The following is a 56,628-nucleotide window of genomic DNA, read 5'->3' on the forward strand; positions in this document are numbered from 1 at the left end:
GCGGCTCGCAATGACCGGCGCCACTGGATATTCGGCGACAACGGAGACATGAAGAAGGCCCCTCACCTGGTGGTGAGGGGCCTTCGAGGTGGAGCTGCCGGGAATCGAACCCGGGTCCTCCGCCGCATCTTCAGGGCTTCTCCGTGTGCAGTTCGCTATGCCTCTGCTCGGATCTCCCGGTCACGCGAACAAGCCGAGATGACGATCCCAGTCGCTGTTAGATGTCCCATCCGGCGCCGCGACCGCGCCGGACGGTAGAGCCCTCTAGCTGATGCCAGGGACCGGGTCGAGGGCGAACCCGGGCTGACAGACACGCTTCGTTGCTTAGGCAGCGAGAGCGTAGTCGCGCTGATGAGAATCGGCGCTTATAGGGTTACAGCGACGCTTATACGGTGGTCTCCTGCCTGCACCGACACGCTTCCCCTGAATCAACGTACGCAGTCGAAACCGTTCAGCCCCGTCTGTGTTCACCGATTCAGATGAACTTCCCGGCTCTCACCGGGCTACCTATCCTAACACCGCACAAACCTTGGTTCATTCCATTAACGCGCGAGCGGACGGATCAGCCGCGCATGCCCTTGATGCGGCGGCCGAGTTCGCGGGTGACCTCGCGTTCGGCGTCGCGTCGGGCCAGGTCCTGGCGCTTGTCGTAGTCCTGCTTACCCTTGGCGAGGGCCAGTTCGACCTTGACCTTGCCGTCGGAGAAGTACATGGACAGCGGGACCAGGGTGAGGCTGGACTCCTTGGTCTTGCCGAGCAGCTTGTCGATCTCGCGACGGTGCAGCAGCAACTTGCGGGTGCGACGCGGGGCGTGATTGGTCCAGGTGCCGTGACCGTACTCGGGCACGTGCAGGCCGCGCAGCCACACCTCACCGTCGTCGATGGAGGCGTAGGCGTCGACCAGCGAGGCCTTGCCCTCGCGCAGGCTCTTCACCTCGGTGCCGACCAGCGCCACGCCGGCCTCGAACGTCTCGAGGATCGCGTAGTTGTGCCTCGCCTTCTTGTTGCTGGCGATGACCTTGCGCCCCTTTTCCTTCATGTCTCCTCTATCGTCCCGTCGCCGGTCGGAATTCCCAACCAGCTTACGGATGGTCCGGCCGGGTTCCGGTGGCCGGGACGCGCCCAGTCCGGACCGGGCGGCCCGGTGTTAATCATGAAACCGGCGCTGGCGTGAGCCAGTTCACAGCGACTCTCCTCGAAAGGACCTCCGTGCATACGGCTTTCATCCGAATCAAGGTCGATCCCGCCGCCGCCGACCAGGTCGCGCAGGCCATGCTGACGCTCACCGCACCCACCCTGGCCGAGCCCGGGTGCCACACCTACGAGTTCTACCGCGACAACGACGACCCGTCACTGTTCCTGTGCTTCGAGCACTGGGATTCCCGCCAGGCCCTCGACGATCACGGCTCGACCCCGCACGTGCAGGCCTTCCTCAGCGAGTTCGGCCCGCACATCCAGGTGTGGGAACAGAACCACACCACAGCCCTGGCCTGATCCGCCGCTCTACCCGGACCGGCCGTCGAGTGCGCGTTCGGCACGCAACTCGGAGGCCGCGTCCTGGTGGGACGGGGCGGCGCCGCCCGCTGCCGGGTTGGGCTGTCCCGTACCGGTATTGATCAGGTTGCGGAGGCTGCCGCCGAGGTACCCGCCCCAGGCGTTCGAGCACACGTCGTAGCACTCGTACTGCGGCACCAGGCCGACGTGGGTGAAGTGAACCTCTGCCCCGCCGTCCTTCTCGGTGATCTCGAAGATGATCTCGGTGCCCTTCCATTCGGCCTGGTCTTCGATGAAATTGAAGTAGTTGTCCACGACGAGCCAGGCCACCTTGCGGCCCGGCACCAATTCCGTGACGCGGACCGTGCAGCGATGCACGTCCTGATAGCGGTGGACGAACTCGCCGCCGACCCGATCGGTGACGCCCTCGGCATCCTCGGACCACCAGCCTCGGACATTGACGATGCCCTCGAAGGCTTCCTGAGGAGACCGATCCACCGAGAACGTGGTGGTGAAGTTGCGCGCCGATTCTGCTTGCATCATGAAGGTGAGCTTAAGCGCATTCGATTTCATGATGCAAGCAAAATCACCGTCAGGCTTCCTCACGCACGTCGAGAACGACCTTCGCGCCCGGCGACGCCGCGACCTGCAGGGTACGCAGGCGCAGCAGCACCGGGTTGTCGGTGAGCAGCTTGGCCGTGTTGGCCAGCGACCGCAGTGCGGCCGCCTCGGCGCGGGCCCGCTCCAGCTCGGCGCGACCGCGCTCACGGGCCAGGACCGTCTCGAGGGCGGCCTTGCGGAGCTCGCCCGGGAGCATGATGTCCTTGGCGCGCACGGCGTCGACCCGGATGCCGAGCCGCTCGACCGCGGCCGCGACCGTCGCCGTCCCGGAACCGAGCAGCGCGCGATCGGCGACCAGCTCGTCGAGGGTGTGCGCGGCCACCAGGTCGCGTGCGACCTCGTGGACCGCCCCGTACAGCGCCATCTCGGCGTTCTGCGCCCCCACGGTGAAGGCCACCGGATCGGTGACCGCCCAGTCGACGGCGAGGCTCGCGCGCAGCGACAGGCCGTCCGAGGTCAGCAGCTCCTGGCCGCCGACCTGGAGTGTCCGCGGGCGCATATCGACGGTGACGAGCTTGCAGCGCTTCTCGTCGTAGCGGTGGCGGCCCGGCTCCAGCGTCCGCTCCAGGACACCGTCTCGGTACATCAGGGTGCGCTGCCAATCCATGACAGTCGCATACGTCTTCGTGAACATCGTCTTCGTGAACATCCCAATCTCCTTCCCTCGCTTGGCATCGGGCACGACCGGACACGCCCTGACCGATCACGGCACGCGGCGGGAGCCTCCCCCGTCCGGAGACGGAGAGCTCGCAGAGCCGCGATACCGCCCACGACCGGTCAGGGCGCATCACGTCAAGGAGTCGAACCTCGGCAGATGGAATCTGCGTCACCAGGAAATAGCCACCCCCTATACGGAGAACGCGGTCCGGAGATTCCGGTGCGCCCCTTGGTCGTGGCCGAGATCAACGGTAGCCAGCGCATCACGCTGCGCGCCAACGATTTTCCGGGCGCGGAACGGCAGCCGTGAAATGCGAAAAGGCCCTTCAGTTTTCACTGAAGGGCCTTTCACAGTAGTCCCGACGGGATTTGAACCCGCGCTACCGCCTTGAGAGGGCGGCGTCCTAGGCCGCTAGACGACGGGACCAGGTCGCTCGCTGCGATCCGTGGACCGCGGCAGCTCCGAAAGCTTATCCTGCCGCCGCCCAGCAACCAAATCGCCTGTTGACAGGCTTGCGGAGGGCCACAGGACCCGCCCACACGGACGCCGCGATCAGCTCCCGGGGACCTCGTCACGCCAGCCGCGCTCGAAGATCACTTCGAGCTTGTCCCCGATCGCGGCCTCGAGATCGATCCCGAGTTCGGCGGCGGTCAGCCACGCGCAGATGACCACGTCCGCCAGCTCGGCCCGCATCTCCTCGAATGTGCCTGTGCGGCGGGCCTGTCCGGACCAGCGGCGGTACGCCCCGACGAACTCGCCCGTCTCCTCGGCCAATGCGAGCACCTGCCGGTTCTGCGACCCCTCGGCCGGGAACCCGGCATCCCGCAGGCGGGCCAGGATTTCGGCCGCGACCTGCGGCATGTCGACTGTCATGGCGGCGACCGTTCTCTCGATGGTTCGCGGCTCTACTGGTAGTCCGGCGGCAGATCGTCGAATTCCGGCGGCGCCTCATCGGGCCAGGGGATGTCGTCGGCCGCAGCGAAGCCGCTCGCCCGCGCGGCGAAGCCAGGCGCTGGTCTGGCGGAGCCGGCGGCCGGGTCAGCGGAGCGAGGCGCCGACGCGGCGGAGCCAGGTTTCGACGCGGTGGCGCGCGACCCGCGGCCCGCGGTGGACGTCGTGGCGGCACGCGCGCCGCGCCGCGCTCCGGGGGCAGCCGTCGCGAGCCCCTCGGTCGCCCCGAACCTGGACCCCGAAGCCGGGGCCGAAACCGCCGAGCCAGCCGAGGCCGACCCGGAAGCCGGTGCGGGACTCGCCGATTCGCGCCGTGGGCGAGCGGTGGCCACTGAACCACCCGCATCCGAGGAGCCGCGGGCGACCGCGGAATCACCGGCGGGCACAGAGTCACCGGCGACCGCCGCACCGCCTGCGATCACGGAGCCACCGGCTGCCGCAGAGCCACCCCCGGCGTCGGAGCCGCCCGCCGCGGCGATCACCTCGAGCACGCCTTCGCCGTACTTCGCGCGCTTGTTCTCGCCGATCCCGGAGATGCCCGCGAGATCGGACAGCGAGGCGGGCTTGCGGGTGGCGATGTCGCGCAGCGTCGCGTCGTGGAAGACGACGTAGGCGGGCACGCCCTGTTCCTTGGCGGTGGCGGCACGCCAGGCGCGCAGCTTCTCGAACAGGTCGGTATCGGACTTGCTGAGGTCGCCCGCCGCGAGGCGGGAACCCTTGGCGGGCTTGGAGGTTCGTGCGGCCTTGCTGCGTTCGGGCTCGCGGCGGAGCATGACCTCGCGCTTCTCGAACAGCACCTGGTTGCTGGATTCGGTGAGCGTCAGGACCCCGTAGTCGCCGTGCACGGCGAGCAGCCCCTGCGCCAGCAGCTGGCGGATCACCCCGCGCCATTCGATATCGCGCAGTTCGGTGCCGATGCCGAAGACCTTCAGCTCGTGATGGGCGTGCTGCTCCACCTTGGGATTGCGCTTGCCGATCAGGATGTCCACGATGTGCCCCGCGCCGAAGCTCTGCCCGCGTTCCCGCTTGAGCCGCAGCACGGTGGAGAGCACCTTCTGCGCGGGCACGGTGCCGTCCCACGCCTCGGGCGCAGTGAGGCAGGTGTCGCAGTTGCCGCAGCGCTCCCCCCGCTGCCCGAAGTAGGCGAGCAGCTGGACCCGGCGGCACTGGACGGTCTCGCACAACGCGAGCATGGCCTCCAGGTGCAGCTGCAGCTGACGGCGGTGCATGGCGTCGCCGTCGGAGGAGTCGATCATCTTGCGTTGCTGCACAACGTCGCTGAGGCCGTACACCATCCACGCGGTGGACGGCTGCCCATCACGTCCGGCGCGGCCGGTCTCCTGGTAGTAGCCCTCCACCGATTTGGGCAGGTCCAGGTGGGCGACGAACCGCACGTCCGGCTTGTCGATACCCATGCCGAAGGCGATGGTGGCGACCACGACCAGGCCGTCCTCGCGCAGGAACCGCGATTGGTTGGTCGCGCGGGTCCGGTTGTCCAGGCCGGCGTGATACGGCACCGCTTCCACACCGTTGGCGGTCAGGAACGCCGCGGTCTTCTCCACCGAATTGCGGGATAGGCAGTAGACGATGCCCGCGTCGCCGGCGTGTTCGTTCTGGATGAACGACAGCAACTGATGCTCGGCCCGGTTCTTGCCCTCGATCCGGTACTGGATATTGGGCCGGTCGAAGCTGGCCACGAAGTGCTTGGCCCCGCGCCCCTCGAGCAGGTCCAGCCGTTCGGCGATCTCCTTGCGGGTGGCCTCGGTGGCGGTGGCGGTGAGTGCGATGCGCGGCACGTCCGGCCAGCGCTCGTGCAGCATGGACAGGCCCAGATAGTCGGGCCGGAAGTCGTGGCCCCACTGCGACACACAGTGCGCCTCGTCGATGGCGAAGACCGAGATCTTGCCCCGGTCCAGCAGCTGGGCGGTGGATTCCAGCCGCAGCCGCTCGGGTGCGAGGTAGAGCACGTCCAGCTCCCCCGCCACGAATTGCGCCTCGACCGTGCGCCGTTCGTCGGGGAACTGTGTGGAGTTGAGGAACCCGGCCCGCACGCCCACCGCGGTGAGCGCGTCGACCTGGTCCTGCATGAGGGCGATGAGCGGCGAGATGACCACGCCGACACCCGGCCGGACCAGCGCCGGGATCTGATAGCACAGCGACTTGCCGCCACCGGTGGGCATGAGCACCAGGGCGTCGCCGCCGGAGATCACCTGTTCGACGATCTCCCGCTGCGGCCCGCGAAAATTGTCGTACCCGAACGTCTTCCGCAAAACCTGGTGTGCCGGATCACTTCCGGCATCACCCAGGTTCCCGTCAATGGTCTCGACCTCCGGCGCACTCACGACGGCAATCCTACGGACACCATCCGACGACCGGTGCCCGCTCGAGAACTTCGCACCCCGTCACTCGCGCACGTAGTACCGCAAGGCGACATACGCGGTGAGAGCGGCGAATCCGATACCGATCGGTGTGACGACCATGGCCACGGCCGCGATGTCGTCGCCGGTGATCCGCGGCAGCACCTGATCGTTGAACAGCGACCCCAGGGCCCGGTTGATCACCAGCGGCTGCGCCACGAACAGACCACCCACGGCCAGCACCGATCCCACCAACGCCGCCAGCACGGCTTCCAGCAGGAACGGCAGCTGCGTGTACCAGCGGGTGGCGCCGACCAGTCGCATGATGCCGACCTCGGTCCGCCGGGCCAGCGCCGCGACCTGCACCATATTGGCGATCAGCATCAAGGCGGCGAGGGCTTGCAGCGCCGCCAATCCGAAGGCGGCATTGCGCAATCCGACGAAGAAGCTGACCAGCCGGTCCACGATGTCCATGTCATTGAGCACGGTCATGACGCCGGGCCGCTTGGAGAAGTCGTCGTAGATGGACCGGTACTTGGTGACGTCGTCGAGCTTCACCCGGAACGAGGCGGGCAGGCCGTCCTTGCTCACCTCGTCGGCGAGTCCCGGCTGATCCTTGAAGGTGGTCTCCTTGACCTCTTTCACCGCGTCCGAGCTATTGATGAACTGCACGTTCGCCACATAGTCGTGCTTCTTCAGATCCGCCATGAGCGAGGCGCACGGCTGTCCCGTGCAGTCCGGGTCCGTCTTCGACACCTGATCGTCGAGGTACAGCCGGATCTCCACGCGCTGGACGTAGTAGTCCTGGATCTTGTCCGCCATCCGGACCGCGAGCAGACCGCCGCCGAGCATGGTCAGCGACACCGCGGTGGTGAGGATCATGGCGATGGTCATGGTGACATTGCGGCGCAGGCCGGTGAAGACCTCGCTGAACAGGAATCCCGCGCGCATTATCGGCCCACCCCGTAGACGCCCATCTCGTCGTCGCGCACGATGCGTCCGCGATCGAGTTCGACCACGCGCCGGCGCATGGCGTCGACGATGGTGTTGTCGTGGGTGGCCATGACCACCGTGGTTCCGGTGCGGTTGATGCGTTCGAGCAGCATCATGATGTCCTGACTGGTCTCCGGGTCGAGGTTGCCGGTCGGTTCGTCCGCCAGCAGCACCAGCGGCCGGTTCACGAAGGCGCGGGCAAGCGCGACGCGCTGCTGCTCACCGCCGGACAGTTCGCCTGGCAGCCGGTCGGCCTTGCCCGCGAGCCCCACCATGTCGAGCGCCTCGGGCACCGACCGATTGATGAATGCTCGCGATTTGCCGATCACCTCCAGCGCGAACGCGACATTCTGTTCCACCGTCTTCTGCTGCAGCAGCCGGAAGTCCTGGAAGACGCACCCGATGCGCTGGCGCAGCTTGGGAACCTTGCGCCCGGGCAGCCGGTCGACCCGGAAGTCGGCGACCCACACCTCACCGGTGGTCGGCTTCTCGTCCTTCAACAGCATCCGCATGAACGTGGACTTTCCGGAGCCCGAGGGCCCGATAACGAAGACGAACTCGCCTTTTCCGATATCGACGGAGACATTGTCCAGCGCCGGCCGCGTCGAGGTCTGATACGACTTGGTGACGTTGCGCAGGGTTATCACGGGGAGCCAGTGTAGCCAGCACGACCGCGCGGCCGACCACACCGCGCGGGTGGGGAGTCAGCGCCGCGTGTGCTCGGATGTGTTTGGCAGATAGTTGCTGAGCACGGTATTCACGATCGGCGGGGTGCTTTTGGGCTCGTGTCCGGCGGGCTTGACGACCACGTAGAGCACGAATGTCGCGACCCACACGGCCATCAGGATCGCGGTGGACTTACGGATTCGCTTGATCGGCACCGACACTCATACCCTCCCGGCGCAGTGCCGCGGCCACCCGCACACGGAGCTCGCGCCCGACTTCGAACTGTTTGCCCGGGAGCGTCCGGGCCACCATCTTGATGTTCATCTGATTGACGGTGAGATCTTCGACACCCATCACGCTGGGCTGGTCCAGCAGCAGGGCCTTCAGCTTGCGATCGGAGAACGCCTTGGCCCCGACATCGCGCAGGACTTCGTTGACCTTGTTGATGTCGGATGTGGCGGGCACCGGCACATCGATGGCGGCGCGCGCCCAATCCTTGGACAGGTTGGTCACCTTCACGATCTGACCGTTGGGAACGATGACCACTTCGCCGTCCGCGCTGCGCAAGGTGGTGATGCGCAGCGTGACGTCCTCCACCGTACCCTCGGCCTCCGCGGAGTTCCCGCTGACCGCGATCCGCACGACATCGCCGAAGCCGTACTGCCTTTCGGTGATCAGGAAGAATCCCGCGAGCAGATCCTGCACGATGCGCTGCGCGCCGAAACCCAGCGCCGCGCCCAGCACCGCCGCCGGGGCGACCAGTCCGCCCAGCTCGAAGCCCAAGCGCCGCAACACTTCCAGCGAGACCAGGAAGTAGACGATGGACAACACCACCCAGGTGATCACCTGGGCCAGCGCGTGCCGGTGCTTGGACGCCTCCGACCGCACCAGCGAGTCACTGCTGCGGAATCCGGCGTCGATGCGCCGGGTGATCCGGTCCCGCACATAGTTCGCGCCGCGGCTGAAGAGCATGGTGCCAACGACGAGCAGCACGATCTCCAAGCCGCTGGACCGCAGCCAATTTCCGAACTCTGTATTCATAGCGCCTCCGCTCCCCTCCGCCGTGCGGAGCGGGCAAGCCGAGTTGATCTAGTTGGCCGCCGACTGCTCCCGCATGCGCCAACGAATTCCGGCTTCGATGAAAGCATCGATGTCGCCGTCGAGCACGGCGGAGGGGTTGTTGACCTCGTAGTTGGTGCGCAGATCCTTGACCATCTGGTACGGGTGCAGCACGTAGGACCGCATCTGGTTGCCCCAGGACGCGCCCTCGTTGGTCTTGAGCGCGTCCATCTGGGCGCGTTCTTCCTGCCGCTTGCGCTCGAGCAGCTTGGCCTGCAGCACGCGCATGGCCGAGATCTTGTTCTGCAGCTGCGACTTCTCGTTCTGGCAGGTGACCACGATGCCGGTCGGGACGTGGGTCAGGCGGACCGCGGAGTCGGTGGTGTTGACCGACTGACCGCCCGGACCCGAGGAGCGGTACACGTCGACGCGGACCTCGCCCTCGGGGATCTCGATGTGGTCGGTGGTCTCGACGACGGGCAGCACCTCGACCTCGGCGAAGGAGGTCTGGCGGCGGCCCTGGTTGTCGAACGGGCTGATACGGACCAGTCGGTGCGTACCCATTTCGACCGACAGCGTGCCGTAGGCGTAGGGCACCTTCACCGCGAAGGTCGCCGACTTGATGCCCGCCTCTTCCGCATAGGAGGTGTCGTAGATCTCGACCGGGTACTTGTGTCCCTCGGCCCAGCGCACGTACATGCGCATCAGCATCTGCGCCCAGTCCGCGGCGTCCACGCCACCCGCGCCGGAACGAATGTTGACCAGCGCCTCACGCTTGTCGTATTCGCCCGAGAGCAGCGTCCGGACTTCCATCGCCTCGACGTCGGCGTGCAGGGCGGCCCGCTCGGCGTCGGCGTCGGCCAGCGCCGCGACCTGGTCCGCGCCCTCCTCGGCCTCGGCGAGCTCATAGAGCACCGGCAGATCCTCGAGCCGCTGCCGCAGATCGCGCACCCGCCGCAGTTCGGCCTGGGCGTGCGACAACTCACTGGTCACGCTCTGCGCGTGCTCCTGGTTGTTCCACAGCTCCGGGTCGGCCGCCTGGTGTTCCAGCTCGTCGATGCGGCGAGCCAGCTCGTCGATATCGAGCACCGACTCGATGGTCTTCAGAGTGGTGTCGAGTTCGGCCAGATCAGCGGAGACGTCAGGATGCACGGTGTTCAAATCTACCGTCCCGCCGCACCGGGCCCTAACTTCGGCATTCCCCCACTTCCCCGAGCGGCCGGCGAGCCAGCCACCGGCAACTATTGCCGCGACTCACCCGGCGACGGCACGTAGCCCGCCGGGGCGGCGACCGACCAGACGATCGAGGGCGGCGGCGGTGGCGTCGTCGGCGGGCAGGTAGACGATGAGGGTCTGGTCGTCATCCGCCGAGAAGTGCAGGGTCTCGTAGGCCAGGCGCAGCGACCCGGCCTCGGGGTGTTCGAGGCGGCCGACGCCATTGGTGTCGGGCAAGCCGGGGATGGTGTCGAGCCGGTCGGTGAATTCCGGGCCCAGGGTCGCGGCGAGCTCGTCGAACAGCGCGTTCACGTGCGGGTCGGCGCGGCCCGGACCCTGTTTGAGGGTGGCGACCACCTTGTCCGCCTTGTGTTCCCAGTCGGGGTAGAACTCCCGGGCGCGCGGGTCGGACAGCACGTAGCGGGCGTAGTTGCCGGGCAGTCCGGCGTCGAGCATGCCGATCGGTCCGAACAGGGCGCGGTAGCCGTCGGTCACGGCGAGGATCTCGGTGAGGCGGTTCATCACGGCGGCGGGCGCGGGCTCGAGCTGATCCAGCATGGCCTGCACGGCGGGGCGGATGCGGCGGTTGGGCCCGGATGCGCCGCGGCAGTTGAAGTTCGGATCCCCCGCCTTCGCGAAACCGAGCAGGTGCACGCGCTGCGCGGGAGTCAGTCGGAGCGCGTCGGCCAGCGCGATCAGCACCGGCGAGGACGGATGCCGGTCGCGCCCCTGCTCGAGCCGGGTCAGGTATTCCACGGAAACACCCGCGAGCGTGGCCAATTCGGCCCGGCGCAGCCCGGGCGTGCGCCGCCGGGGACCGGTCGGCAGGCCCACCTCCGCGGGTGTGACGGCCTCGCGGCGCAGGCGCAGGAACAGTCCCAGCTCGTTCTCACTCACGTTTTCGACGGTAACAACCGGGGCGGTCGCGGAGGGTGTCCCTGCCACTACCACCCTCAGCGTGGTCTCCCTACCGGTCCCGCGAACTCGCAGAGTTGATCCCGAGCGGCCGACCGGCCGCACCGGATCCCCGAAGGAGTCCATCATGACCAGCACGTCCCTGCGCCTCGCGGTGATCATCGGCAGCGTCCGGGAGGGACGCTTCGGACCGGTGGTGGCCGACTGGTTCGCCGCGCGGGCCCGCGTCCACGGCGCGTTCGAGGTGGATGTGATCGATCTGGCCGACTACGACCTGCCGCACGAACTGCCCGCGATCCCGCTGGCGATGGAGCCGAATCCGGCCCGCCCCGGCAAGGGCGACGAGTTGGCGGCGCGGCTGGCGGCGGCGGACGCGTTCGTGGTCGTCACGCCCGATATCAACCGCAGCTTCCCGTCGTCTCTCAAGACGGCTATCGACTGGCATGTCACCGAATGGGATCGCAAGACGGTGGGATTCGTCGGCTACAGCGGTGGATCCGGCGGGCTGCTGGCGATCGAGGGTCTGCGCGCGGTGTTCAACGAGCTGAACGCCCACACGGTGCGGAATTATCTCTCGTTCTCCCGCTACTACCTGCTGTTCGACCAGTCGGGCGCGCTGATCGAGCCCGCCGAGTACGAGGAGGCCGCCGACCGTCTGCTGACTCAGCTGCACTGGTGGGCAACGGCCCTCGGCGCCGCCCGGCGGGCCGCTGTTCCGGCCTGACCTGCCGTTGGGATACCCAGAGCGAGCAAATCTCCGCTCACCGGTGTGCCATCCATCGTTCGGGACGTGGGACACCCGGTGTTAACGGGGGAGGACTAACGTGCTCGGGGTGACCGGATACTCCGCTGACCTGGAACTTGCGCTGAGGCTGGCCGACGCGGCCGATGTGATAACCCGTGAGCGGTTCGGGGCGCTCGACTTGAAGATCGATTCGAAACCGGATCTGACGCCGGTGTCGGACGCGGATCTGGCGGTCGAGCGGATGGTGCGGGAGGTGCTCGCGGCCGAGCGCCCCGACGATCTGGTGCTCGGCGAGGAATTCGGCGGGGATGCCGAGTTCACGGGGCGGCAGTGGGTGATCGATCCGATCGACGGGACCAAGAACTTCGTGCGCGGCGTGCCGGTGTGGGCCTCGCTCATCTCGCTGCTGGAAGACGGTGTGCCGGTGGTGGGCGTGGTGAGCGCGCCCGGCCTGTCGCGGCGCTGGTGGGCGGCGTCGGGCCACGGCGCCTGGAGCTCCTTCGAAAAGGGTGAGCCCAAAGCGATTTCGGTGTCCGCGGTGGCGGAGCTGGGAGCGTCCAGCCTGGCGATCTCGAGCCTGTCCGGCTGGCGGTCGATCGGCCGCCGCGCCAAGCTCATCGCGCTCACCGACGAGGTGTGGCGGGTGCGCGGATACGGCGACTTCTACGGCTACGCGCTGCTGGCGGAGGGTGCGGTGGACATCGTCACCGAGCCGGAACTGTCGCTGTGGGACATGGCCGCGCTCGACATTCTGATTCGTGAGGCGGGCGGCACCTTCACCTCGCTCGACGGCAATCCGGGGCCGCACGGCGGCAGCGCGGTGGCGACCAATTCGCATCTGCAGGACCAGGTTCTGGCGGCGCTGCAGGCCTGATTCGAATTCTTCGGGGAGTGCCCGGCGCGGGCTGCGGTCCCGCCACCGGGCGCGTGGCTGCACCTGAACTTCCGGTGCGGCTACGCTTTATCGTGCTGCGTTGCTACGGGTTTCAGCCCAGCGGGATGCAGACCGAGCCGGCGTCGATGTAGGGGCCGCCGAGGGCGGAGGAGCCCACACCGACCGAGCCCAGGCCGATCTCGGTGTTCAGCACGCCGCTGCCACAGCCGGGGCCGTTGCTCGAGCCGAGGCTGGAGCCGGTGATGCCGATGTCGATGTTCTGCAGCGGCACTTCGGCATTCGCGGCGGGGGCGGTGAGGAAGAGACCGGCGGCGACGAAGCCGACCGTTCCGAGCGCGATCTTCATTATGTACGAGCCTCCATCAGGATCGGGTTATGCGCCGACACCTTAGCCCAGCTCGCCTCCGTTTGAAGTGAGTTTGTTTCACTAGATCCGGGTTACGTCATGGGCACGTTCGAGCCACCGCTCTGACCTCGCGATTCGACAACACTCGACGACAGTTCTTACTCTGAAGTAAGATAGTCTTACTCAGGAGTAAGATTGCTGGGCAGGATCACCCACCTCCTCGATAGAAACTTGGTGATTATGAGCACTCGAGACACCGCAACGAAGCGGGATACGTCCGCCGTTGGCCTCAACCCGGTCAAACGTGACTGGATGGGCGCGGCGATGCGGGTCATGACGACCATCACGGGGTCCGACCTGGCCGAGAAGTACAACCTGCGCAAGCCGATCGAGCGTCTCACCTATGAGGGCACCAAGACCGGATTCCGCACCCTCGGTGCCGCGACCCGCGCGTTCGAGAAGGTCGCCGGCGGTGGCGCTCCGAAGCGTCTGCCCGCCAACGAGTCTCGCAAGAAGGACTACTTCGACCTCACCCCGACCGACGAGCAGCAGATGATCGTCGAGACGGTGCGTGACTTCGCCGGCGAGATCCTGCGCCCGGCCGCGTACGAGGCCGACAACTCGGCCAAGGCGCCGCGCGACCTGCTGGAGCGGGCCGCCGAGCTGGGCGTCACGCTGATCAACGTGCCCGAGGAGCTCGAGGGCGCGGCCTCCGAGCGGGGCGCGGTCACCAACTCGCTGGTCGCCGAGGCGCTGGCGTACGGCGACATGGGCCTGGCGCTGCCGATCCTGGCGCCGAGCGGTGTCGCCGTCGCGCTGTCGCAGTGGGGCACCGACGCGCAGCAGAAGAGCTACCTGGGCGCGTACGCGGGCGAGAACGTGCCGCAGTCCTCGGTGGTCATCGCCGAGCCGCAGGCGCTGTTCGATCCGTTCGCGCTGAAGACCAAGGCCACCCGCTCCCCCAGCGGTTTCCGCCTGAACGGCGTGAAGACCCTGGTCCCGGCCGCCGGTGACGCCGAGCTGTTCATCGTCGCCGCCGAGCTGGACGGCCGCCCGACCTTCTTCATCGTCGAGTCCGACACCGAGGGCCTGGTGATCGAGGCGGACCCGAGCATGGGTATGCGGGCCGCGGGCCTGGGTCGCCTGATCCTGAACAATGTCGCGGTTCCCGCGACCGCCCTGCTGGGTGACTCCGAGGGCGCGGTGCGCGCCGAGGAGTACGCCGACGCGGTGCGGCTGGCTCGCCTGGGCTGGGCCTCGCTGGCCATCGGCACCGGTCAGGCCGTACTGGACTACGTGATTCCGTACGTGAAGGAGCGGGAGGCGTTCGGTGAGCCGATCGCGCACCGGCAGGCGGTCGCGTTCATGGTCGCGAACATGGCGATCGAGCTGGACGGTCTTCGTCTCGTGACGCTGCGGGGTGCGTCTCGCGCCGAGCAGGGCCTGTCCTTCGCCCGCGAGGCCGCGCTGGCCAAGAAGCTGGCCACCGACAAGGGCATGCAGATCGGCCTCGACGGCGTGCAGCTGCTCGGCGGCCACGGCTTCACCAAGGAACACCCGGTCGAGCGCTGGTACCGCGATCTGCGCGGTGTGGGCGTCGCCGAGGGCGTCGTTCTCCTCTGACCCGACTTCTCAACGGAGAGACCACTCATGATCAATCTCGAACTCCCCAAGAAGCTGCGGGCCAGCGCCAACCAGGCCCACCAGGTCGCGCAGGAGATCTTCCGTCCCGCGTCGCGCAAGTACGACCTGGCCGAGCACGAATACCCGGTCGAGCTGGACACCATGGCCGCCATGGTCGAGGGCCTGTCCGACTCGGGTTCCGCCGACGTCTCCGGCGCCACCGGCGGCCGTAAGGCGGGCGAGTCCACCGAGGGCGACAAGCACGCCACCGAGCTGCTCGGAAACACCAACGGCGGCAATATGTCCGCGCTGATGAACGCCCTCGAGACCTCCTGGGGCGACGTCGGCCTGATGCTGTCGATCCCCTACCAGGGTCTCGGCAACGCCGCCATCGCCGCGGTCGCCACCGACGAGCAGCTGTCGCGGTTCGGCAAGGTGTGGGCCGCCATGGCCATCACCGAGCCGTCCTTCGGCTCCGACTCCGCGGCGGTCACCGCCACCGCCACCCTCGACGGTGACGAGTGGGTCCTCAACGGCACCAAGATCTTCGTGACCGCGGGCTCGCGCGCCACCCACATCGTGGTGTGGGCGTCGGTGGACCGGTCCCTGGGCCGCGCCGCCATCAAGTCCTTCGTGGTTCCCCGCGATGCCAAGGGCCTCACCGTGTCCCGCCTCGAGCACAAGCTCGGCATCAAGGCGTCCGACACCGCCGAGATCCGCTTCGAGGACTGCCGCATCCCGAAGGACAACATCCTCGGTTCCCCGGAAGTCAACGTGGAGAAGGGTTTCGCGGGCGTCATGCAGACGTTCGACAACACCCGTCCCCTCGTGGCCGCCATGGCGGTCGGCGTCGGCCGCGCCGCCCTCGAGGAACTCCGCACGGTGCTGACCGACGCGGGCGTCGAGATCTCCTACGACACCCCCGCCAACAACCAGCACGCCGCCGCCGCGGAATTCCTGCGCCTGGAAGCGGATTGGGAGGCGGCCTACCTCCTCTCCCTCCGCGCCGCGTGGATGGCCGACAACAAGAAGCCCAACTCCCTCGAGGCCTCCATGTCCAAGGCCAAGGCCGGCCGCATGGGCACCGACGTCACCCTCAAGGCAGTCGAGCTCGCCGGCGCCACCGGCTACTCCCAGCGCACCCTCCTGGAGAAGTGGGGCCGCGACTCGAAGATCCTCGACATCTTCGAAGGCACCCAGCAGATCCAGCAGCTCATCGTCGCCCGCCGCGTCCTCGGACTGGGCAGCGACAAGCTGAAGTAAGTTCTGGCACAACGAAACCCCGGTGTGCGGCCCGCAGGGTCGGCACCGGGGTTTTGCTGTCTCTGTGGGCGGTCAGCCTTTGTGGGTGGGGCGGCTGACGGGGAGTGGGTGGCCCGTTTCCAGGAGGGATTTGAGGTCGCTGAGCATGAAGGGGTAGCCGCCTCCGAAGCCCTCGGGTTCCAGGTCGCCGGAGATGATGATCGAGATGAGTGGGGCTCCGGCCACGTCGTGGATGACGGTGAGGGCGCAGGTGCCGTCGCCGCGGTCGCGGATTTCGTAGCTGAGGTGGGTTTCCGGCTCGGCCGCCAGGTTTTCGTCGCCCAGGAAGCGGATGCGGGCGGACCAGCGCAGCGGTGGGGCGTAGTCGGTGACCGTGCCGCGGATGATGATGTCCGGGTCGGTGTCGATCGGGCGGGGGCCGGTGGGCGCGAAGACCGCGAACGCGCCGCCGACGCGGGGTTCGATCACGCTGCGGCCGCCGAAGCCATAGCGCACGGTCCAGTCGGGATCGGTGATGGCTTCCCAGATCCGTTCGGGCGGTGCGGCGATGATCACGCGGTGGATCTGCGTCGTCTCGGGGCGCGCACGCGGGAGGATGTCCTCGAAGCTCACGATTCCAGGTCCTTCTTCAGCTCGGCGAGCGCGGAGATCTGCTGTTCGGTGAACTTGTCGATCCACCGATCGTGAATCAGCCGGATCGGCACGGAATTGAGGTAGTGCAACTTCTTCCGCCCGCTCCGCACCACGGTCACCAGGCCCGCGTCCTCGAGCAGCCGAAGATGCTTGCTGATCCCGAACCGGGTCATCTCCACCCCGGATTCCAGCTCGGTCAGCGTCTGCCCGTCCCTGACGAACAGCGCGTCCAGCAGATGCCGCCGAGTGGGATCAGCCAGCGCCTTGAACACCGCGTCCTCGTCCACACCCCGACTCTATACGAGACCAATCGGTCACCTAACAATTGACATGTGACCATTTGGTCACCTATTGTCGGCTCATGAACCGCTACGTAGTCCTCTATCTCGCCCCACAATCGGTCGCCGAACGATTCGCCCAGGCCACCCCCGCCGAAGCCGCGAAAGGCATGCGAATGTGGGCGGATTGGGACACCCGCCTCGGCCCCGCCCTCCTCGACCCGGGCAAGCCCCTCGGCAACGCCCGCCGCATCACCCCCACCGAAACCACCGAAACCTCCAGCGAAGTAATCGGAATGTCCATCCTCCAGGCCACCTCCATGGACGAGGCCCTGAAACTGGTCGACAACCACCACCACCTCCACTGGGCCGACCAGTGCGAAATCGTGGTCCTCGAAGAGCAACCCATCCCGGAACTCCAGCAATGAAACTGTCGAGTTGGGTCCGGTAAGCGTCCAGATCGGCACGGACACGGCGGATTTCGACCACGGAGTCGGCGTACTTCAACCTGTCGACGGTGGCGAGGATGTTGCCGCACGGGTGCGACGGGCGAGTGACGGCGGCATACCGGCGGCTCTGCGCGTCGGACTGCTCGATGCGGGGACAATTGGTCCATGGTCGAACTTGTACTGGTTCGGGGGGATATCACCGAGCAGGAGGTTGATGCTGTGGTGAATGCGGCGAATTCTTCGCTGCTCGGGGGTGGGGGTGTTGATGGGGCCATTCATCGGAAGGGGGGTCCGGCGATTCTGGCTGCTTGCCGTGACCTGCGGGCGTCGCATTATGGGAAGGGGCTGGCGACCGGAAAGGCCGTTGCGACGACCGGTGGGAATCTGCCCGCGCGGTGGGTGATTCACACAGTGGGGCCGGTGTGGTCGGCGCAGGATGACCGATTGGAGCTGCTGGCCTCCTGCTATCGCGAATCACTGCGGGTGGCGGATGAATTGGGTGCGCGGACGGTAGCGTTCCCGGCCATCTCCACCGGTATTTTCGGCTGGCCGATCGACGACGGTGCCCGGATCGCGATAGAGACGGTGCGAGCAGCCGACACGGCGGTGCGGGAAGTGCGGTTCGTACTGTTCAGCCAGGACGCTTACGACTCCTTCGCCAGCGCGCAGGGGCGATCCACTGACTGGTAGATCGGCGATCGGGCAGGTGGTGGTGAGGATGCTGACCGGCTTCATTGTTGTGGGGTTGGTGGTGGCGTCGGTTTTGATCGTTGCGGCGGTCGTTTTCGCGGCGCGTGAGGATGGGGTGCGCGGGCTGGTACGCGATACGAGTATCGCGGGTTGCGGTGTTCGTCGGGTGTGCTGTGGGTGTCCGTGTGGCGTTGCTGGCCATACTCTTCGGATTTCGTACCGTGCTCGAGTTCCTCATCAATCTGCATCCGACACCGGACTGATGAACCAGATGTATCTCCGCACCCGCGAAGTCACAGATTGAAAGACCTTACGGACTAGGTGCGCGCGTATCCGTCAGCGAATCGGTTAGGTTTCAAAAACCGGCTGAGCATAGCCGATGATGCTTTGCACCACGTGATACGTTGCCCCCGTTTGTTTTAGGGAGCCGCGCCGAAGCAGCGGCGGCTCCTCAGTTTTCGGGGAGGGTCTCATGGGTTTCGGTGCTGCTATCAAGAGCGTCCTATCGAAGTACGCCACCTTCAGCGGCCGCGCCCGCCGCAGCGAATTCTGGTGGTTCACACTGTTCTTCTTGTTGATCATCGTCGGCATACCCGTCCTCAACGCCGCTCTTACGGCCACCGACCGCACCGGCACCTCCCCGCTGGCCGTCGTCCACGGCCTCGTCGTGCTGGCGCTCTTGATCCCCTCCCTCGCGGTCCGAGTACGCCGCCTGCACGACGCCGAATTCTCCGGCTGGTGGATCCTCATCGCCTTCATCCCCTTCGTAGGCGCGCTCACCTTGTTCGTCCTCTCCGTCATCGACGGCACCCACGGTCCCAACAAATACGGGTCCGACCCGAAAGACCGTGAACCCCAGAACCTCGGCCCCTTGGCATACTCCTGACGCAGCCGCACGATACTGGCGAGATGGGGAACCGCTGGGTCGGCTTGACGATCGATTGCTTTGATGTGCAAGAGGTTGCCTCCTTCTGGAGTGCTCTGCTAGATCGTCCACAGGGTCCGTCCGAACCTGGTTGGGTCTACCTCGGGCATCCTGAGGATCCGCAGCCGCGTCTTGTTTTCCAGCCCGTGAGCGAACCCAAGAACGGCAAGGTGCGCCTTCATCTCGACGTCGCGGTCGACGATATCGACCAAGGGATAGCCGAGGTGATCGCGCTCGGGGGCAGGCACACGGGCGAGCGGCACGATCATGACGGAGGAGTGGTCGTTGTGATGGCCGACCCTGAGGGCCACGAATTCTGCTTGGTTCAGTACTTCTGATGTTCGCAACGCTCAGTCGAGGCAGAATTCGTTGCCTTCGATGTCCTGCATGACCAGGCACGATTCGTTGACGTCGTCGGCGAGCAGCAGCCGCTGCCGAACTGCGCCGAGGGCGACCAGTCTTGCGCATTCGGCCTCGAGGGCGGCGACGCGCTCCGCGCCCACGAGACCGGTGCCGACGCGGACGTCCAGATGCAGCCGATTCTTGACGACCTTGCCTTCGGGAACACGTTGGAAGTACAGGCGCGGGCCTACGCCTGCGGGGTCGACGCAGGCTGATCCTTGCTGCTCGTATCCCAGTACCTCGCACCAGAAACGGGCGAGGCGCGCGGGGTCCGCGCAGTCGAAGGTGACTTGGATCGTTCTCACCGACGGCATTGACTCTCCTCATGCGGTTCCCGGCGCATACACCAGGTGCGCAGGCCGTTGTCGGCCAGCGTGATATCGGCGGTGACTTCGAAGCCCAGGTGTTGGTAGAAGCGGACGTTGGCCTCGCTCGAGGTTTCCAGGAAGGCCGGATAGCCTGCGCGGGCGGCCTCTTCGATCCCTGGCCCAAGGACGGCATTGCCCAGTCCCCGGCCCTGATGCTCGGGGGCGACGGCGAGGGTGTGGAGCATCCATCCCGGCTCCCGGGGCCGGTAGGGCTCGATGGCCGCTTCGGAGGCGGCGGCTGCCTCGGACCGGTCGCCGATGAGTTCGTCCAGTTCCACGGCCATCTCGGCGAATGCGGCCGTCGGGTCCTGGTCGGGAGTGGACCAGGCCGCGACGGCACGACCGCCGTCGGCGATCCAGACTTTCCCGTAGACCATCGCGATGCGGGTCAGGCACAGTTCCTGATAGCGGCGGATTCGTTCCACGTGGTTGTCGGCGTCGATCACGTACCGGGTGTAGGGGTAGTCGGCGAACGCGCGGGCCAGGGTGTCGACCGCGGTGGGAACATCGGCGTCGGTGATCAGCCGCGTGGTGCCCGTCGATGAGGTCATGCCCAGCCAACGAGCGCCTCGGCGATCTCGTTCCGGCTGGGAGTATTGCGATAGTGGTCGTTCGAATCCGATCGGGCGGGCCAGGTCCAGGAGGTGGGGATGGTGGTGAGGCTGCCCGAGGAACATCGGGCGGATGTGGAGATCCTCTGGGAGTTCAATCGGATGGGGCACGCGGTGCGGCCGGTTGATGTGGGGGTCGGGCTCGGTGGGCACGACATCGGGGTCGCCTCCTACGCGGCTGAGCTCTATCACGCCGGAGTGTTTCCGTTGATCGTGTTCACGGGGGCACATGGACCTTCGACCAGGGAGCTGTTCCCGCGCGGGGAGGCGGTTCACTTCCGGGAGCACGCCATTGGGCTCGGGGTGCCCGGCGAGGCGATCCTGGTCGAGACCCGGGCCACGAATACCGGGGAGAACATCGAGTTCACGCGCGATCTGCTCGCGGAGCGGGGGCTGCTCGAATCGATCGGGTCGGTGATGTTGATCGCGCGGCCGTATCACCAGCGGCGGAGTTTTGCGATCTGCCGGAAGCGTTGGCCGACAGTCGATGTCCGGTGCGGGTCGCTGCCGCTCGCGCTGGACGACTACGTGGCGAGCATCGGCGACGTGGAGCGGGTGATGAACATGCTCGTCGGTGATACTCAGCGGGTGTGGGCCTATCCGGCGCGAGGGTGGGCGATCGACCAGGATGTGCCGGACGAGGTCAGGGCGGCGTACGGACGGCTCGTTGCAGCCGGGTTCGATCGGCGGCTGCTGGCCGAGGGGTGATCAGGTTCCCGAGGCGGTTATCTGGAGCTTGGAGTTGACGTATTCGACTCGGAGCCACCGTTTCTCGGTCTGGGTTTTGCCGGTGGCGTAGGTGTAGGTGAGGGTGGCGGTGCTGGTTCGGTAGTCGGTGTTGGTGATGGAGCCGACCTGGACCGTGGTGACGGTGGACCAGAATTTGGTGTAGCCGGCGTAGCCGCCGCTCTGGGATTGGTACGACGAGGAGAGCTGGTTCCAGGCGGAGTCCGTGCCCGATGGGAGTTGGGCGTAGTAGCTGCGGATGAAGGAGGCCATTTGGTCGGCAGTTGGGCCTTTTGAATCCGTTTTGCCCGTGTCGGTTCCATGTCCGTTTCCCGTGCCGGTTCCGTTCCCGTTTCCGTTCACGACGACGGTGGCGGGCTGGTCGGCGTTGCCGGAACCGAAGTGGATATCGCCGAAGGCGCCGACGGCTATCAAGGCCGCACCGATGGTGGCCGCCGCGCCGATGACGGCTACTGCGATCGCTACGCCTGCCCGGTCGGACATGCGCGCCTCCCCTGGTCGATCACGCACAGTGGCCGCTCGGGCGAAGCGGCAGGATCAGGATACTGCCGGCAATCCGGGAATCACAGGGAATTCTCGAGGTCCGGTAGCGGTCAGGCGACCAGGTGATACAGGTGAAACCGGCGGTGCGGACGCGGCGCGGCGGTTGCCGAAATGTGATCTGCGCGGATAGGTTTCGGCGGTGCGTGGATTCAGTAGGCGAATGCTATTGGGGGCAGGGGCTCTGACGGCGGGTGCGTTGATACCGGCTGCGGTCGGCCGGGCCGGGGTACCGGTCGTGGGGCCCGCGTTCGACGCGCAATACCGGGCGATCACCAGAGTCGCCGGCGGCCGCTGGCATTGCCTGGTGACCGATCTGGGCTCGGGGACGCCGGTGCCGGTCGTGGAGGAGGACGCCGACTTCGTGATCGAGGGCGCCAGCGTGCAGAAGCTGGCGGTGATGGCGGCGCTCATGAGCGAGGTCGACGCGGGGCGGGTGAAGCTGTCGGACACCACGACGCTGGACGCCGATATCATCGCCGAGGGCAGCGGGCTGTATTTGAATCAGGCCGCGTTCGGGGATCAGCTGACCGTCGCGAATCTGCTGACCACCATGCTGCAGGTCTCGGACAACACCGCGGTGCGACTGCTGTCGCGGTTCGTGTCGGGGGATCAGGTCAACGAGACCCTGGATCGACTGGGGTTCAAGCAGACTCGTGTGGAGCCATTGCCCGGGGAGAGCCGGTTCTATCTGGGCGTCACCACGGCGCGCGAGAACAATGACCTGTTGTATCGGCTGGCTTCGGGGACCTTGCTGTCGCAGGAGTCGACGCAGGCGGTGCTGCGGATCATGGCGTGGACGTCGGTCGGCTACACCGACGGCGTCCGGCGCAACATGTCGTCGGAGGAGCGGGCCCGTTTCGCCACGAAACACGGTGCGTCCGATGATAGACGGCACGACACGGGCGTCATGTTCGACGAGGCCGGAGCCCCGTCGGTGGTGTTCTCGTTCTTCGCCGATCAGGCTCCCGACGCCGACAATTACGGGGCCACGAATCCGGTGGTGGAAGCGCACGCCGCGCTGGGACGGGCGTTGCTCGACACGTATACGCATCTGTCGCCGTTGCAGTCGTTCATCGATCCGAAGAAGATCGCGGCGGGCGGGCACTGAGCGGGAAGTTCAGCCCGCCAACATGTTTCGCATGGCGGTGAACACCTCGGACGCGCCGCCCAGGGACCAGCCGCCGTCGACGGGGATGATCGCGCCGTTGACGTAGGCGGCGTAGGGCGAGGCCAGCCACAGGCAGCAGTCGGCGATCTCCTGGGCGGTGCCGTACCGGCCCATGGGCACCGATCCGGTCACCAGATCGGCCATCGCGGGCGTAGGCGCCAGCCGCGCCATGCCCTCGGTGTCCTCGATCGGCCCCGGCACCACCGCGTTGACCCGGATGCCGTGATGCCCCCATTCCAGCGCCGCGCATCGGGTGAGCATGTCCACGCCCGCCTTGGCCGCGCACGCGTGGGCCTGCATCGCCATCGGAATGGTCGACTGCGGCGCGGAGATGGTGATGACCGACGCCCCGGGCGCGCGCAGATGTTCGCGGCCGGCGCGCAGGACATTGAAGGTGCCCTTCAGGTCGATGTCCACGACCGCCGCGAACGCGCCCGCCGACAGGGTGTCCGCGGCAGCGGGAAAGTTCCCGGCCGCCCCGGACACCAGCACGTCCAGCTCCCCCAGTTCCCCGCAGATGGCGGCGATCCCCTGCGCCACCCCTTCGTAGTCGCGGACATCCGCGGCGAAGCCGAGCACGGTGCCCCCGTTCTCCCCGATCGAGTCGACGGCGGCGCGCACCTTGTCCGGCGAGCGCGACAGCACCCCCACCGAGGCCCCCGCCCGCGCGAACGCCTGAGCCACACCGAGATTGATACCGCTGGTGCCACCGGCCACGAATACCGTCCGGCCGGAGTAGTCGAAGAGGTCGCTCATCTCCTGATTCTGCGGCGATTCCCCCGCCCCGGGGTCGGGTTCACGCGGTTCGATGCAGGCTCGCGACCGGTTCGGGCCGAGCCGCGGGCAGTCCGCGCCATTTCTCCTGACACCCCGGAAACGCGAACAGCCCGCCGGTCCCCTCGGCGGGCTGTTTCATGCGTTCTGCCTACAGCGCCGTCAGCGCGGCACTCCCGGTACCCAGGGCGGTGACGATGTTGGCAAGCACGGCGAGAAGTTCCATTTGAGTTCCTCATCGGTTCGAGAGCGGGAAACACGCAGCCTGGGCGATGAGAGTGACGTCCGCGCGACGGCAGGGTTAACAATCCGGACAATTTCGCGAATCATACCGATGCCCGATGTGACCGAAAATGTGTAACCGGCGTCACATACCCCTGTTACGGTGGCGCTACCGTCGTCGGGTGGGCGGCGGGCGTCTCGTCAACGGAGGTGGTCCGCATGGCCTCGGTTCTGCATTCGACTCGGCAGCGCATGGCGCACACCGGCGAGGCGCTCAAGGGACTGCGACGGTTGCGAGAATTGGGGTTGAGCGACCCGTCGGATCCGGTGGAGACGGTGCGATTGCTCAGAGACGCAAGGGTTTTCGGACCACCTGCGACGGCGGTGCGCCGGGCGGCCCGCATGTTTCCGGATCTGCCCGCCCTGGCCGACGAGCGGGGTGAACTCACCTACCGCGAGCTGGATCAGCAGTCCAACGCGCTGGCCCGCGGCCTGCAGCGCAACGGCGTCCGCCCCGGCACCGTGGTGGGCGTGCTGGCCCGCGACCACCGCGGACTGATTCTCACCATGGCCGCCCTGGGCAAAATCGGGGCGCGGCTGGCGCTGATGAACACCGGTTTCGCCAAACCCCAGTTCGCGCAGGTGTGTGAGCGCGAGAATGTGCGAGTCGTCCTGCACGACAGCGAATTCCTCGGCCTGCTCGACGCCCTGCCCGAGGAGCTGCCCCGAGTCCTGACCTGGGTCGACGAGGGCGCCGAAATACCGTCCGGCGCGAAGACTCTGGACGAGCTGATCGAATCCAACGCGAAGACGCCGCTGCCCGCGCCGAAGAAGCCGGGCGGCTTCATCATCCTCACCTCCGGCACCACCGGCCTGCCCAAGGGCGCGCCGCGCGACCGCACCGGGCCGCTGTCGACCGTACAGATGGTGGACCGCATCGACTTCCCGCATCGGGGCACGATGGTGATCGTCTCCCCCATCTTCCATTCGACCGGCTTCGCGACCTGGCTGACCGGGTGCGCGTTCGGCAACAAGGTGGTGACCACCCGCCGCTTCGACGCCGAGCGCACGCTGCGCCTGATCGCTGAGCACAAGGCGGACATGCTGGTGGCGGTGCCGACCATGCTGCATCGAATGGTGGAGCTGGACAAGGAGATTCGCCAGAAGTACGACACATCCTCACTGAAGGGGATCGTGCTGGCCGGGTCCGCGTTGTCGCCGGAGCTGTCGATGCGCACGGCCGAGGTGTTCGGCCCGGTGCTCTACAACCTCTACGGCTCCACCGAGTGCGCGATCGCGTCGGTGGCGCGGCCGGAGGATCTGACCGTGGCCCCGGGCACGGCCGGGAAGGCCCCGCTCACCTGCGAGGTGGCGCTGTTCGACGACGACGGCCGCCGCATGCTGGCCAAGAATGTCACCGGCCGCGTCTTCGTCCGCTCCGGTTCGCCGTTCAAGGGCTACACCGACGGCCGCAAGAAGGAAGTCATCGACGGCTACATGTCCAGCGGCGACGTCGGGCATTTCGACGACCGCGGACTGCTGTTCATCGACGGCCGCGACGACGACATGATCGTCTCCGGCGGGGAGAACGTCTTCCCGCAGGAGGTCGAGAACCTGCTGCTGGAGCGGCCCGACATCTTCGACGCGGCCGTGGTCGGCGTGGACGATGTCGAGTTCGGCAAGCGGCTGCGCGCGTTCGTGGTTCCCGAGCCCGGCGCGCAACTCGACGCCGAGGAGATCAAGGCGCATGTGAAGGCGAACCTGGCCCGCTACAAGGTGCCGCGCGACGTCTTCTTCCTCGACGATCTCCCCCGCAACGCGACCGGCAAGCTGCTGCGCCGCGTCCTGGTCGAATACGAGCCGCCCGCGGCCTGAATCACGGGCGGCGCTTACCCACGCCTTCCCGGTCCCGCTCACCGCGACACGGTGGCAATCCTGGGATACACACCACGAGCTGCGAGATTTATTCGTAACCGCGAGTAACGGAGACCTCGGCCACATCCTCGCTGCCTGCGCTTGCTAGGGTTAGCACCGCACTGGATCTCGATGTTGTGGTCCGTCGGCGGACTCGTCCGGCAGGGGGACCGCGGAAGGTTGTACCCATGTCACTTCCATCGGCGGGCACGGTTCTACGCAAGGCCGGCGATACCGCACTGAGCGTCAACGCCATGGTCCGAGGGGGACTGTTCAATCCGCTGCGCCCTGATCACGCGGTGCGCTCGGCGATCAACGTGTTGAAGTTCGGCCCCTTCGCGGGCGCGGTCGTGCACGCCGCCAACACCCATCCGAAGTCCGCGGCCATCGTCGACGAGCGCGGCGAGCTCACCTTCGAGCAACTCGACAAGCAGTCGACCGCGCTGGCCCGTGGCCTGGTCGCGCAGGGCCTGGGCCCCGGCGACGTGATCGGCGTGCTGGCCCGCGACCACCGCGGCATGGTGCTGAGCCTGGTCGCCGCCGGCAAGCTGGGCGTGCGCGCGGTGCTGATGAACACCGGCTTCGCCAAGCCGCAGTTCACCGATGTGGCGGTCCGCGAGAAGGTCAAGGCGGTGCTGCACGACAGCGAGTTCTTCGACCTCATGTCGGCCATCCCGGCCGAGATTCCGCGCATCCTGACCTGGGTCGACGAGAAGGACAATGCCGACCCGTCGATCCCGACCATCGAGTCGGTCGCGGCCGGTCAATCCACCGCGCCGCTGGCGCCGCCGGAGAAGCCGGGCGGCATGGTCATCTTGACCTCGGGCACCACCGGCACCCCCAAGGGCGCGCCGCGCGACAAGGTGTCGCCGTTCATCACGGCCCAGTTCCTGGATCGAATCCCGTTGCCGCGCAACAGCACCGTCGTGATGGCCGCCCCGATCTTCCACGCCACCGGCCTGTCGCAGTTCACGCTGTCGATCGCGCTGGGCAACCGGGTGGTGTTCCAGCAGCGCCGCTTCGACCCGGAGACCACCCTCGCCAACCTGGTGAAGTACCGGGCGCAGGGCCTGACCGTGGTACCGACCATGCTGCAGCGCATCCTCGACCTGCCGGAGGAGACCCTCGCCAAGTACGACCCGAAGGCGACCCTGCGCGTCATCTTCGCGGCCGGCTCGGCGATCCCGCCGGACGTCGTCACCCGCACCCTCGACTACTTCGGCGAGACCCTCTACAACGTGTACGGCTCCACCGAGTGCGCGGTCATGACCGTGGCCACCCCGAGCGAGCTGCGCAAGGCCCCGACCACCGCAGGCAAGGCCCCGGTCGGTATTCGCGTCGCGCTGTACGACGAGAACCGCAAGCGCATCACCGCCCCGAACGTGACCGGCACGGTCTTCATCGAGAACGGGCACTCGTTCAAGCAGTACACCGACGGCCGCACCAAGGAGTTCGTGGACGGGCTGATGTCCTCCGGCGACGTCGGCCACTTCGACACCGACGGGCTGCTGTTCATCGACGGCCGCGACGACGACATGATCGTCTCCGGCGGCGAGAACGTCTTCCCGCAGGAGGTCGAGAACCTGCTGTCCAACCGGCACGACGTCCTCGAGGCCGCGGTGGTCGGCGTCGACGACCGCGACTTCGGCAAGCGGCTGCGCGCCATCGTGGTCCCCGGCCCCGACTCCAAGCGCGACGTACAGGAGATCAAGGACTACGTGAAGGAGAACCTGGCCCGGTACAAGGTGCCGCGCGAGGTCATCTTCCTCGACGAGCTGCCGCGCAATGCCACCGGCAAACTGCTGCGCAAGCCGCTCATCGAGATGGAGATCACCGAGAACTAGGATCTTCGCCGCAGGTTCGCGACCAGCGGTTTCCGCGCTCCGACCGAGTGCGGAAGACTCTCGTAGCCAGTTCTTTTCGTGCCCCGCCGCCCGGCAGCGGGGCACGAGCGTCTGAGCAAAACCGCGATCGCTATTATCAGCGCGTGAGTTTCGAATCCGGCCGCCGTACGGCGCAATTCCGCAGTGATGCTGCGGTGTTGCGCGGTGGGGCGGCCGGTTCGGTTTCCGGGGCGCTCGCGATGGCCGCGCACGGCTGGATCTCGGGGGCCGCGCCCCTGGAATCGGGGCCGTTGACGCTGCTGGTCGCCGCCTCGGCCACGGTCGGCGCGGCGGTGGCGAGCGTGCACGCGCTGCGCTCCACCGTCGCGGGCCTGGTGGTCGCGTTGATCGGCGGACAGCTGCTCGGGCACTTCGCCATGATGTGGGGTTCGCCGGGGAGCATGCACCACATGCATCACACCGCCTCGATGTGGAGTCCGGCCATGCTGGGCGCGCACATCACGGCCGCATGTGTGGCGGCCGTGGTCATCCTGGGCGCGGAGGCGGCCTACCGGATCGGCACCACGGTGCTGGCCCGCGTGCTGCCGCTGCCCGTTTCGCTGCCGGTGCTGTCGGGGCCGCCGCTGCTGCCCATCCCGCACCGGGATCTGGTCGTGCTGCGCATCTTCGCGGCCGACGTCTTCCGCACGCGTGGTCCACCCGCGCTCGTTCGAGGCTGATTCCTTACTTCCATCCGGGCACACGGACTTTCGCGTCCGTGTGACATCGCTGTGTTCCCGCGACCGTCGCGGTGATGACATCCGCGTCCCGGTATCCCATGACCGGTGTGCGCCGCGTTGGCAGTCGCGTGCGCGCTACGAGGGGGTCATGGGCTGCCCGGACCGGCGCCGCATCGACGTGTCCAGGTTCTCCGCGGCCCGGGTGTTCACTCGAACCCGAAAGACCACTGGTGACAATCACTGACAGCGGTGTCGAGACGACACCGCCGCCCTCCCCTGCCCCGACGCCGGAACCGGCGTCCGGGAAGTCCCCGAAACGCGGCGCGGGGAATGCCTTCCAGGCGCTCATGCTGCGGCTGCATTTCTATGCCGGCGTCTTCGTGGCACCGTTCATCCTGATCGCGGCCGTGACCGGCGCGCTGTACGCGATCTCGCCGACGCTGGAGAACATCACCTCCAGCGGTCTGCTGCACACCGATTCGACGGGCCCGGCCAAGCCGTTGAAGGAGCAGATCGCAGCCGCGCAGGCGGTCGAGCCTGCGCTGACGCTGGTGGCCGTCGCTCCCGGCCAGAACGCCGGCGACACCACATGCGTCATCTTCAGCGATCCGTCGCTGGGTGAGTCCGAGCGCCGGGCCGTGTTCGTCGATCCGGTCACCGCGCAGACGGTGGGCGATGACGTCGTCTACGGCAGTTCGGGCGCGCTGCCCCTGCGCACCTGGATCGACAAGCTGCACAAGGATCTGCACCTGGGCAAGGTCGGGCGCTTCTACAGCGAGATCGCCGCGTCCTGGATGTGGCTGGTCGCTCTGGCCGGGCTGGTGCTCTGGTACCGGCGGGTGCGGGCGCGGCGCGAGAAGCGCTCGGCCGGTTGGCTGCTGCGTCCGGATCGGTCGCGGCCCCGCGCGCGCACAGTGAATTGGCATGCGGTGGTGGGCGTCTGGATCCTGCCGTTGCTCCTGCTGCTGTCGGCCACCGGTATGACCTGGTCGAAGTACGCGGGTGAGAACGTGACCGAGCTGCGCAAGGCCATGAGCTGGCAGACCCCCGCGGTGAACGCCAAGCTGCCGGGATCGACCGGTCCGGCCAAGCCGGCGGGCGGCGAGCACGACGGGCACGGCAACGCGCCCGCGGCGACGCCCCCGGCGGGCAAGGCGGCACTGGCCGACACCGTGTACGGCGTCGCCCGCGCCAACGGCCTGGAGGGACCGCTGGAGATCAGCATTCCGGCCAAGGACGGCATGGCTTTCGTCGCGCAGGAATTGCGGCGTCCGGGGCAGTACACCCGCGATGCCATCGCGGTGGACGGCGCGACCGGCAATGTCACCGCCAAGCTGCCCTACGCCGACTGGCCGCTGATGGCCAAGCTCACCAACTGGGGCATCCAGTTCCATATGGGCCTGCTGTTCGGCCTGGTCAATCAGCTGCTGCTGCTGGCGGCGATGATCGGGCTGGGCACGGTGATCGTGCGCGGCTACCTCATGTGGTGGCGTCGTCGCCCGACCAAGGAGTCGAAGCTGGCCGTGGGCAAGGCTCCGCGGCGCGCGATCGCGCAGACTCCGTTGATCGTGCTGCTGCCGCTGGCGGCCGCTGCCGCCGTGGTCGGCTGGTTCGTGCCGATGATCGGCCTCCCGCTGCTGGCCTTCCTGGTGATCGACGTGCTCGTGGGAGTGGGAGCCCGCGTGCGCGCCAAGACCGCCTAGGCACCGAAATCCACCGAGCGACACGGCCTCCGGGCCGTGCCGCCGAACCCTTGCACCCTTTCGCAGCTCGCGCGACCGCGACCTGCGCCTCTCATGCGGCCTCTGACCCGCACCGACGAAAGATCGAAAACTGATGAAGCTCAACAAGTTCGCCGTGTCCGCCGCCCTCGTGACCACCGCCCTGGGCGTCACCGCCGGAACCGTGAACGCCGCCCCCGCCCCCGCGGACGCCGGCGCCATCAACTACACGGCCACCAGCAGCGACAAGGACGTGGTCATCCGCACCGACGCCGGTTCCATGGGCGTCGAGAACGGCGTGTTCACCATCAAGGCCGCGGACGGCACCACGGTCGCCGGAACCGAACTGTCCCTCCGTGTGGACGATTTCGTCTTCCCCATCGCCACCGAGATCCACGACCGCGTCGCCACCCTGACGCCGCAGATCGACCTCGCGCACGCCACCTACAAGCCGGTCGCCCTCCCCTTCGAGAACAGCGCCCCGTGGAAGACCGACTACGAGCGTGAGCAGGCCGCCTGGAGCCGCATGACCAGCACCCTGTCCATGGGCGCCACCATCGGCACCCTGACCGGTGGTCTCGGCGGCGCGGCCTTGGGCTGCCTGATCGGCGGTGTCGCCGGCACCGCCCTCACCGGCGCCCTGCTGACCATGTTCGGCGCGGGCCCCCTCGCCGGCTGCATCGCAGGCGCCGCCGCGGTCGGCTTCCTCGGCACCATTGCCGGCCAGGTCTTCGTCACCGCCCCGTTCGCCATCGCCGCCGCCGTCCAGTACTTCACGACGATCAACCAGCCGTCGATCAAGCCCGCCAAGTAACCCGAAAACCGCTGCCCGCCATCCGATCACCGCATCAGGGATCGGCTGGCGGGCACACCGCCCGGGTGTGCTACACGGCCGGAGGGCGGGGTGCCTGGACCGCGGTCAGGCCAGACGGTGGGCACCGGCAGAGGCGGTGGCGGTGAAGATGTGCGGGGTGGGGAATCCCTTGGCGGTCAGCGACTCTCGAATGAGGCGGGACGCCGGGGTGGCGCGGTCTTCGTCGATCAGGGCGAGGATGCTGCCGCCGAAGCCCGCGCCGGTGAGGCGGGCGCCGTGGGCGCCGGCGGTGAGGGCTGCGGCCACCGCTGTTTCGAGGGGTGGGGCGGAGACTTCGAAGTCGTCTCGCAGGGAGGTGTGGCCGGCGGTGAGGAGGGGGGCGATGGTGCGGGGGTCGGCTCCGGCGCGCAATTGTTCGGCTATTCGCAGGACACGGGCGTTTTCGGTGATCACGTGGCGGGCACGGCGGCGGAGGACGGGGTCGGGGAGGCGGTCGACTTCGGCGGCGGTGGGGACGTCGCGGAGGGCGGGGACGTCGAGTTGGGCTGCGGCGGCGGCGCATTCGGCGCGGCGGGTGGCGTAGGCGCTGTCCATGAGGCGGTGGGGCGCGCCGGTGTCGACGATGAGGAGGGTGAGGCCGAAGCGGGCGAGATCGAAGGGTATGTGGTCGGCCTTGCCGGTGCGGGTGTCGAGGAAGACGAGGTGGCCGGGGGTGCAGAGCAGGGCGGCGGACTGGTCGAGAACGCCGGTGGGGACGCCCGCGTAGACATTCTCGGCGGTGCGGGTGATGTCGACGAGGTCGGCGGTGGAGACGCTGGGGGCGAACAGGTCCCGCACGGCGATGGCGACCGAACAGGTCAGGGCGGCAGAGGAAGACAGGCCCGCACCGATCGGGACGGTGCTGTCGAGGTCGATGTCCAGGCCGCGGATCTCGTGGCCACGGCGCTCGAACTCCCGGATCACGCCCAAGGGGTAGCGGGACCACGCGGGGAAGCCGGACCAGCCCGCGGTGGACAGATCCGCGGTTGTCGTGTCGACCGTGTCGCCGGGCGCCTGCTCAGATCTCAGGCGCAGCACGCCATCCGGTCTGGCGCCGGCGGTGCAGGTCGTGCCCAGCGGCAGCGCGAGGGGCAGGACATACCCGTCGTTGTAGTCGGTGTGCTCGCCGATCAGGTTGACCCGTCCGGGAGCCCACCAGCGTCCCGCAGTCGATTCCACGTGTCGGGCTCCTCTTCACCGGGGCGTGCGGGGCGTACGGTTCGATCTGCGGGGAGCATAGCGAGTCTCCCGAAAGCGGCCCTGCGGGTTCGCCGAACTCCCATCCGGACCGCCCGCTTTCATGTCATGATCGGTTCGGTTGCCCAATAAGTGGCAGCGCCTTTCTCGACCGGGCACTCCGCCACCGCAGCGCGGGGACCTATGCTCGTACCGCAACACACGGTTGATGATCGGCGGTGTCTTTTCGAGTACTGCTCGGACAGGGGGGCTGGTGGGAACAGAAGTACATCCGGCCGAACGGCCGCGGCGCTTCAACATCTGCTGGCGCACCGTCCTGTTCATCTGCGGCGTACTGATTCTCGGCCTACCCATGGTGATCAACGCCAAGGCGGTGGCGCTGGGCACGCTGTTCGTGTCGGTGGCCATCAGTCTCACCATGATCGGCATGGGGGTGCGCAAGTTCCGCCCCCGCCATCCACTGCCGTGGTACCTGCTCTCCGCGGCCGCCGTGCAATTCGCCATCGGCACCGCGCTGCGCCACATCTCCGATTCCCAGCGGCACCCCTTCGACGACCTGTTCACCCTCAGCGGCTACTGCTGTGTCGGGGTGGCCGCGGTGCTGTGGTTGCGCCCGCGCCAGAACAGCACCGACCACGACCTGCTGCTCGATTCCGGGCTGATCGGGCTGGGCGCGCTGCTGCTGTCGTGGACCTTCCTCATCTCGCCGGTGCTGCACATGTCCCGGGACCTGGACTTCACCACCGTCACCTGCGTCGCGGACCCGATCGTGGACGCGCTGCTGCTCACGGTGATCGTGCATTCGGTGATCACCTCGGCACGCTCGGAAACCTCACTGCGCCTGGTGCATCTGGCCATGCTGGTGATCCTCGCCGGCGACCTGGCCTACAACCTGGAGACCGCGGGCTCGGCGGTGATCGGCCGCCAGATCCAATTGCTGCCGCTGCAGCTGGGATTCACGTTGATCGGCGCGGCCGCGCTGCACCCCAGCATGGTGGTGCTCGGCGGGCCGCGCGATATCCACCCGCACCGGTCCCGGCAGCGGGCCAGCATCATCGCCATCGTCATGATCGTGGCCTCGCTGGTGCCGGTGGTCGGCTCCAGCCTGGACACCCTGGACCGCACCGTGGTCTCGTCGCTGTTCGCGCTGCTACTAGCCGGCGTGCTGCTACGCAGCGAGCGCGCCATCGAACGCAGCGCCCGCAGCGAGCGGCGCGCGCAGTATCAGGCAGACCACGACATGCTCACCGGACTCCTGAACCGCGCCGCCCTGCTGCGGGCGCTGCATCGTAATCGGGACCGGTGGGCCGGACAGCCGCTCGCGCTGCTGTTCATCGACCTGGACGGATTCAAGGGGGTCAACGACAACTACGGTCACGCGGTGGGTGATGAGCTCATCGCCAATGCGGCGGCCCGCATCCGCCGGGTGATCCGCCGCGACGACGCGGCCGCCCGCTACGGCGGAGACGAATTCGTGGTGCTGGCCCCGCTGGCCCGGCCGCACGCCCTGCAGCTGGCCGAACGCCTGCTGGCCACATTGGGCGAACCGTTCGAGTTGAGCGCGGCCGAGGTGCGCATCGCGGCCAGCATCGGCATCGCGTGCTCCAAACCGCGCGAGACCGAGACCACCGTCTACGAGCTACTGCGCGAGGCGGATTCGGCCATGTACCACGCCAAGGAATACTCCCTCGGCTATATCTTCCACGACGACTTGCGTCGCAACCGCCCCGAGGCGGGCCCCCGCACCTGGCAGCGCGAATCCGCGGTGTGAGCACGCGGTAGCCGACGCGTACACGGCGCTGACTCGCGCTGGGGAGAAGTTCACTCGACCCCCCGCTCGGCGGTCACGCCCGACCGACGCGGGAGTTGTGGCCCAACCCACACGAAAAGGGTTGGGCCGTCAGCCCTCAGGCTGGGACGCCCCGCCCTCAGGCCAGGTCTTCCAATAACCGACGCGCCGACTCGAGCTCGGCCTGCAGCTGCTCGACCTTGGCGCGCTGGGAGGCGCGCACCGACTCCAGGATGGAATCCACGACCTCCGACACCTCGGGGTGCAGGATCTTGGCGGCCTGGGAGACAGCCGAACTGGGCACGGCCAGGCCGCGGATGGTGCGCTTCTTGCCGTTGACGACATCGAGGGTCCACTCGCCCTCGGCGGTGCCGCTGAGGGTGACCGTCACCTCGGGAGCCTTGGGCTTGCGGGCGGCCGACGCGGTGGCGGCGGCATTGCGGGCCGGGCGCGAGGCCTTCTTGGCCTCGGCGGCGGCCTCGGCGGCCGGTTGCGGGGTGGCTTCCGGAGCGGGCGGGGTGCTCGGCGCGGCGGCCGGCATCGTCGCGGGGGACGACATCGTCACGGTCGGTTCCTTCCTGGTTGCCGTTCTGGGGGTTGCACTCGCCGGTTTGGCGGCGGAGGCCGGCGCGGTGGCCGGTTTGGCCGGGTTCTGCCGGGCCGGCTTGGTCAGGGTCACCTCGGTGGGACCGAAGGACAGCACGTCCTTCGAGCCCGTCGGCTTCACCTGCAGGAAATCACCCTCGGACGGATCGCCGAGGGACATCACCTTGCCGGAACGACCTTCCGGAACACCGACCGCCGCCGCGGTGAACCACACCATAGGCGGTCTGCCAGCGTCGATTTCCGCGGCGATCTCCCGAATCTCGGTATCCGACAAGGGCTGTGGCTTGGTACGGGTCGACATGGGCACTCCGGGACGGACGGGGCGGACAGCTGCGTGCCAAGAGCATGCACCATGGCACCGACAAATCCACATCCGGAGAACGCGCCTGGTCACCCACGCACGGTCAGTGATCCTTCAGCTATTCCTACTGGTGCGGCCCACGGAGCATGGCCGGCGCTGGTGATCCTAGGCGTCCGCCCCTGTCCCCGCGCAACTTTCGTGACGGACCCATCCGACCCGCGCCCGAATAGCGAGTATCGATCAGAGCTGCTCGACACCGCGCAGCACACACCGCACGGTCTGTGGCCGGGCCACCGGATCCAGCAGCGTTTCGGTGGTGAAGTCCTGGGTCGCGCCGGGCGCCACCAATACCTCGGTGCGCGTGCGTTCCAGATCCGCGGACTCGGGCGTCTGGAAGCTGATCACCACCAGATACCGGTGCTCCACCACATCCCGGTTGCTGACCACGGCGGTCGCCTGCCAGCCCGCGGAGGTGCCCGCGCAGGCGGTGACGAAGGCGCTGCGCTGCATCTCGGCGGTGTCGCCGACAGACCGCTCGGCATTGGACTGGTGCGTGTGCGCGGCTTCGCCGTGTCCGCCGTGCGCGCACCCGGTCAGCAGCGCCGCGCATCCTGACACGACACCGACTAGACCTCGGCCGGGGGTGATCATGAATCTCCCATTCCACCGCGCACTTCCGCCCCCGCACTCCTGTTGCGGCTGATTAGCCGCGGGCCGAGACTACCCCAGCTCGACCGCGTGTCGTCACATGACGGCATAGGCGTGTCGCGCTGGAAAACCGGCCGTATCCTCGCCTTTCGCGAGTGTCGGAGCCCCTGCATACGATCTAGTACGTGAAGGTACTGGGAGCATGCCCCCTCGACTGCCCCGACGCCTGCTCCTGGGTGGTGGACGTCCAGGACGGCCGGGCCGCCGGCCTGCGCGGAAACAAGGAGCATCCGGTCACCCGGGGCGCGCTGTGCGTCAAGGTGAACCGCTACCTCGAGCAGGTCCACTCCCCCGAACGCCTCACCCGCCCGCTGCGCCGCGTCGGCCGCAAGGGCGAGGGCCGGTTCGAGCCGATCAGCTGGGACGAGGCGCTCGACGAGATCGCCACCCGCCTCACCGCGATCATCGCCGAGCACGGCGGGGAAGCGGTGTGGCCGTTCCACGGCACCGGCAGCCTCGGCTTCATCCAAGGTCTGGAGGGCCTTTCCGGGCGGCGTTTCTTCAACGCGCTGGGCGCGTCCGGCCACGACCCGACCATCTGCTCGGTCGCGGGCACGGTCGGGTTGCGGTACACGCTGGGCACGTCCGGCGGCATGGATCCCGAGGACCTGGCGAAATCGAAGCTGATCCTGTTGTGGGGCACCAACCCGCTCACCTCCGGCCATCACGTCTGGAAGTTCATCCAGGACAGTGGCGCGTACACCGTCGCGATCGACCCGGTGCGCACCAAGACCGCCGAACGCTGTGACGAGCATCTGGCCCCGCTGCCGGGCACCGATGCCGCGCTCGCGCTGGGCCTCATGCACGTGATCGTCGGGCTGGGCGCGCAGGATGAGGAGTTCCTGTCCGCCCACACCGAGGGCTGGCCCGAATTCCGGTCCCGTATCGCCGAGTACCCGCCCGAGCGAGCGGCCGCTGTCACCGGGGTGCCGGTCGAGCGCATCGTGGCGCTCGGCGAACGGATCGCCGCCACCCGCCCCACCGCGATCCGCGCCTCGCAGGGCATGCAGCGGCACGCGGGCGGCGGCATGGCGCTGCGCACCCTGGCCTGTCTGCCCGGCGTCACCGGCGACTGGGCGATCCCCGGTGGCGGGCTGCACTATTCGACCAGCGGCCACTTCCGCCTGGACATCGACGCCCTGACCCGTTTCGATCTGCTGCCGCATCCGGTGCGGACGCTGTCGATGACCCGGATGGGCGAGGCGCTGCTGGATCCGGACGATCCACCGGTGCACGCGCTGTTCGTGATCGGCGCGAATCCGGTGGGCTCCAACCCCGATCAGCGCCGGGTGGTCGAGGGCCTGTCCCGTGAGGATCTGTTCACCGTGGTGCTGGAACACTTCCCGACCGACACGGTCGACTACGCCGATATCGTCCTCCCGGCCACCATGCAGCCCGAGCACCTCGATGTGCTGGCCGCGTACGGCAATCTGTATCTGGTCTGGAACGAGCCCGCCGTGGCCCCGCCCGGCGAATGCCTGCCCACCACCGAGACCTTCCGGCGGCTGGCCCGGCGCATGGGGCTGACCGAGCCGGCGATCTACGAGTCCGATGAGGAGCTGGCGAACCAGCTGTTGAAACAGTACGACGTGGACCGGCTGCGCGCGGACGGGTTCCTGAAGATCGAGCCGGGTCCGGTGCCCGACGGGAAGCTCCGGTTCGTCTCGGACCAGGTGGCGGCGGGCCACGATCCGGTGGCCGGATACACCCCGCCCGCGGATTCCGGTGACGGCCTGGTGCTCATCTCGGCGGCGTCACACTATTTCCTCAATACCGGGTTCGGTTCGAATCCCGAATTGCGCCGCCGCGCAGGCGAACTCCGCGTCACCATCCATCCGGATGACGCGGCCGCGCGCGGTATCGCCGACGGCGATACGGTGACGGTCGGCAATGATCGCGGCAGTTTCGAGGCCGTCGCCGAGGTCTCCGACATGGTCCGCCCGGGTGTGGCCGCGACCCCGAAGGGCAGCTGGGCCAAGCATTCCGGCGGCGCCACCGTCAACGCCACCGTCGCCGAACGGGATTCGGATTTCGGCGGCGGCGCGGTGTTCCACGACAACCGGGTGTGGATCCGCCCCCGGAACTCGAGGGTTCAGGACGCGGCGAGCCGCTCCAGCACGCGCCTGGCCTGATAGTCCGCGCCCAGCTGGTTGGGGTGGAAGGGGACGGCGAGGCCGACCGGGTTGCCGGAGAACGGCAGCAGCCCCTCCACCCAGCGGGTGCCGACGGGCCGGCAGGCGTCGTGGCCCGCGCTGCCCGCGTAGGTGTCGACGAAGTCGACTCCCGTGCTCGAGGCGACTCGTTCGAGCATGGTGTGCAGTTCGATCAGCTTCTGCCCCAGCCAGACCGCGTCGCCGTCGGAGATCGGGATGACCGGCCAGCAGCCGCCGTCGAGGCCGATGCCTTCGAAGTAGTCGAGCAGCAGGATGCGGGCGTGTGGCGCGCGTTCGCGAATGCCCGCGATGGTGGCGGCCACGCGTGGCTCGGTCCGGGCGATGTTCTGCGACATCCGGTCGACGCCGTCGGTGACCATCGAGTTCAGGCAGGGGCTGATGGCGGGGTCGAGGGTGATGCAGTCGGTGACGATGGCCGCCAGATTCGCGTCGTTGCCGCCGATTTCGAGGGTGACCAGATCGGTGGATTCGGTCAGCGAGTCGAACTGCGGCGCGTTGGACCCGAGCACGGTGTGCTGCGGCTGGGTCATATTGGCGGTGACCGCGCCGCCGCAGGTGGCGTCGCGGAAGACCGGCACGGCCAGCGCCGCGGCCACCTGTTTGGCGTAGTTGTGGGCGCTCTGCACGCAGGGCGCGGGGGTGAACGCGGTGCTGAGCTGGCTGAGGGTGGCGTCGGCGGCCCAGGAGTCGCCCAGGGCCACATACTCGTTGACCGTGGTGGCGGGTGGTTCGGCGGACACGGCGCCCGCGGGCAGGACGGCGGCGAGGGCGGCTGCGGTGAGCAGTGCGCGCGAGGTCTTCATGTCTGGTCTCCCCTGGATCAGTCCCAATACCGAAGAAGGGACTGTTTTCAGTGCGGAACCTAGCAGTTGGACCGTCGTCCTGCTCGCTGAAATCTCAAACCCGGTCCGCCACCTCCCGGAGGTCCGCGCCCACCATCTCCCTGCGGTCGAGGCTCGCCGCCTCCATCCGCTCGTACCCGAGCAGGACATCGTGCGCCACTTCGCCGTCGGCCACGGTGACCCGGCTGAAGGCGGCCGGATAGCCGCGGGCCATCACGGTGTAGCGACCTTCCGCGAGATCCGGCACCACGTAGCGGCCGGTGTCGTCGGTGCGGGTGACCGCGATCAGGTCCCCGGCCTCGTCGAGCACGGTGATCTGGGCGTCGGGGATGCCGTCGCCGCGTTCGTTGCAGGCCGACCCAGCCAGGACCGCGCGCGGCGCGAGTTCGATGTCGTGGCGCAGCATTCCGCTGTCGGGCACGGTGAGGGTGACCGCGGACGGCCGCATGTGCTCGGCCACCGCGACCAGCGTGTAGGTCCCGGCCAGCACGCCGCGGCAGGTGAAGTCGCCGTCGGCGGTGGTGACGGCCGAGCCGACCACGTCACCGAAGTGGTCGGTCAGGGTGATGGTCGCGTCGCCGAGCGGCGCGCCCCGGCCCGCCGACCGCACCACGCCCGACACCTCGCCGGAGCCGAGCAGGGCGACATCGAGCCGATGTGGGCGGCTACCGACCGAAATGCTCACCGCGGCGGGCTGATAGCCGTAGGCGGACACGATCAGCACGTACCCACCCGTCCGCGGCGCACCGATCAGGTACTCCCCGTCCGCATCGCCGACGGCCCGCGATACCTGGCGTCCGCGCTGGTCGATCAGGGTGAGCACGGTGTCGGGCACCGACTGCCCGTCCTCCCGGCGCACCCGGCCCGACACCGACAGCCCGGGCGCCTCCTCGAACACGAGCTCCGGTTCCGGTTCCGGTTCGAGCTCAGGCTCGACGATCTCCTCCTCGACGACCGCGACCGGTTCCGGAGTGTCCTGCAGCGGAATCTCTTTCATGAACAGCAGCACGACCGCCGCCACCACCGCGACCGCGGCGGCCACCGCGAACACCCCGCCCATGGCGTGGGTGAAGCCGGTCAGAATGGGTGTACGCACCTGTTCCGGCAGGTCCGCGATCCCGCTGGTATTGGCCTCGATCCGCCCCAATTGCGCAGCGTCGAAACCTGGCGGCAGTTGACCGCCGAAGGCGGCCAGGATCTTTCGCGGCAGCAGATTGAACAGGATGGTGAGGAACACCGCGACCCCGAGGGTGCCGCCCATCTGCCGGAAGAAGGTGGCCGACGCCGTGGACACACCCATGTCGGCGCGCGGTCCGGCGTTCTGGGCGGCGATGATCAGCGTCTGCATGCAGCCGCCCAGGCCGAAACCGATGACGCCGCAGTACAGCAGCGGCTGCCACAGCGGGCTGTCGAAGCGGACCAGCGCGAACAGCACCGATCCGGCGGCGATGATCAGCGAGCCCAGGATGGGCAGCGCCTTGTAGCGTCCGGTGAACTTGGTGACCAGCCCGGACAGTTGCGCGCCCAGCATGATGCCCAGCACCAGCGGCAGCATGAAAAGTCCGGAGCGCGTCGGTGAGTACCCGCGCACCACCTGGAAGTACAACGGCACCAGCACGATCGCGCCGAACATGGCGACGCCGACGATGAACCCGCCCAGGATGGCGATGCTGAAGGTGCGACTGCGGAACAGCCGCAAGGGAATCAGCGCGGAGTCCTTCATGAGCAGTTCGACGATGAGGAACACGATCAGCCCGGCGGCGGCGATGCCGTAGCAGAGCAGCGCGTGCTGCGACTTCCACCCCCATTCGCGTCCCTGCTGGGCGACGATGAGCAGCGGAACCGTGCCCGCCGCAAGGGCTATCGCCCCGAGCCAGTCGGTGCGGTGGCGGTGCCGTTCGAAGGGCACGTCGAGCACCTTGCCGACCACCACCAGCGCGAGTGCGCCGATCGGGACGTTCACCAGGAACACCCAGCGCCAGCCGGACAGTCCGAGGATGTGGTCGGCGTTGGAGAAGAAGCCGCCCAGGACGGGGCCCAGCACGGTGGCGATGCCGAAGACCATCATGAAATAGCCCTGGTACCTGACCCTTTCGCGGGGCGGCACGATATCGCCGATGATGGTGAAGGCCAGCGACATGAGTCCGCCCGCGCCGACGCCCTGCAGCGCGCGGAATCCCGCGAGCTGGTACATGGAGGTGGCGAAGGTGCAGGCCACCGAGCCGAGCACGAAGACGCCGATGGCGATGAGGTAGCAGGGTTTCCGGCCGTAGATGTCGGCCAGCTTGCCGTAGAGCGGCGTCGAGATGGTGGCGGTGATCAGGTAGGCGGTGGTGGCCCAGGCCTGTTTGTCGAAGCCGTGCAGGCTGTTGGCGATGCGGACGATCGCCACGCTGACGATGTTCTGGTCCAGCGCCGCGAGGAACACCCCGAGCAGCAGGCCGGACAGGATGGTCATGATCTGGCGGTGCGAGAGCGTTCTCTCGGCGGGCGCCGAGGGTTCGCTCGGCGCTGTTTTCTCGGTGGACGGTGCGACCCGGACCGGCGCTGCCACCCGCGACGGGGTGGATACCGATGCCTGGGTAGAGCTGTTTGGCATGTTTGGGGCCCTTGTCGGATTTCGGCTTGCCGTGCGTGCGGTGCTACTCGAAAAGACCTCGCCATGAAGCAATTCGGGCAGCTTACTCCCGCCGATCGGGGCCCCTCACAGGAGGTGGTGGTTACGCCTCCGTTTGCGCGTAGAGCGGAATGCCGGTGTGGAAGAAGCGAATGAGGCGGCCGATGCGCACGCAGTGGTCGGCCGCGCGCTCGAAGTGGTGGGCCAGCAGGGCGATGTCGATGGCCATGGCCGACCCGTGCGCCCAGCCGTCATCGGCCGCGAGCTCCACCAGACGGCCGCGCAGGCGCTCCAGGTTCTCGTCGCGCGGGACCAGCACGCGGTCGCGCGGCGGGTTCTGCGCCGCAATGACTCTCACCGCGCCGGCGGCGAGATGCGTGACCGCGCCGGACATTTCCCCCAGCAGGTCCAGGACGTGCTCGGGGGCCACCGGGTTCGGGTAGCGGCGCACCACCACGTCGGCGACGCGGCTCAACGATCGGCTCACGGCCAGGAGGTCGTCGGCGATCTGCATGGCGGTGATGACCTGGCGCAGGTCACGGGCAACCGGGGCTTCCAGGGCCAGCAGGATGACCGACCGGTCCTCGCATTTGGCGTGCTCGATCTCTACCTGCTCCTCGAGCGCGAACACCTCGTACGCGGCCGTCAGGTCGGCGCCGAGGAGCGCTGTCGTGGCCCGCTCGGAGGCCTCCTGTGTCAGCTGCGCCATATGCGCGAGCTCCTCGGTCAGCGCCATCAGTTCGCTGGAGAATTTCGTGCGCACTCGCATATCTTGGCCGCCCTCCCGCATGCCTGCACACTATCGCGGGAAAACCTTTCTCTCCGAATGGGTCTCGATTCCGTTCACCAGAAGTAAACAGACCGTCCAGATTTGTCTGATTTGTCCACCGGTTGTTCGATTCGACCTGCTTCGGTGGGTCGTAACCGGAAACACCCGCCGGTAACCGAGACTGGCCCCGTGGCCGCCGACAACCCAGACCCGCCGCAGCGGACCGCCATGCCCGCCTGGCTTCCCCGCGCCATGGTGCTCGCCCTGGCCCTGCTCGGGCTGTTCGAACTCGCCAATTGGGCGGCGCACCAGCTCATCGGGATCGCGATCATGATGACGGTGGCGTTCTTCGTGTCGCTCGCCATGGAGCCCGCGGTGGACGGGCTCGCCGGGCACGGCGTGAATCGGGGGCTGGCCACCGGGGTGGTGTTCGTCATCGTGTTCGCCTGCGCCGCGGGGTTCGTCGCGACGCTGGGCGTGCTCCTGGTCGAGACCGTCTCCCATGTGGTGAGCGAACTGCCTCGACTGGTCGACGAATTGGTGAATTGGGTCAATCGCGTATTCCACCAGAATTTCACCTTGGATCAGTTGCGCGATCGACTCTTCAAGGACTCGGACATCATCAGTTCCTATGCCGAGCGGGCGGCGAACAATGTGTGGGGCTTGTCGAGCACGGTGCTGGGCGGGCTGGCGCAGTTCGTGACCATCGCGCTGTTCAGCGTGTACATGACCGCCGACGGCCCCAAGCTGCGGCGCTCGGTGTGCTCGCTGCTGCCGCCCGCGAAACAGGGTGCGGTGCTGCATGCCTGGGACCTGGCCATCGACAAGACCGGTGGGTATCTGTATTCGCGGGCGCTGCTGGCGGTCATCTCGGCCATCGCGCACGGGGCGTTCCTGGCCCTGCTCGGCCTACCGAACGCGCTGGCGCTGGGCATCTGGTTCGGCGTGGTGGCCTCGTTCGTGCCGACCATCGGAACCTATATCGCGGGCGTGCTGCCGATCCTGGTGGCGCTCACCATCAGACCGCTCGACGCGGTGTGGATTCTGCTGTTCGTGGTGGTCTACCAGTGGGTTCAGGACTATGTGCTGCAGCCGCGCATCACCGCGCGGACGGTGGACGTGAATCCGGCGGTGGCGCTGCTGTCGGTGATCATGGGCGGGGCGCTGCTGGGGGCGGTGGGGGCGCTGCTCGCCATTCCGGCGACCGCCACCTTGCAGGCGTTTCTCGGGGAGTACGTGAAGCGGTACGAGGTCAGCGAGGATCCGCGGATCGAGCGGAAAGGCGGGGCACACAAGCAGCGCAAGCTGGATGAGGCCGCGGCGAAGGACGCCGAGGAGTCCGAGGACTAGGCGCGAACCGGGACGGCGTCCTCGGGCTGCTTGGCCCGTGCGGTACCCAGGATCGAGCCCAGGATCACCAGCGGGAAGCCGATCGCCATGCCGGCGGTGAGCGGCTCGTTCAGCAGCGAGACGCCGATCAGCAGGGCCACGGCCGGATTGATGTAGGTGATGACCGTCGCGCGGGACGGGCCGACCTCGCCGATGAGGGCGAAGAAGACGACGAACGCGAGCGCCGTGCACAGCAGGCCCAGCCCGACCACCGACCAGGTCGCGCCCGCCGGGAAATGGGACGGCATGCGCCACAGCGTGAACGGCAGGTAGAGGGTGGCCGCGAAGACCAGCGACGCGGTGACCACGCCGATCGGCGGCAGCTCTTTCAGCTTGCGGTCGATGATGATCGGGCCCAGGGCGTAGCCGATCACGCTCACCCCGATGGCGGCCAGCGCGCCCAGGTTCGACATGTCGATATCCAGACCGACCAGTGCGGTCACCCCCGCGAAGCCGATCACCAGGCCGAGGATCCGGCGCGGATCGAGACCCTCGTGCCCGAGGCGGGTGGTGATCACGATCGCGATCAGCGGGACCGCCGCGATGAGCAGCCCCACCGTCGAACTGGTCAGTCGAGTCTCCGCGTGCCCGATGAGCAGCCACGGCCCGGTGATCTCCACCAGCGTGTACACCAGCACCCAACGCCACTCCCGGAACACGGGCCACAGGACCTTGGTGAACAGCGCGACCGGCAACAGCACCAGCGCACCCAGCAGCGTCCGCCCGAATGCCACGAACACCGGATCGAACTCCCCCACCGCCACCCGGATCATCGCGTACGGCACGCCCCAGATAACGCCCATACCCAGGAACAACAGCCACCCGCGCTTACTCACCGCACACTCCTTCCGATCCCCGGGAGCGTAGGGCACGCCGCCGACACGCTGAACCAGTCGTCCGAACGCGGCCGCCCGCCGAAGTATTTCGGTGAGGAACGCGACACCGGCAGCTTCGGAGACAAACGGGGCGCCGGGAGGTAGACAGATGTGGATGCGAGTCGGCACTGTCGTCGCGGTCACGGCGGCCGCGATCGGACTGAGCGTCACCCCCGCCGCGGCGGCCCCTCGGCCCGGCCCGATCGGCGAACCGCCGCCGAGCGTCGCCGGGCCGCTCCGGAACAACGGAACCGGCCAGCCCGCCGAACACTCGCAGCGCAGGCAAGCAGGACAGACCTCGACGACCCTCGAACCCGCGCTGGACTGCGTGCCATCACCGGAACAACCGAATCCGGTTGTGGTGCTGGGCGGTTTCGGGGCGGCCGGCGACATCCGCGGCACACTGGAAAGACAGATGGCCGGAATCACCAGCGGGATAAGAGATCTCGGTGGCTGCGCCTTCATCTTCGGTTACGGCATCATCGGCCAGATGCAAGCGGCGGCACCGGTCGCTGAATCAGCGGGCCAGTTGGGAGCGTTCATCACGAAGCTGCTCGCGACGACCGGAACCACCCACGTCGACATCGTCGCCCACTCGTCAGGCGCGCTGGTCGCGAACTACTACCTGAAATTCCTCCACGGCGGCCCGCACGTCGACCGCGCGACGTATCTCGCACCGGTCACCCAAGGCGCCACCGCCGCCGCCCTGATCGGCGGCCTCCCGGGCTCCCCCGAGGGCCTCGCCGGAATCCTCGACGACGCGGCAGATCCCCTGCACCCCGCCATATTCGCCGGGGTAGCAGGCGCCCTCGACTGCCTCGCCGGATCCCCGGTCACCCAAGCCCTGCTCACCGACGGAGTCACCGTCCCCGGCGTCATCTACGCGGTCCTCGCCACCCACGGCGACCAAGTCCTCACCCCACCCGGCCAAGCCTCCTTCATCAACGACCCCCGCGTAGAAAACGACTACTTCGAAGACCTGTACCCCCAAGCAGGCCTGTCCAGCCACGCCACCCTCCCCATGCAACCCGAAGCCGCGCAATGGGTGATCAAACAGCTCCTTTCCGAATAGTCGAATCCCTTCCCCCACTGAACATTCACCCAAACTGCCTCCGCTTCGTAGCCACCACCAGCCGACCACAGCAAGCCTCGACGCCAAAGCAAGCCAGATCCTGGTGACGCGGTTGGCAAAGGAGTACGCGCGTGAATAGCGAACTACCCGTGACGAACTGGTTCAAGAGCAGCTACAGCCAACCTCAGGGCGAATGCGTCGAGGTAGCGTTCCTCGACTCCGGCAGAATCGGTGTCCGCGACTCCAAGAACCCCACAGGCCCGGCCTTGCTCTTCGATCTAGGCGAGTGGGACGCCTTCACCGTGGGGGTCAAGGCGGGCGAATTCGACCGCCCGCAGCCTCATCCCCGAACCCGCCTTTGCCAGGCGGAAGAACAGACTGGCAGAAGGGTGAGCAGCCCATGCACAACCAATCCGGCACAAACCCCCGCCTTCACGACGCCGACTTCCGCAAAAGCTCCCGCAGCGGCAACGGCCCCGACTGCGTAGAAGTCGCCTTCCTCGCGGACGGGGACGTCGCGGTACGCCACTCACAGGCCCCGAACGGGCATGTCCTCGTCTACACGCCCAGCGAGTGGGACGCGTTCACCCCGGGGCGTCAAATCCGGCGAGTTCGACCGCGCGACGGGTGATTGACAACAAAAGCTGATCAAACACCGAAGATTAGATGTTTCTGAAATCCGGCTCCCGACCCTACTGTTGCTCCTCGACCGGCCCGCCGGAGTGGCCCGGGTCACCATTCGTCAGTGGCGCCGATCAATCGGATTGGTCTCGCGACGATGAGGATTCGGAATGAGGAAGCTAGCCACGGTGCTGCTCTTGCTCGGAACACTGGTGGTTCCGTTCATGCACAGCACCGTTCCCGCAAACGCTGATCCCGGCGGCATGAAGGGCCCGTTGAGTACGAGCGGACGATACATCGTCGACGCCAACGGCAATCGGGTGAAGTTGAAGTCCGGCAACTGGCACGGCTCGAGCGGCACCTGGACCGGCAGTGGCGACGACGAGGTCACGGCCAACAATTTCTCCGAGGAGAACGGGCACCGCGCCCCGCTGGGCCTCGACCGGGTGCCGATGGCCAAGCTGATCGGCGACTTCAAGGCGCTGGGGCTCAACAGCATTCGCCTGCCGTTCTCGAACGAGATGATCACCGACAGCCGGGCAGTACAGGGCCTGACCGCGAATCCGGAACTCAACGGCCTACGGCCGATCGAGGTGTACGACCGGGCCGTCGCCGCGCTCACCTCGGCCGGACTCGGCGTCATCCTCAACAACCACACGACCACCACCCGCTGGTGCTGCGCCGTGGACGGCAACGAGCGCTGGAACTCGGGCCAGTCCTGGGAGAAGTGGATCGACGACTGGGTGTTCATGACCGCCCGGTACCGCAATGACCCCGGGGTCATCGGCGCGGACCTGCGCAATGAGGTGCGCCGCGACACCTGGGACAACCCCAACTGGGGCCAGGGCGACAGCCACGACTGGGCCGACGCCGCACAGGAAGCCGGCGACGCCATTCTCACCAAGGGCAATCCGGATCTGCTCATCATGGTCGAGGGCGTCAACTGGATGGGCATCCCCACCGACCTGACCTGGCATGAACGACCGATGCTGGAGCCGGTGAAGCGGCTGTCCACCACCTTGGTGAAGTCCCACAAGGTTGTCTACGCGGTCCACTTCTACGGCTACATCGGCCCCAAGCACACCGGCGGCACCGGCATCAGCGGCGGTGAGACCCACGACCCGCGCTTCCGCGACATGTCTCGCACCGACCTGTTCAAGTCCATGGACGAACGCGCCGGATACGTCGCCACCACCGCCGACACGCACTTCACCGCCCCGGTCTGGGTCAGCGAATTCGGCATCGGCAAAAGCGATGCCAACGACCTGGACAAGGCGTGGTTCAAGAACATGGTCGACTACCTCATCGAGCGCGACCTCGACTTCGCCTACTGGCCGATCATCGGCTACCAGCAGAACGACAAGGGCAACTCCTGGGGCCTGCTGCGCTATGACACCACGGGCGGACTGCGCAAAATCACCGACGCCGACGACTGGCGCGCTTCGCATTTCAGTCGCCTGATCGAGGCGAACGGCTTCACCGGCAAGGTCAACCCGAGCCGTACCTGGTCCATGCTCCAGGGCATCCACGAGGACGACAACCGCTCGATCCGCGCCGCCGCCGACTGGGACAGCGGCGCCCACAAGATGGTGTGCCCCGACGGCCAGCGGCTGTTCGGTGTTACCGACCGCGGCCAGGGCGGCCTCTGCGGTGACGCCACCCTGGGTGATCTGTGGCAGTCGGGCACCGGTGCGGTCAAGGTCAGCACCGAGAAGGTCAGCACCGACTGGGCGAGTGGTTTCACCAAATACCAGTGCGCCGAAGGCCAGTTCATGATCGGCTACAGCCTCCGCGGCGACTCCATGTCCGGAATCCTGTGCGCCCCCGGCCGAGTCCCGCTCGCGGGTTCGGGCCGCACCCTGTGGTTCGACCGCGGCGACAACCGCCCCTCCTCCGGCGAAGGCGGCGACTGGGCCAACAGCTACTACAAGGGCCAGTGCAACGCCAACGAGTACGTCGCCGGAATCGCATTCTCCGGCAACAACAACCGCGGCAACCGCCCCCAGGCCCTGTACTGCCGCACCCTCCCCTGAGCCCCAGCTGCCCGGCAGCCGAAGCTCACGGGCCTGATCCTTCCCCGGGAACACAGGCCCACCACCAGCCGACCGGTGCCCGGCCGTCTCACCCAGAGACGGCGGGCACCGTCCTCGCATTCCGGCCGGCGGACTCGCAGCGGCTCCCCCGGCCAACCGTGATCTAGACTGCGCGCCATGATCGGTGGACTCGGATTCGTCTGCTCGTGCTGTGGAGTGCACCATTCCGAGGTACCGATGAATTACACAACCGCGGCCCCGGTCGTGTGGGAGCTGGACTTCGCCGATGTCGTCGTGATGCCCGCATGCCGCACTCGCCAGCGATAACGACGTCCCGCGAACTCCAGGCCCCCACTCGAAATCAGTTCAGCGCATGGGCAGGTTGAATTTGCTGCAATAGTCAGCCGGCGGCGTGGCTTCGTTCAGCAAACGCACGCATATGATGGCGATCAGACCGATACCCACGCAGGTAATCAGCGTCGGAACGATTCCACTGATTTGGCGGCGAGTCGCCGAGGTGCGCAGCAGGTGATTGGCCATGACCGCGAGCAGCCCTGTCACCAGACCCACGAACGACATGCTCAGCAGCCCAGCGACACCAAGAAACAAGAGTGCGAAACCGGCTCCCCCGTCGATGAGGTGCACGCAATCGAGGGTTATGCCCACCATCCGGTGGTAAGTCCACGCCGCCACCATCACGCCTATGACCGGATACAGCAGAATCAGCCACGGCGACCACCGACGCGGCATCGCATAAACCTGGCCACCGGGAATATTCGTCGCAAACATTCGATCATGCTGGCACGCAACGACGAACGCCTCATCGGTCGCACCGAATCCGCACGAAATCTCCACGGGCTCTCCACAACTGCCTATACGAGTTCCCCGACTGCCTTACTAAATGCCATCCACGTCGCATAGGACCACGATGTTGGATTCTGCCTCCAGCACCAACTCTCGCCCCGGAAACGAGTGCAACACGCAGCCATCCTGAACGTTGGAACCCGAACCGATGACGATCTAACCGAAATCGCCTCGCAGGCTGGCCGTCGGACCGATGTAGCAGCCACTCTCAACCACCAACCTGCTGCCATCACCCTCGAGCAGTGGCCTTCCACGCTTCGGTGACGCACCCTTGCTCCCAGTGCCACCAGCCCTGCTCCGCACCGTGTTCCAACAGCTTGCGGATCTTCGGCAGGTCCGCATCGGGCGGTACATCCAAGGCCACCATCCGGTAGTGCTCAATGCCTTCGCCTGTCGTGCCGAGGCGGTGGAAGGCCTTCAATACGCTCCCCCGAGCGGCAGCCGAACCGTCGTCTTTCAGCACGATCAAGCGGATGGTGCAGTTCTGCGAGGGCTGGACCGTCTCGCCGGCCCAGAGGACACCCTCGTCATCCGGCTGCACCGTGATGATGTCCCCGCTGGCGACTCCGCGGACGAACCAGGGCGTGTTGTCCAACCGCGCGGTACCGTCACCGAGGTCTATCGCCCACAGACTTTCGACGCTTGCCGGCGGCCACCCCCGCTCGTCGATGTCCATACGGAAGTGGACTTTCACGTGGTCGTCACGGATCTCGGTCACCTGCCTATCGTCCAACATCCACCAAAGCCCGCGGTCTCAGGCGGTCATCGCGGGGCACAGAAGATTCACGGACAGAGTGCTTCATGGCCGCCTGTGGTGGGCGCTGAAGCCGATGGGCGCGCCCTCGGATAGGGCAAGGTCACGCAGATCCATGGTGAGGTGGGCACGTGACGAGACAGAGTCCCCCACCACGTTCCTACGGTCCGGAGTGGTCGAAGACAGATCCTTCGGTCAAGGCCGTGGCCGATTGCCATGACGTGTATGAACTGCTCGACCACAATGTTCGGCAGCGGCCGGGGATGTGGGCCCGCGGGGAGTCATTGCAGGAACTCATGATGCTGCTGTGCGGATACGGCATCGCACTCGAAGTGCATTCCGTGCCAGAGGAGTTCGCCCTCAGCCCCACTGGGCCCTTCGCATGTTGGCTGCGCAAGGAGTTCGGGTGGGGTATGGCTATGGGCTGGGCCACGGCCATCGAGGACCACCTTGACGAGGATGAGACCGCGATAGATGCCTTCTTCCGTCTCCTCGATGCGTACCGGGCCACTATCGGAGCACACCAGTCGCGGTGAACCAGTAGACGGAACCATCTGCTACTGCCGCATGACGTCAGTCTCGCGCGAACTGCGCGTCAGTCCGGCAGCCAGTGCAGCTCGTGCGCCAGGGCTTTGGCGATGGTGCGGATGCGGCGGTGTAGTGGTGACTGCTCGCGCGGGAGGACCAGGTGGATCGTCAAGGTGGGTGCGCCCTGTAGCGGTCGCCACGTGAGGCCGGCCGGTGATGTCGTGACCGCGGCTTCACCGGCCGGGGCGAGGGTGAGCCCGTCACGGAGGTCGCGCTGGGACAGGTCGAAAGAGACTGCGGGCGTGTGGAATCGGGGGGTTGGCTGGATGTCGCGGAACAGGGCGGACAGCTGATCGTGGATCACGGGGTTGGCGGTGCGGTCGGGGAGTCGCAGCGGATACGCGGCCGCATCGGCGATCTCGATCTCCGGGTGTTCGGCCAGCGGATGATGCTGTGCCAATAGGATCCCGACGCGCTGACGCCGCAGCAGGAACCGGCGCACGCCACGGCCCGGCTGTTCACCGCGGGTGATCCCCGCATCGATGCGGCCGTCGGCGACCGCGGGAGAGATCTCCGGTGTCGCCATCGGGACCGCGCTGACCTCGAGTCCTGGGCTGCTGTGAATGAGCCTGTCCACCAGGGCCGGTGCTGTCTCGGCCCCCGCGCTGAGGCTGTATCCGATGCGTAGCGTGCCCAGTTCACCGGCCCCGGCATGCCGGGCGGTGTCCCATGCCCGGTCCAGCGCCGCCAGCGCGGGCGGCGCGGACTCCGCCAAAGCCGCACCGGCCGTGGTCAATACGACGCTACGCGTGTTACGAACCAGCAGGCTCGTACCGAGTTCCGCCTCCAATCGGCGCATCCGGGCACTGAGCGCGGGTTGCGCGATACCGATCCGTTCGGCCGCGCGGGTGAAGTTCAACTCCTGCGCCAGCACCAGAAAGTACCGCAGGCTCACCGTATCCGGCGCCACATACCCTCCCCGTCGAGTGATAACGATCCGTTCTGAGCCTATCCCGTCCCGGTCTTTCCCTCGACCACACATCACGCCCTAACCTGCGTTTATGACGATTCGAACCAGCCGCCCAGGAGGCAGTTATGCATAAGTTGGTGGTCCTATACCCCAAGCCCGCCGACCCGGACCACTTCCGCGACTACTACGTGAACAACCACCTTCCGCTGGTCATGAAATGGCCCGGCCTGCTCGCGTGGCGCTACAGCTTCGACGTGGCGGCGACCAAGGGCGAAGCGCCGTATTTCGCGGTCTTCGAAGCCGACTTCGCTGACGCCGCCGCCATGGCCGCGTCGCGGGAATCGGAATATGGCCAGCGGGCGGCCGCCGATGTCGTCAACTACGCCACCGGCGGTTTGGTCGTCATCGACTATCCGGTGCAGGACGGCACCAGCTAAAGCAGGGATCGGGCGCCGCGAATACCTGCGGTGCCGAATTCCGGAGCGGCCCGATTCCGGTCGGCGGGGCCGCCCCGACTTCCGGGGCTCCCAAGGGCCCGAAGAGTTGCCGCCGGCACCATCGGGCGCGACCGACGTCGTGGGCCTGGACGAACCTTCCGTTTACAGGCCCTCTCGGCACCGGTTGACGGCGACCCGCGTCCAGTTCGTCAGGCTCGCGCTGTCGCGCCGCTCACTCTTGACCGTCAGTGCCCGGCGTGGTGAGGTGTTCCGGCCTGTTGTCCTGGATCCACGACGACGAATTGGCCCATCATGCCCAGATCCTCGTGCCAGAGGAGATGGCAGTGGAACATGTACGGGGCATTGGGATCCGCGGGGCCGTCGAAGCGGACCAGCAGTTTCACGGTGGAGCCCGGGGCTACGAAGACGGTGTCCTTCGGGCCGCGGAGAGACTCGGGCGGTTGGCTACCGTTCACGTCCGTGACCGCGAATTGGGTGTCGTGGATGTGGAAGTTGTGCGGGGTGCCGTCGCCGTTGTGGACGACCCAGGTCTCGGTGGTGCCGCGAGTCACCGTGGCGTCGACGCGGCTCATATCCATCGCCTTGCCGTTGATCTTGCCGAACTCCAGCTCGAAGGACCGCTCCCCCACCGAATCCGCGGCCTTCGGCGTCTGCGGGGTGACGAGGTGGTCGGGTAGGGCCGGTACCGGCCGAAGCGTTGCGGCGGCTCGTAGTTCGAGGATGTCGAATCGGTCGTCGCCGCCGCTGAATCGGTTGGTGAACATGTCGAGTCCGGCGTCGAGGCGGTCGCTGCGCAGGGTCACGCGCTCGCCCGGCTTCATGCGGACCACGATTTCGGCGCGCTCGCCCGGGGACAGTTGTACGTGCTTCAGCCGGGCGGGGCGCTCCAGCAGGCCGCCGTCGGTGCCGATGAGCGCGAAGTCGCGGCCATCGGAGAGGCCGAAGTTGTAGATGCGCGCGGGGGACGCGTTGACCAGGCGCAGTCGCACCAGTTCGTCGCTCACCTCGCGGTAGGGCGCGAGGGTGCCGTTGACCAGGACCTCATTGCCCAGGAATCCGGCGTCGCGGAACGCGCTGTGCCCGAAATCGAACCGCCCGTTGCGGAATCGCACGTCCTGCACGAGCAGCGGGAAATCGTCGACACCGTAGCTGTGGGGCAATGCGAGCGCGTCCGAGGCGTCGTCGTCGAGCAGGAACATCCCGGCCAGCCCCCGGCTGACGTGGGTCTCGGTGGCCCCGTGCGGGTGCGGGTGGTACCAGAGGGTGGCGGCGGGCTGTTCGACCGTCCATTCCGGCTTCCACTCCGCACCCGGTTCGACCATCTGATGCGGTCCTCCATCCATCGCGGCGGGCACATGCATGCCGTGCCAGTGGACGGTCGACGCTTCCGGCAGTTCATTGCGGACCCGCACTCGAACCTGCTCCCCGCGGCGCGCACGCAGGGTCGGTCCGAGATGGTCGCCATTGAATCCCCAGGTATCGGTCACCTGTCCGGTGCGGAATTCCTTACTGCCGGAACGCATGTCGAGTTCGAACTCCCGCGCCCCGTCCGCCGCCACGGTCGACGGGGCCAGCGGCGGGATGGCCAGCGGACGCACGAAATCCACCTTCCCCACGGTGGATACTTCAGCCGAGGTGTAGACCCAGGCCGTCGCACCGCTCAGCCCAACGACCACAACCAGCACCGCCACGCCCAGCCGGACCAACACCCGCCGCATTCGGGACCCGTCTCTCATGCCTCGAACGCTAGGGAAAACCCGCCGTTCCGCGGATCCGGCGGATCCCCCAAATCGCTCCCTGATTCACCCGAGAGAATCCCCGGTGGATCCCCTAGGCCGGGTGGGCGCGCAGCGCGGCGGCGAACCAGGTGAACACCGGCCCCAGATCGGGCATCTCCGGCCAGCCGTTGATGGCCGACACCAGCCGCCAATAGCGTTCCACGCGTGAATCATTGGCCACCTTGAGCCGCTCGAGGATCCAGCGGCGCAGTCGCGCGTCGTCGGGCTTGCCGAAGGTGTCGGCGTAGCGCGCGGTGAGCCCGTCGACGACCGTGGCGGCGGCCTCGGAGTCGGCGCTCAGTCCGTCGGCGAGGGCCTTACCGATATCGGTGCGGACGGCTTCGGTGAGGTCGTGGTGCAGCCCGGTGGAATCGCCCTCGGCGCGTTCCCGGGCCTGGTACTCGGCCATGGCCCGGACCGATTCGCGGAAGTCGTTGTCCTGCACCAGTTCCACAAGTTCCATCCACGCCGTGATCTGCGCGACGGTCGGGTCGTCCGGCAGTTCGGGCATGCTGGTGCGGACCAGCTCCACCATGGCGGGATTGGCGTCCACGCCGCCGTACGCGGCGTCGACGAAGTCGTCGATCAGCCGGCGGCGTTCGGCCTCGGACAGGCGCATCAGGTTGTGCATGAGTTCCATTTCCTCTCGGTGGGAGCCCCGCTCGGCCACGGCGCGCAGGACCGCGCGCCGCATCCGCAGGATCCGGATCTGCACGTCGAGCGCATCGGCGTGGGCCGCGGCCACCGCGGTCAGCGAGGTCTCGCGCGCCAGCACCCGCGCCACGGTGGGCAGGTCGATGCCCAATTCGCGCAGGGTGCGGACCAGTTCCAGGCGGGTAGCGGCTTCGGCGTCGTAGAGCCGGTAGCCGGTCGGGGTGTGATCGGTCGGCGGCACGATCCCCTTGTCGGAGTAGAACCGGATCGTCTTGACCGTCAAGCCGGTCCGTTCGGCCAGAGCGCCGATCGTGAAGAGCGTGTCGTCGTCCATGCCCCAACCTTCCTGTCTCCCCCGGATGGAGACTCAAGTCCTCCAGCTATCGTCGGACCGATAATCGGAGATTCCGAGATTTCGGACATGCGAAACGGAAGCGGCGATGACCGAGACGAGTTCGACAATGCAATCCGCGGCCGGAACTCGCCTCAATCGGAAGGGGCGGGAGACCAGGCAGCGGCTACTCGATGTGGCCATCGGCTGTCTCGCGACGGGGTCCGGGGAACCGCTGTCGGCGAATCGGGTCGCCCGGGAGGCCGGGGTCAGCTGGGGGACGTTGAAACATCAGTTCGGCGATATCGACGGACTGTGGGCGGCCGTGCTCGTCGAATTGACCGATCGCACCGGGGCGAACAGCCCCGAGAGCTGGCCGCAGGTGACCGGGACGATCCGGGAGCGGGCGTGGGAGATGGTCGATGCCATGTGGACCATCCTCGGCACTCCCGAGGGGCGGGCGGTCGAGACGCTGCGGGCCGGACTGCCCAATGGCCAGAAGGAACGGCTCGAGGATTTCCCGCTGACCACGGCGGCGATGGCCGGGTACGAGGACGCCTGGCTCAGGGCCTTCGAGTACTTCCTCGCGGACCTGCCTCTCGACGCGGAGAAGGTGCATCGCGTCCAGGCGCTGATCCCGATGGCCATGCGCGGCATCAATAACGAGCGCCGGCTGTCCTCACCCGCCGAACTGACCGAAGCGCGCCACTGCCTGGTCGACTCCATAGCGTTTTACCTGCTATGACTCACACTCTTTGAGAACCCTCGTTGACAATTGTGACGGGGAGGTCCACTGTTACCTCCAGCTTTCGCAATCCAGTCAGGAGTGACTCATGTCTCCGTCTCCCGATGATCAGGGCATGCGCCTGCAGCGCAGTAGCCGTGACACCGCCGCCCTGATTCCCCGCCTCACCGCATGGCTGGCCACGCAGCTGCCCGACGACGCGAATCCGGAGCTCACGCTGGGGTCCGGCATCGACAGCAACGGCATGTCCGCGGAGACGCTCACCCTCACCCTGCGCTGGCAGGAAGCCGGAACAGAGCAGATCAACGACCTGATCGCCCGGGTCGTCCCCGCCCCCGGCGACTTCCCGGTCTACGAGCGCTACAACCTGCGCGAGCAGTTCGACGTGATGCGCATCGTGGCCGACGCGAGCGACGTCCGCGTTCCCCTGGTGCGGTTCCTCGAACCGACCGGCGAGGTACTGGGCACACCGTTTCTCCTGATGGATCGGGTCGACGGCCAGGTGCCGCCCGATGTCATGCCCTACACCTTCGGCAACAACTGGCTCTTCGACGCAGATCCGGAGCAGCAGCGCGGCGTGCAGGAGAGAACGGTCGAAACGCTAGCGAAGATCCACGCGATCCCGGACGCGGCAACCACGTTCGCGTTCCTCGACCCCGCGCACCCCGGTGACAGCCTGCTCGAGCGGAACCTGAACCGCGCCCGGGCGTGGTACGAGTTCGCGGCACGCGACATCGGGCCATCACCGTTGGTGGAGCGAATCCTGAAGTGGCTCACCGGCAATATCCCGGAGCCGTCGTCGTACGAGGCCGTGCTGTCCTGGGGCGACGCGCGACTCGGCAACCTCATGTACCGGGACTTCGCTCCGGTCGCGGTGCTCGACTGGGAGATGGCGACGATCGGCCCCCGCGAGCTCGATGTCGCCTGGATCACGTTCGGGCACCGCGTCTTTCACGCCATCGCCGAAAACTTCGGGTTTCCCGGCATGCCGGACTTCATGCGCGTGGAAGACGTCCGGGCGAGCTACGCCCGGCACTCGGGCGTCGAACTCGCCGACCTCACCTGGTACACGATGTTCGCCGCCCTCAACTACGCCGTCGTCTTCCTGCGCGCCGGCGGCCGGCAGATCCATTTCGGTGAGATGGAGCGCCCCGAGGACATCGAGGTGCTGCTCCACCACCGAGCGATCGTCGAAGAACTGCTCACCGAACTCGGCGCCTGAAACCCGGCGTCCGCCTGTTTCGAAACCTATTAGGGAAGTACAACTCTCGTGACCGATCAACTGAACGAACTGTCCTACTACTGCATCACCCGGCATCCCGCCGACGCCCGCGTCCTGCTGCCCGAGGCCCGCGACGCCGAGCGAATCGGCCTCGGCTCGTGCATGATCGGCGAGCGCATGACGGTGAAGGACTCCGCCGTCCTGTCCGGCGGTCTCGCCGGATGCACCACCGACCTCGGAATCGCCGCCGCGGCAACCAATCACCACACCCGCCATCCCATGGTGACCGCGACCATCGGCTCGACCATGCAGGCGATGACCGAGGGCCGGTTCGCCATGGCCTTCGGGCGCGGGATGGCGGCGAACTGGAAGGCGATCGGGCTGCCCGCCGTCACCGAGGCGCAGCTGCGGGATTTCGTCGGCATCCTGCGCCGCCTGTGGGACGGCGAGACGATCGTGAATCACGATGGGCCCGCAGGCAAATGGCCCGTGCTGTACCACCAGAACGGCCTCGACGAAGCGCCGCCGATCGGCTTCGTCGCGGTGGGCCCGAAGACCATGGAACTCGCCGGTGAGATCGGTGACTTCGTCGTCCTGCACACCTTCTTCTCCGACGAGGCCACCGCGAACTCCGTCGCCGCCGTGCGGCGTGGCGCCGAGCGGGCGGGC

At 67.4% G+C, this 56,628-nt stretch carries 57 protein-coding genes, 1 tRNA gene, 1 other RNA gene and 1 pseudogene (1 of these 60 only partly in view); 28 read left to right on the plus strand and 32 right to left on the minus strand.

What is annotated here, in order from left to right; translation table 11 throughout:
* Nucleotides 1-86: 86 nt before the first annotated feature.
* Both ssrA and smpB read right to left on the minus strand, forming a co-directional pair.
* Nucleotides 87-459, minus strand: a transfer-messenger RNA (tmRNA) gene (ssrA, locus tag ACFYTS_RS27700).
* A 103-nt stretch (nt 460-562) separates the two neighbouring features.
* Nucleotides 563-1,039 carry an SsrA-binding protein SmpB gene (smpB, locus tag ACFYTS_RS27705; RefSeq protein ID WP_040860814.1) on the minus strand — a complete coding sequence of 159 codons (477 nt, stop codon included), beginning with the start codon at nt 1,037-1,039 and terminating at the stop codon, nt 563-565.
* 170 nt (nt 1,040-1,209) lie between these two features.
* Here smpB and ACFYTS_RS27710 point away from each other — a divergent pair, with 170 nt between their 5' ends.
* Entirely contained in the window at nt 1,210-1,494 is a 285-nt protein-coding gene (locus ACFYTS_RS27710; RefSeq protein WP_357086616.1) for a putative quinol monooxygenase, read from the plus strand.
* A gap of 9 nt (nt 1,495-1,503) precedes the next feature.
* Here ACFYTS_RS27710 and ACFYTS_RS27715 read toward each other — a convergent pair whose 3' ends face one another.
* From ACFYTS_RS27715 to ACFYTS_RS27765, 11 genes and pseudogenes are all read right to left on the minus strand, one after another.
* On the minus strand, nt 1,504-2,037 hold the full coding sequence (locus tag ACFYTS_RS27715) for an SRPBCC domain-containing protein (RefSeq protein WP_357286727.1): 534 nt from the start codon (nt 2,035-2,037) through the stop codon (nt 1,504-1,506).
* A 49-nt stretch (nt 2,038-2,086) separates the two neighbouring features.
* The gene (locus tag ACFYTS_RS27720; RefSeq protein WP_387308314.1) at nt 2,087-2,764 is read right to left on the minus strand and encodes a slipin family protein; all 678 of its coding nucleotides are present in this window, start codon (nt 2,762-2,764) and stop codon (nt 2,087-2,089) included.
* Nucleotides 2,765-3,126: 362 nt separating this feature from the next.
* Nucleotides 3,127-3,199: transfer RNA gene (locus tag ACFYTS_RS27725), tRNA-Glu, on the minus strand.
* A 126-nt stretch (nt 3,200-3,325) separates the two neighbouring features.
* On the minus strand, nt 3,326-3,646 hold the full coding sequence (locus tag ACFYTS_RS27730; protein WP_357286732.1) for a MazG nucleotide pyrophosphohydrolase domain-containing protein: 321 nt from the start codon (nt 3,644-3,646) through the stop codon (nt 3,326-3,328).
* A 551-nt stretch (nt 3,647-4,197) separates the two neighbouring features.
* A pseudogene (gene recQ, locus ACFYTS_RS27735) lies at nt 4,198-6,042 on the minus strand (DNA helicase RecQ); the annotation flags it as partial.
* A gap of 84 nt (nt 6,043-6,126) precedes the next feature.
* Nucleotides 6,127-7,032, minus strand: a complete 906-nt coding sequence (ftsX, locus tag ACFYTS_RS27740) for a permease-like cell division protein FtsX (protein ID WP_357286737.1) — start codon at nt 7,030-7,032, stop codon at nt 6,127-6,129.
* A complete protein-coding gene (ftsE, locus tag ACFYTS_RS27745; protein ID WP_357086625.1) occupies nt 7,032-7,721 on the minus strand; it encodes a cell division ATP-binding protein FtsE in 690 nt (229 codons plus the stop codon). Before ftsE ends, ftsX begins: the two co-directional genes overlap by 1 nt.
* 57 nt (nt 7,722-7,778) lie before the next feature.
* Nucleotides 7,779-7,955, minus strand: a complete 177-nt coding sequence (locus ACFYTS_RS27750) for a hypothetical protein (RefSeq protein WP_357286740.1) — start codon at nt 7,953-7,955, stop codon at nt 7,779-7,781.
* Complete coding sequence (locus ACFYTS_RS27755; protein ID WP_357286743.1) at nt 7,933-8,781, minus strand: mechanosensitive ion channel family protein; 849 nt, start codon at nt 8,779-8,781, stop codon at nt 7,933-7,935. The genes ACFYTS_RS27750 and ACFYTS_RS27755 overlap by 23 nt, the downstream gene beginning before the upstream one ends.
* Nucleotides 8,782-8,829: 48 nt before the next feature.
* The gene (gene prfB, locus ACFYTS_RS27760; RefSeq protein ID WP_387308318.1) at nt 8,830-9,951 is read right to left on the minus strand and encodes a peptide chain release factor 2; all 1,122 of its coding nucleotides are present in this window, start codon (nt 9,949-9,951) and stop codon (nt 8,830-8,832) included.
* A gap of 102 nt (nt 9,952-10,053) precedes the next feature.
* Nucleotides 10,054-10,911, minus strand: a complete 858-nt coding sequence (locus ACFYTS_RS27765) for a helix-turn-helix transcriptional regulator (protein ID WP_387308320.1) — start codon at nt 10,909-10,911, stop codon at nt 10,054-10,056.
* A gap of 145 nt (nt 10,912-11,056) precedes the next feature.
* On the opposite strand from ACFYTS_RS27765, the gene ACFYTS_RS27770 reads away from it, so the two are divergent.
* Nucleotides 11,057-11,653 (plus strand): NADPH-dependent FMN reductase, encoded by a 597-nt coding sequence (locus ACFYTS_RS27770; protein ID WP_387308322.1) that lies wholly within the window; start codon nt 11,057-11,059, stop codon nt 11,651-11,653.
* Between the two features lie 109 nt (nt 11,654-11,762).
* Entirely contained in the window at nt 11,763-12,548 is a 786-nt protein-coding gene (hisN, locus tag ACFYTS_RS27775; RefSeq protein WP_387308324.1) for a histidinol-phosphatase, read from the plus strand.
* 112 nt (nt 12,549-12,660) lie between these two features.
* Here the strand turns inward: hisN and ACFYTS_RS27780 are convergent, their stop codons facing one another.
* Nucleotides 12,661-12,915 (minus strand): hypothetical protein, encoded by a 255-nt coding sequence (locus tag ACFYTS_RS27780; protein WP_379094448.1) that lies wholly within the window; start codon nt 12,913-12,915, stop codon nt 12,661-12,663.
* A gap of 234 nt (nt 12,916-13,149) precedes the next feature.
* Between ACFYTS_RS27780 and ACFYTS_RS27785 the strand changes: the two genes are divergently transcribed.
* Both ACFYTS_RS27785 and ACFYTS_RS27790 read left to right on the plus strand, forming a co-directional pair.
* On the plus strand, nt 13,150-14,538 hold the full coding sequence (locus ACFYTS_RS27785; protein ID WP_379094446.1) for an acyl-CoA dehydrogenase family protein: 1,389 nt from the start codon (nt 13,150-13,152) through the stop codon (nt 14,536-14,538).
* A gap of 27 nt (nt 14,539-14,565) precedes the next feature.
* Entirely contained in the window at nt 14,566-15,801 is a 1,236-nt protein-coding gene (locus tag ACFYTS_RS27790) for an acyl-CoA dehydrogenase family protein (protein ID WP_357286757.1), read from the plus strand.
* A gap of 72 nt (nt 15,802-15,873) precedes the next feature.
* Here ACFYTS_RS27790 and ACFYTS_RS27795 read toward each other — a convergent pair whose 3' ends face one another.
* Entirely contained in the window at nt 15,874-16,413 is a 540-nt protein-coding gene (locus ACFYTS_RS27795) for an SRPBCC domain-containing protein (protein WP_357286760.1), read from the minus strand.
* Complete coding sequence (locus ACFYTS_RS27800) at nt 16,410-16,721, minus strand: helix-turn-helix domain-containing protein (protein WP_357286761.1); 312 nt, start codon at nt 16,719-16,721, stop codon at nt 16,410-16,412. Before ACFYTS_RS27800 ends, ACFYTS_RS27795 begins: the two co-directional genes overlap by 4 nt.
* A 74-nt stretch (nt 16,722-16,795) precedes the next feature.
* On the opposite strand from ACFYTS_RS27800, the gene ACFYTS_RS27805 reads away from it, so the two are divergent.
* From ACFYTS_RS27805 to ACFYTS_RS27820, 4 genes are all read left to right on the plus strand, one after another.
* On the plus strand, nt 16,796-17,140 hold the full coding sequence (locus ACFYTS_RS27805) for a hypothetical protein (protein ID WP_387308328.1): 345 nt from the start codon (nt 16,796-16,798) through the stop codon (nt 17,138-17,140).
* A gap of 186 nt (nt 17,141-17,326) precedes the next feature.
* Nucleotides 17,327-17,851: an O-acetyl-ADP-ribose deacetylase gene (locus ACFYTS_RS27810; protein WP_387308330.1), complete on the plus strand. Its 525-nt coding sequence runs from the start codon at nt 17,327-17,329 to the stop codon at nt 17,849-17,851.
* A 472-nt stretch (nt 17,852-18,323) separates the two neighbouring features.
* A complete protein-coding gene (locus ACFYTS_RS27815) occupies nt 18,324-18,737 on the plus strand; it encodes a DUF805 domain-containing protein (protein ID WP_387308332.1) in 414 nt (137 codons plus the stop codon).
* 23 nt (nt 18,738-18,760) lie between these two features.
* The gene (locus ACFYTS_RS27820; RefSeq protein ID WP_357286771.1) at nt 18,761-19,114 is read left to right on the plus strand and encodes a VOC family protein; all 354 of its coding nucleotides are present in this window, start codon (nt 18,761-18,763) and stop codon (nt 19,112-19,114) included.
* Nucleotides 19,115-19,126: 12 nt separating this feature from the next.
* Here ACFYTS_RS27820 and ACFYTS_RS27825 read toward each other — a convergent pair whose 3' ends face one another.
* Nucleotides 19,127-19,492: a VOC family protein gene (locus tag ACFYTS_RS27825; protein ID WP_357286774.1), complete on the minus strand. Its 366-nt coding sequence runs from the start codon at nt 19,490-19,492 to the stop codon at nt 19,127-19,129.
* Nucleotides 19,480-20,097 (minus strand): GNAT family N-acetyltransferase, encoded by a 618-nt coding sequence (locus tag ACFYTS_RS27830; protein WP_357286778.1) that lies wholly within the window; start codon nt 20,095-20,097, stop codon nt 19,480-19,482. Before ACFYTS_RS27830 ends, ACFYTS_RS27825 begins: the two co-directional genes overlap by 13 nt.
* 99 nt (nt 20,098-20,196) lie before the next feature.
* Here ACFYTS_RS27830 and ACFYTS_RS27835 point away from each other — a divergent pair, with 99 nt between their 5' ends.
* Nucleotides 20,197-20,865, plus strand: a complete 669-nt coding sequence (locus tag ACFYTS_RS27835; RefSeq protein WP_387308394.1) for a YdcF family protein — start codon at nt 20,197-20,199, stop codon at nt 20,863-20,865.
* Here ACFYTS_RS27835 and ACFYTS_RS27840 read toward each other — a convergent pair whose 3' ends face one another.
* Nucleotides 20,866-21,387, minus strand: coding sequence for a hypothetical protein (locus tag ACFYTS_RS27840; protein ID WP_387308335.1), 522 nt, complete (start codon nt 21,385-21,387; stop codon nt 20,866-20,868).
* A gap of 295 nt (nt 21,388-21,682) precedes the next feature.
* On the opposite strand from ACFYTS_RS27840, the gene ACFYTS_RS27845 reads away from it, so the two are divergent.
* Entirely contained in the window at nt 21,683-22,555 is an 873-nt protein-coding gene (locus tag ACFYTS_RS27845; protein ID WP_387308337.1) for a serine hydrolase, read from the plus strand.
* 9 nt (nt 22,556-22,564) lie between these two features.
* Here the strand turns inward: ACFYTS_RS27845 and ACFYTS_RS27850 are convergent, their stop codons facing one another.
* A complete protein-coding gene (locus ACFYTS_RS27850; protein WP_357286790.1) occupies nt 22,565-23,371 on the minus strand; it encodes an SDR family oxidoreductase in 807 nt (268 codons plus the stop codon).
* A gap of 459 nt (nt 23,372-23,830) precedes the next feature.
* Between ACFYTS_RS27850 and ACFYTS_RS27855 the strand changes: the two genes are divergently transcribed.
* The 5 genes from ACFYTS_RS27855 to ACFYTS_RS27875 all read left to right on the plus strand — a co-directional run bounded on the left by ACFYTS_RS27855 (nt 23,831) and on the right by ACFYTS_RS27875 (nt 30,623).
* Nucleotides 23,831-25,486 (plus strand): acyl-CoA synthetase, encoded by a 1,656-nt coding sequence (locus tag ACFYTS_RS27855; protein ID WP_387308339.1) that lies wholly within the window; start codon nt 23,831-23,833, stop codon nt 25,484-25,486.
* 227 nt (nt 25,487-25,713) lie between these two features.
* Nucleotides 25,714-27,369, plus strand: coding sequence for an acyl-CoA synthetase (locus tag ACFYTS_RS27860; RefSeq protein ID WP_387308341.1), 1,656 nt, complete (start codon nt 25,714-25,716; stop codon nt 27,367-27,369).
* 143 nt (nt 27,370-27,512) lie between these two features.
* The gene (locus ACFYTS_RS27865) at nt 27,513-28,088 is read left to right on the plus strand and encodes a hypothetical protein (protein ID WP_387308343.1); all 576 of its coding nucleotides are present in this window, start codon (nt 27,513-27,515) and stop codon (nt 28,086-28,088) included.
* A 230-nt stretch (nt 28,089-28,318) separates the two neighbouring features.
* The gene (locus ACFYTS_RS27870) at nt 28,319-29,791 is read left to right on the plus strand and encodes a PepSY-associated TM helix domain-containing protein (RefSeq protein ID WP_387308345.1); all 1,473 of its coding nucleotides are present in this window, start codon (nt 28,319-28,321) and stop codon (nt 29,789-29,791) included.
* Between the two features lie 133 nt (nt 29,792-29,924).
* The gene (locus ACFYTS_RS27875; RefSeq protein WP_357286805.1) at nt 29,925-30,623 is read left to right on the plus strand and encodes a hypothetical protein; all 699 of its coding nucleotides are present in this window, start codon (nt 29,925-29,927) and stop codon (nt 30,621-30,623) included.
* 105 nt (nt 30,624-30,728) lie between these two features.
* Here ACFYTS_RS27875 and galK read toward each other — a convergent pair whose 3' ends face one another.
* Nucleotides 30,729-31,841, minus strand: coding sequence for a galactokinase (gene galK / locus ACFYTS_RS27880; RefSeq protein ID WP_387308347.1), 1,113 nt, complete (start codon nt 31,839-31,841; stop codon nt 30,729-30,731).
* Nucleotides 31,842-32,112: 271 nt separating this feature from the next.
* Between galK and ACFYTS_RS27885 the strand changes: the two genes are divergently transcribed.
* Nucleotides 32,113-33,630: a GGDEF domain-containing protein gene (locus ACFYTS_RS27885; RefSeq protein ID WP_357286810.1), complete on the plus strand. Its 1,518-nt coding sequence runs from the start codon at nt 32,113-32,115 to the stop codon at nt 33,628-33,630.
* 157 nt (nt 33,631-33,787) lie between these two features.
* Here ACFYTS_RS27885 and ACFYTS_RS27890 read toward each other — a convergent pair whose 3' ends face one another.
* Together ACFYTS_RS27890 and ACFYTS_RS27895 are read right to left on the minus strand one after the other, a co-directional pair.
* Nucleotides 33,788-34,555, minus strand: coding sequence for a DUF6319 family protein (locus tag ACFYTS_RS27890; protein ID WP_357286813.1), 768 nt, complete (start codon nt 34,553-34,555; stop codon nt 33,788-33,790).
* A gap of 240 nt (nt 34,556-34,795) precedes the next feature.
* Nucleotides 34,796-35,173, minus strand: a complete 378-nt coding sequence (locus ACFYTS_RS27895; RefSeq protein ID WP_357286816.1) for a hypothetical protein — start codon at nt 35,171-35,173, stop codon at nt 34,796-34,798.
* A gap of 215 nt (nt 35,174-35,388) precedes the next feature.
* On the opposite strand from ACFYTS_RS27895, the gene ACFYTS_RS27900 reads away from it, so the two are divergent.
* A complete protein-coding gene (locus ACFYTS_RS27900; protein WP_387308350.1) occupies nt 35,389-37,395 on the plus strand; it encodes a molybdopterin-dependent oxidoreductase in 2,007 nt (668 codons plus the stop codon).
* Here ACFYTS_RS27900 and ACFYTS_RS27905 read toward each other — a convergent pair.
* From ACFYTS_RS27905 to ACFYTS_RS27915, 3 genes are all read right to left on the minus strand, one after another.
* On the minus strand, nt 37,356-38,240 hold the full coding sequence (locus tag ACFYTS_RS27905; protein ID WP_387308352.1) for an SGNH/GDSL hydrolase family protein: 885 nt from the start codon (nt 38,238-38,240) through the stop codon (nt 37,356-37,358). The two genes, ACFYTS_RS27900 and ACFYTS_RS27905, sit on opposite strands and share 40 nt — an antisense overlap.
* 94 nt (nt 38,241-38,334) lie before the next feature.
* The gene (locus tag ACFYTS_RS27910) at nt 38,335-40,737 is read right to left on the minus strand and encodes an MFS transporter (RefSeq protein WP_387308354.1); all 2,403 of its coding nucleotides are present in this window, start codon (nt 40,735-40,737) and stop codon (nt 38,335-38,337) included.
* Nucleotides 40,738-40,999: 262 nt separating this feature from the next.
* A complete protein-coding gene (locus tag ACFYTS_RS27915; RefSeq protein ID WP_357286829.1) occupies nt 41,000-41,659 on the minus strand; it encodes a PhoU domain-containing protein in 660 nt (219 codons plus the stop codon).
* Nucleotides 41,660-41,854: 195 nt separating this feature from the next.
* Here ACFYTS_RS27915 and ACFYTS_RS27920 point away from each other — a divergent pair, with 195 nt between their 5' ends.
* A complete protein-coding gene (locus tag ACFYTS_RS27920) occupies nt 41,855-43,015 on the plus strand; it encodes an AI-2E family transporter (RefSeq protein WP_387308356.1) in 1,161 nt (386 codons plus the stop codon).
* Here ACFYTS_RS27920 and ACFYTS_RS27925 read toward each other — a convergent pair.
* Nucleotides 43,012-43,890 (minus strand): DMT family transporter, encoded by an 879-nt coding sequence (locus ACFYTS_RS27925; protein ID WP_387308358.1) that lies wholly within the window; start codon nt 43,888-43,890, stop codon nt 43,012-43,014. The two genes, ACFYTS_RS27920 and ACFYTS_RS27925, sit on opposite strands and share 4 nt — an antisense overlap.
* A 154-nt stretch (nt 43,891-44,044) precedes the next feature.
* Between ACFYTS_RS27925 and ACFYTS_RS27930 the strand changes: the two genes are divergently transcribed.
* The 4 genes from ACFYTS_RS27930 (at nt 44,045) to ACFYTS_RS27945 (ending at nt 47,655) form a co-directional block, all read left to right on the plus strand.
* A complete protein-coding gene (locus tag ACFYTS_RS27930; RefSeq protein WP_387308360.1) occupies nt 44,045-45,001 on the plus strand; it encodes an esterase/lipase family protein in 957 nt (318 codons plus the stop codon).
* Nucleotides 45,002-45,150: 149 nt separating this feature from the next.
* Nucleotides 45,151-45,489: a DUF397 domain-containing protein gene (locus ACFYTS_RS27935; RefSeq protein ID WP_387308396.1), complete on the plus strand. Its 339-nt coding sequence runs from the start codon at nt 45,151-45,153 to the stop codon at nt 45,487-45,489.
* Complete coding sequence (locus ACFYTS_RS27940) at nt 45,402-45,632, plus strand: DUF397 domain-containing protein (protein ID WP_387308363.1); 231 nt, start codon at nt 45,402-45,404, stop codon at nt 45,630-45,632. Before ACFYTS_RS27935 ends, ACFYTS_RS27940 begins: the two co-directional genes overlap by 88 nt.
* 160 nt (nt 45,633-45,792) lie before the next feature.
* Nucleotides 45,793-47,655, plus strand: coding sequence for a glycoside hydrolase family 5 protein (locus tag ACFYTS_RS27945; RefSeq protein ID WP_387308365.1), 1,863 nt, complete (start codon nt 45,793-45,795; stop codon nt 47,653-47,655).
* A gap of 366 nt (nt 47,656-48,021) precedes the next feature.
* Here ACFYTS_RS27945 and ACFYTS_RS27950 read toward each other — a convergent pair whose 3' ends face one another.
* Nucleotides 48,022-48,510, minus strand: a complete 489-nt coding sequence (locus ACFYTS_RS27950) for a hypothetical protein (RefSeq protein ID WP_387308368.1) — start codon at nt 48,508-48,510, stop codon at nt 48,022-48,024.
* Nucleotides 48,511-48,748: 238 nt separating this feature from the next.
* On the minus strand, nt 48,749-49,237 hold the full coding sequence (locus tag ACFYTS_RS27955) for a DUF4265 domain-containing protein (RefSeq protein ID WP_387308370.1): 489 nt from the start codon (nt 49,235-49,237) through the stop codon (nt 48,749-48,751).
* Between the two features lie 167 nt (nt 49,238-49,404).
* On the opposite strand from ACFYTS_RS27955, the gene ACFYTS_RS27960 reads away from it, so the two are divergent.
* Entirely contained in the window at nt 49,405-49,809 is a 405-nt protein-coding gene (locus ACFYTS_RS27960; RefSeq protein WP_357286855.1) for a hypothetical protein, read from the plus strand.
* A gap of 59 nt (nt 49,810-49,868) precedes the next feature.
* Here the strand turns inward: ACFYTS_RS27960 and ACFYTS_RS27965 are convergent, their stop codons facing one another.
* Nucleotides 49,869-50,771 carry a LysR substrate-binding domain-containing protein gene (locus ACFYTS_RS27965; protein ID WP_387308372.1) on the minus strand — a complete coding sequence of 301 codons (903 nt, stop codon included), beginning with the start codon at nt 50,769-50,771 and terminating at the stop codon, nt 49,869-49,871.
* Between the two features lie 125 nt (nt 50,772-50,896).
* On the opposite strand from ACFYTS_RS27965, the gene ACFYTS_RS27970 reads away from it, so the two are divergent.
* Nucleotides 50,897-51,208, plus strand: coding sequence for an EthD family reductase (locus ACFYTS_RS27970; RefSeq protein ID WP_357286860.1), 312 nt, complete (start codon nt 50,897-50,899; stop codon nt 51,206-51,208).
* A 245-nt stretch (nt 51,209-51,453) separates the two neighbouring features.
* Here the strand turns inward: ACFYTS_RS27970 and ACFYTS_RS27975 are convergent, their stop codons facing one another.
* Both ACFYTS_RS27975 and ACFYTS_RS27980 read right to left on the minus strand, forming a co-directional pair.
* The gene (locus tag ACFYTS_RS27975; RefSeq protein WP_387308375.1) at nt 51,454-52,965 is read right to left on the minus strand and encodes a multicopper oxidase family protein; all 1,512 of its coding nucleotides are present in this window, start codon (nt 52,963-52,965) and stop codon (nt 51,454-51,456) included.
* Between the two features lie 94 nt (nt 52,966-53,059).
* Nucleotides 53,060-53,995 (minus strand): MerR family transcriptional regulator, encoded by a 936-nt coding sequence (locus tag ACFYTS_RS27980; protein WP_387308378.1) that lies wholly within the window; start codon nt 53,993-53,995, stop codon nt 53,060-53,062.
* Between the two features lie 106 nt (nt 53,996-54,101).
* Here ACFYTS_RS27980 and ACFYTS_RS27985 point away from each other — a divergent pair, with 106 nt between their 5' ends.
* The 3 genes from ACFYTS_RS27985 to ACFYTS_RS27995 all read left to right on the plus strand — a co-directional run.
* Complete coding sequence (locus ACFYTS_RS27985; protein WP_387308379.1) at nt 54,102-54,737, plus strand: TetR/AcrR family transcriptional regulator; 636 nt, start codon at nt 54,102-54,104, stop codon at nt 54,735-54,737.
* 88 nt (nt 54,738-54,825) lie between these two features.
* Entirely contained in the window at nt 54,826-55,959 is a 1,134-nt protein-coding gene (locus ACFYTS_RS27990) for a phosphotransferase family protein (protein WP_387308381.1), read from the plus strand.
* A gap of 48 nt (nt 55,960-56,007) precedes the next feature.
* Nucleotides 56,008-56,628, plus strand: the 5' portion of a protein-coding gene (locus ACFYTS_RS27995; protein WP_387308383.1) for a TIGR03857 family LLM class F420-dependent oxidoreductase. It continues 468 nt past the right edge of the window; 621 of the gene's 1,089 nt are visible here — the first part of the coding sequence; the start codon lies at nt 56,008-56,010; the stop codon falls past the right edge of the window.

Source organism: Nocardia sp. NPDC004151 (assembly GCF_042874235.1).
Classification (GTDB): domain Bacteria; phylum Actinomycetota; class Actinomycetes; order Mycobacteriales; family Mycobacteriaceae; genus Nocardia.

Coding starts and splice junctions, on each gene's coding strand:
- ACFYTS_RS27910 (WP_387308354.1), bottom strand. CDS start 40,737: ATGACCATCCTGTCCGGCCTGCTGCTCGGGGTGTTCCTCGCGGCGCTG.
- ACFYTS_RS27860 (WP_387308341.1), top strand. CDS start 25,714: ATGTCACTTCCATCGGCGGGCACGGTTCTACGCAAGGCCGGCGATACC.
- ACFYTS_RS27970 (WP_357286860.1), top strand. CDS start 50,897: ATGCATAAGTTGGTGGTCCTATACCCCAAGCCCGCCGACCCGGACCAC.
- ACFYTS_RS27805 (WP_387308328.1), top strand. CDS start 16,796: ATGAACCGCTACGTAGTCCTCTATCTCGCCCCACAATCGGTCGCCGAA.
- ACFYTS_RS27940 (WP_387308363.1), top strand. CDS start 45,402: ATGCACAACCAATCCGGCACAAACCCCCGCCTTCACGACGCCGACTTC.
- ACFYTS_RS27840 (WP_387308335.1), bottom strand. CDS start 21,387: ATGTCCGACCGGGCAGGCGTAGCGATCGCAGTAGCCGTCATCGGCGCG.
- ACFYTS_RS27820 (WP_357286771.1), top strand. CDS start 18,761: ATGGGGAACCGCTGGGTCGGCTTGACGATCGATTGCTTTGATGTGCAA.
- ftsX (WP_357286737.1), bottom strand. CDS start 7,032: ATGCGCGCGGGATTCCTGTTCAGCGAGGTCTTCACCGGCCTGCGCCGC.
- ACFYTS_RS27810 (WP_387308330.1), top strand. CDS start 17,327: ATGGTCGAACTTGTACTGGTTCGGGGGGATATCACCGAGCAGGAGGTT.
- ACFYTS_RS27930 (WP_387308360.1), top strand. CDS start 44,045: ATGCGAGTCGGCACTGTCGTCGCGGTCACGGCGGCCGCGATCGGACTG.
- ACFYTS_RS27790 (WP_357286757.1), top strand. CDS start 14,566: ATGATCAATCTCGAACTCCCCAAGAAGCTGCGGGCCAGCGCCAACCAG.
- ACFYTS_RS27780 (WP_379094448.1), bottom strand. CDS start 12,915: ATGAAGATCGCGCTCGGAACGGTCGGCTTCGTCGCCGCCGGTCTCTTC.
- ACFYTS_RS27990 (WP_387308381.1), top strand. CDS start 54,826: ATGTCTCCGTCTCCCGATGATCAGGGCATGCGCCTGCAGCGCAGTAGC.
- ACFYTS_RS27730 (WP_357286732.1), bottom strand. CDS start 3,646: ATGACAGTCGACATGCCGCAGGTCGCGGCCGAAATCCTGGCCCGCCTG.
- ACFYTS_RS27825 (WP_357286774.1), bottom strand. CDS start 19,492: ATGCCGTCGGTGAGAACGATCCAAGTCACCTTCGACTGCGCGGACCCC.
- ACFYTS_RS27755 (WP_357286743.1), bottom strand. CDS start 8,781: ATGAATACAGAGTTCGGAAATTGGCTGCGGTCCAGCGGCTTGGAGATC.
- ACFYTS_RS27985 (WP_387308379.1), top strand. CDS start 54,102: ATGACCGAGACGAGTTCGACAATGCAATCCGCGGCCGGAACTCGCCTC.
- smpB (WP_040860814.1), bottom strand. CDS start 1,039: ATGAAGGAAAAGGGGCGCAAGGTCATCGCCAGCAACAAGAAGGCGAGG.
- ACFYTS_RS27875 (WP_357286805.1), top strand. CDS start 29,925: ATGAAGCTCAACAAGTTCGCCGTGTCCGCCGCCCTCGTGACCACCGCC.
- ACFYTS_RS27890 (WP_357286813.1), bottom strand. CDS start 34,555: ATGTCGACCCGTACCAAGCCACAGCCCTTGTCGGATACCGAGATTCGG.
- ACFYTS_RS27835 (WP_387308394.1), top strand. CDS start 20,197: ATGGTGGTGAGGCTGCCCGAGGAACATCGGGCGGATGTGGAGATCCTC.
- ACFYTS_RS27980 (WP_387308378.1), bottom strand. CDS start 53,995: ATGGACGACGACACGCTCTTCACGATCGGCGCTCTGGCCGAACGGACC.
- ACFYTS_RS27815 (WP_387308332.1), top strand. CDS start 18,324: ATGGGTTTCGGTGCTGCTATCAAGAGCGTCCTATCGAAGTACGCCACC.
- ACFYTS_RS27905 (WP_387308352.1), bottom strand. CDS start 38,240: ATGAAGACCTCGCGCGCACTGCTCACCGCAGCCGCCCTCGCCGCCGTC.
- ACFYTS_RS27720 (WP_387308314.1), bottom strand. CDS start 2,764: ATGTTCACGAAGACGATGTTCACGAAGACGTATGCGACTGTCATGGAT.
- ACFYTS_RS27715 (WP_357286727.1), bottom strand. CDS start 2,037: ATGATGCAAGCAGAATCGGCGCGCAACTTCACCACCACGTTCTCGGTG.
- ACFYTS_RS27850 (WP_357286790.1), bottom strand. CDS start 23,371: ATGAGCGACCTCTTCGACTACTCCGGCCGGACGGTATTCGTGGCCGGT.
- ACFYTS_RS27975 (WP_387308375.1), bottom strand. CDS start 52,965: ATGAGAGACGGGTCCCGAATGCGGCGGGTGTTGGTCCGGCTGGGCGTG.
- ACFYTS_RS27770 (WP_387308322.1), top strand. CDS start 11,057: ATGACCAGCACGTCCCTGCGCCTCGCGGTGATCATCGGCAGCGTCCGG.
- ACFYTS_RS27830 (WP_357286778.1), bottom strand. CDS start 20,097: ATGACCTCATCGACGGGCACCACGCGGCTGATCACCGACGCCGATGTT.
- ACFYTS_RS27945 (WP_387308365.1), top strand. CDS start 45,793: ATGAGGAAGCTAGCCACGGTGCTGCTCTTGCTCGGAACACTGGTGGTT.
- ACFYTS_RS27855 (WP_387308339.1), top strand. CDS start 23,831: ATGGCCTCGGTTCTGCATTCGACTCGGCAGCGCATGGCGCACACCGGC.